The organism is Paraburkholderia sp. BR10872 (assembly GCF_040965835.1).
GTDB lineage: Bacteria > Pseudomonadota > Gammaproteobacteria > Burkholderiales > Burkholderiaceae > Paraburkholderia > Paraburkholderia nodosa_A.
Genome location: NZ_JBFRCN010000051.1, coordinates 1 through 57,050, shown reverse-complemented (window position 1 = coordinate 57,050; position 57,050 = coordinate 1). Strand labels below are relative to the sequence as shown.

Annotated in this window: 50 protein-coding genes and 2 pseudogenes (1 of these 52 running past the window's edge); 37 read left to right on the top strand and 15 right to left on the bottom strand. The window is 64.3% G+C overall.

The genetic code is table 11. The features are described from left to right. Together AB4Y43_RS31060 and AB4Y43_RS31055 are read left to right on the top strand one after the other, a co-directional pair. Positions 1-1,085, top strand: the 3' portion of a protein-coding gene (locus AB4Y43_RS31060; RefSeq protein ID WP_368729535.1) for an MFS transporter. 244 nt of this gene lie to the left of the window's left edge; 1,085 of the gene's 1,329 nt are visible here — the last part of the coding sequence; its start codon lies beyond the left edge, outside the window; it ends in the stop codon at positions 1,083-1,085. A 210-nt stretch (positions 1,086-1,295) separates the two neighbouring features. Beyond that, positions 1,296-1,544: a hypothetical protein gene (locus tag AB4Y43_RS31055; RefSeq protein ID WP_069267164.1), complete on the top strand. Its 249-nt coding sequence runs from the start codon at positions 1,296-1,298 to the stop codon at positions 1,542-1,544. 45 nt (positions 1,545-1,589) lie between these two features. Here AB4Y43_RS31055 and AB4Y43_RS31050 read toward each other — a convergent pair whose 3' ends face one another. Further along, the gene (locus AB4Y43_RS31050; RefSeq protein ID WP_368729534.1) at positions 1,590-2,549 is read right to left on the bottom strand and encodes a D-2-hydroxyacid dehydrogenase; all 960 of its coding nucleotides are present in this window, start codon (positions 2,547-2,549) and stop codon (positions 1,590-1,592) included. Between the two features lie 495 nt (positions 2,550-3,044). Between AB4Y43_RS31050 and AB4Y43_RS31045 the strand changes: the two genes are divergently transcribed. From AB4Y43_RS31045 to AB4Y43_RS31030, 4 genes are all read left to right on the top strand, one after another. After that, on the top strand, positions 3,045-4,235 hold the full coding sequence (locus AB4Y43_RS31045) for a CaiB/BaiF CoA transferase family protein (RefSeq protein WP_368729533.1): 1,191 nt from the start codon (positions 3,045-3,047) through the stop codon (positions 4,233-4,235). Positions 4,236-4,250: 15 nt separating this feature from the next. Then, positions 4,251-5,228: a hydroxymethylglutaryl-CoA lyase gene (locus AB4Y43_RS31040; protein ID WP_342946294.1), complete on the top strand. Its 978-nt coding sequence runs from the start codon at positions 4,251-4,253 to the stop codon at positions 5,226-5,228. 13 nt (positions 5,229-5,241) lie between these two features. Continuing rightward, a complete protein-coding gene (locus AB4Y43_RS31035; protein ID WP_368729532.1) occupies positions 5,242-5,634 on the top strand; it encodes a VOC family protein in 393 nt (130 codons plus the stop codon). Between the two features lie 185 nt (positions 5,635-5,819). Beyond that, positions 5,820-6,725 (top strand): LysR family transcriptional regulator, encoded by a 906-nt coding sequence (locus AB4Y43_RS31030; RefSeq protein WP_368729531.1) that lies wholly within the window; start codon positions 5,820-5,822, stop codon positions 6,723-6,725. 69 nt (positions 6,726-6,794) lie between these two features. Here AB4Y43_RS31030 and AB4Y43_RS31025 read toward each other — a convergent pair whose 3' ends face one another. Together AB4Y43_RS31025 and AB4Y43_RS31020 are read right to left on the bottom strand one after the other, a co-directional pair. Continuing rightward, on the bottom strand, positions 6,795-8,240 hold the full coding sequence (locus tag AB4Y43_RS31025) for an MFS transporter (RefSeq protein WP_368729530.1): 1,446 nt from the start codon (positions 8,238-8,240) through the stop codon (positions 6,795-6,797). Positions 8,241-8,483: 243 nt separating this feature from the next. Beyond that, positions 8,484-9,335: a hypothetical protein gene (locus AB4Y43_RS31020; RefSeq protein WP_368729529.1), complete on the bottom strand. Its 852-nt coding sequence runs from the start codon at positions 9,333-9,335 to the stop codon at positions 8,484-8,486. A gap of 512 nt (positions 9,336-9,847) precedes the next feature. On the opposite strand from AB4Y43_RS31020, the gene AB4Y43_RS31015 reads away from it, so the two are divergent. From AB4Y43_RS31015 to AB4Y43_RS30980, 8 genes are all read left to right on the top strand, one after another. Beyond that, on the top strand, positions 9,848-11,416 hold the full coding sequence (locus AB4Y43_RS31015) for a multicopper oxidase domain-containing protein (RefSeq protein WP_069267156.1): 1,569 nt from the start codon (positions 9,848-9,850) through the stop codon (positions 11,414-11,416). Between the two features lie 180 nt (positions 11,417-11,596). Next, positions 11,597-13,117, top strand: a complete 1,521-nt coding sequence (locus AB4Y43_RS31010) for a multicopper oxidase domain-containing protein (RefSeq protein WP_368729539.1) — start codon at positions 11,597-11,599, stop codon at positions 13,115-13,117. A gap of 17 nt (positions 13,118-13,134) precedes the next feature. Then, positions 13,135-21,411 carry an Ig-like domain-containing protein gene (locus tag AB4Y43_RS31005; RefSeq protein ID WP_368729528.1) on the top strand — a complete coding sequence of 2,759 codons (8,277 nt, stop codon included), beginning with the start codon at positions 13,135-13,137 and terminating at the stop codon, positions 21,409-21,411. Then, the gene (locus AB4Y43_RS31000) at positions 21,408-21,902 is read left to right on the top strand and encodes a hypothetical protein (RefSeq protein WP_368729527.1); all 495 of its coding nucleotides are present in this window, start codon (positions 21,408-21,410) and stop codon (positions 21,900-21,902) included. Before AB4Y43_RS31005 ends, AB4Y43_RS31000 begins: the two co-directional genes overlap by 4 nt. Positions 21,903-21,945: 43 nt before the next feature. Next, positions 21,946-22,872, top strand: coding sequence for an outer membrane lipoprotein-sorting protein (locus AB4Y43_RS30995; RefSeq protein WP_368729526.1), 927 nt, complete (start codon positions 21,946-21,948; stop codon positions 22,870-22,872). A 30-nt stretch (positions 22,873-22,902) separates the two neighbouring features. After that, positions 22,903-23,739 (top strand): hypothetical protein, encoded by an 837-nt coding sequence (locus AB4Y43_RS30990; RefSeq protein WP_342946288.1) that lies wholly within the window; start codon positions 22,903-22,905, stop codon positions 23,737-23,739. A 2-nt stretch (positions 23,740-23,741) separates the two neighbouring features. Further along, positions 23,742-25,454, top strand: coding sequence for a c-type cytochrome (locus tag AB4Y43_RS30985; RefSeq protein ID WP_368619027.1), 1,713 nt, complete (start codon positions 23,742-23,744; stop codon positions 25,452-25,454). 66 nt (positions 25,455-25,520) lie between these two features. Next, positions 25,521-26,030, top strand: coding sequence for a DUF1269 domain-containing protein (locus tag AB4Y43_RS30980; RefSeq protein WP_069267152.1), 510 nt, complete (start codon positions 25,521-25,523; stop codon positions 26,028-26,030). A 149-nt stretch (positions 26,031-26,179) separates the two neighbouring features. Here the strand turns inward: AB4Y43_RS30980 and AB4Y43_RS30975 are convergent, their stop codons facing one another. Continuing rightward, complete coding sequence (locus AB4Y43_RS30975; RefSeq protein WP_069267151.1) at positions 26,180-26,812, bottom strand: lytic transglycosylase domain-containing protein; 633 nt, start codon at positions 26,810-26,812, stop codon at positions 26,180-26,182. A 553-nt stretch (positions 26,813-27,365) separates the two neighbouring features. Between AB4Y43_RS30975 and AB4Y43_RS30970 the strand changes: the two genes are divergently transcribed. Then, positions 27,366-28,145: a response regulator transcription factor gene (locus AB4Y43_RS30970; protein ID WP_083245472.1), complete on the top strand. Its 780-nt coding sequence runs from the start codon at positions 27,366-27,368 to the stop codon at positions 28,143-28,145. 17 nt (positions 28,146-28,162) lie between these two features. Here the strand turns inward: AB4Y43_RS30970 and AB4Y43_RS30965 are convergent, their stop codons facing one another. After that, the gene (locus tag AB4Y43_RS30965; RefSeq protein WP_368685655.1) at positions 28,163-29,293 is read right to left on the bottom strand and encodes an ATP-binding protein; all 1,131 of its coding nucleotides are present in this window, start codon (positions 29,291-29,293) and stop codon (positions 28,163-28,165) included. A gap of 328 nt (positions 29,294-29,621) precedes the next feature. Here AB4Y43_RS30965 and AB4Y43_RS30960 point away from each other — a divergent pair, with 328 nt between their 5' ends. From AB4Y43_RS30960 to AB4Y43_RS30900, 13 genes are all read left to right on the top strand, one after another. Beyond that, positions 29,622-30,203, top strand: coding sequence for an SCO family protein (locus tag AB4Y43_RS30960; RefSeq protein WP_342946639.1), 582 nt, complete (start codon positions 29,622-29,624; stop codon positions 30,201-30,203). A 30-nt stretch (positions 30,204-30,233) separates the two neighbouring features. Further along, the gene (locus AB4Y43_RS30955) at positions 30,234-30,902 is read left to right on the top strand and encodes a response regulator transcription factor (RefSeq protein WP_069267148.1); all 669 of its coding nucleotides are present in this window, start codon (positions 30,234-30,236) and stop codon (positions 30,900-30,902) included. A 189-nt stretch (positions 30,903-31,091) separates the two neighbouring features. Continuing rightward, complete coding sequence (gene gspG, locus AB4Y43_RS30950) at positions 31,092-31,553, top strand: type II secretion system major pseudopilin GspG (RefSeq protein WP_069267147.1); 462 nt, start codon at positions 31,092-31,094, stop codon at positions 31,551-31,553. 55 nt (positions 31,554-31,608) lie between these two features. Continuing rightward, complete coding sequence (locus tag AB4Y43_RS30945) at positions 31,609-32,808, top strand: type II secretion system F family protein (RefSeq protein WP_069267146.1); 1,200 nt, start codon at positions 31,609-31,611, stop codon at positions 32,806-32,808. Positions 32,809-32,826: 18 nt separating this feature from the next. After that, positions 32,827-34,551, top strand: coding sequence for a GspE/PulE family protein (locus AB4Y43_RS30940; protein ID WP_368729525.1), 1,725 nt, complete (start codon positions 32,827-32,829; stop codon positions 34,549-34,551). Beyond that, a complete protein-coding gene (locus tag AB4Y43_RS30935) occupies positions 34,532-35,422 on the top strand; it encodes a hypothetical protein (protein WP_368729524.1) in 891 nt (296 codons plus the stop codon). Before AB4Y43_RS30940 ends, AB4Y43_RS30935 begins: the two co-directional genes overlap by 20 nt. Then, positions 35,419-35,949 carry a hypothetical protein gene (locus AB4Y43_RS30930; RefSeq protein WP_368729523.1) on the top strand — a complete coding sequence of 177 codons (531 nt, stop codon included), beginning with the start codon at positions 35,419-35,421 and terminating at the stop codon, positions 35,947-35,949. The genes AB4Y43_RS30935 and AB4Y43_RS30930 overlap by 4 nt, the downstream gene beginning before the upstream one ends. Further along, positions 35,946-36,512, top strand: a complete 567-nt coding sequence (locus AB4Y43_RS30925) for a hypothetical protein (protein ID WP_368729522.1) — start codon at positions 35,946-35,948, stop codon at positions 36,510-36,512. The genes AB4Y43_RS30930 and AB4Y43_RS30925 overlap by 4 nt, the downstream gene beginning before the upstream one ends. Then, on the top strand, positions 36,509-37,108 hold the full coding sequence (locus AB4Y43_RS30920; protein ID WP_368729521.1) for a hypothetical protein: 600 nt from the start codon (positions 36,509-36,511) through the stop codon (positions 37,106-37,108). The genes AB4Y43_RS30925 and AB4Y43_RS30920 overlap by 4 nt, the downstream gene beginning before the upstream one ends. Continuing rightward, positions 37,109-39,352: a secretin N-terminal domain-containing protein gene (locus AB4Y43_RS30915; protein WP_368619032.1), complete on the top strand. Its 2,244-nt coding sequence runs from the start codon at positions 37,109-37,111 to the stop codon at positions 39,350-39,352. It begins immediately after the preceding gene. Positions 39,353-39,376: 24 nt separating this feature from the next. Continuing rightward, positions 39,377-39,904, top strand: coding sequence for a type II secretion system protein (locus tag AB4Y43_RS30910; protein ID WP_069267139.1), 528 nt, complete (start codon positions 39,377-39,379; stop codon positions 39,902-39,904). Positions 39,905-39,913: 9 nt separating this feature from the next. Then, complete coding sequence (locus AB4Y43_RS30905; RefSeq protein ID WP_368603581.1) at positions 39,914-40,303, top strand: type IV pilin protein; 390 nt, start codon at positions 39,914-39,916, stop codon at positions 40,301-40,303. 119 nt (positions 40,304-40,422) lie between these two features. Then, the gene (locus AB4Y43_RS30900) at positions 40,423-40,938 is read left to right on the top strand and encodes a type II secretion system protein (RefSeq protein WP_368619095.1); all 516 of its coding nucleotides are present in this window, start codon (positions 40,423-40,425) and stop codon (positions 40,936-40,938) included. Positions 40,939-41,035: 97 nt separating this feature from the next. On the opposite strand, the gene AB4Y43_RS30895 is transcribed toward AB4Y43_RS30900, so the two are convergent. Next, complete coding sequence (locus tag AB4Y43_RS30895; protein WP_368729520.1) at positions 41,036-41,878, bottom strand: alpha/beta fold hydrolase; 843 nt, start codon at positions 41,876-41,878, stop codon at positions 41,036-41,038. A gap of 79 nt (positions 41,879-41,957) precedes the next feature. On the opposite strand from AB4Y43_RS30895, the gene AB4Y43_RS30890 reads away from it, so the two are divergent. Then, complete coding sequence (locus AB4Y43_RS30890) at positions 41,958-42,386, top strand: winged helix-turn-helix transcriptional regulator (RefSeq protein WP_368729519.1); 429 nt, start codon at positions 41,958-41,960, stop codon at positions 42,384-42,386. Positions 42,387-42,405: 19 nt separating this feature from the next. Here the strand turns inward: AB4Y43_RS30890 and AB4Y43_RS30885 are convergent, their stop codons facing one another. Further along, on the bottom strand, positions 42,406-43,272 hold the full coding sequence (locus AB4Y43_RS30885) for a LysR family transcriptional regulator (protein WP_368729518.1): 867 nt from the start codon (positions 43,270-43,272) through the stop codon (positions 42,406-42,408). A gap of 116 nt (positions 43,273-43,388) precedes the next feature. Between AB4Y43_RS30885 and AB4Y43_RS30880 the strand changes: the two genes are divergently transcribed. After that, positions 43,389-44,000 (top strand): NIPSNAP family protein, encoded by a 612-nt coding sequence (locus tag AB4Y43_RS30880; protein ID WP_342946277.1) that lies wholly within the window; start codon positions 43,389-43,391, stop codon positions 43,998-44,000. A gap of 51 nt (positions 44,001-44,051) precedes the next feature. On the opposite strand, the gene AB4Y43_RS30875 is transcribed toward AB4Y43_RS30880, so the two are convergent. From AB4Y43_RS30875 to AB4Y43_RS30865, 3 genes are all read right to left on the bottom strand, one after another. Beyond that, the gene (locus tag AB4Y43_RS30875) at positions 44,052-45,329 is read right to left on the bottom strand and encodes an SUMF1/EgtB/PvdO family nonheme iron enzyme (protein WP_368729517.1); all 1,278 of its coding nucleotides are present in this window, start codon (positions 45,327-45,329) and stop codon (positions 44,052-44,054) included. Positions 45,330-45,463: 134 nt separating this feature from the next. After that, positions 45,464-46,216, bottom strand: a complete 753-nt coding sequence (locus tag AB4Y43_RS30870; protein WP_083245469.1) for a helix-turn-helix domain-containing protein — start codon at positions 46,214-46,216, stop codon at positions 45,464-45,466. A 185-nt stretch (positions 46,217-46,401) separates the two neighbouring features. Continuing rightward, on the bottom strand, positions 46,402-46,863 hold the full coding sequence (locus AB4Y43_RS30865; RefSeq protein WP_069267133.1) for a universal stress protein: 462 nt from the start codon (positions 46,861-46,863) through the stop codon (positions 46,402-46,404). Between the two features lie 334 nt (positions 46,864-47,197). Here AB4Y43_RS30865 and AB4Y43_RS30860 point away from each other — a divergent pair. Next, positions 47,198-48,759 (top strand): annotated as a pseudogene (locus tag AB4Y43_RS30860) (MFS transporter). Between the two features lie 137 nt (positions 48,760-48,896). On the opposite strand, the gene AB4Y43_RS30855 reads toward AB4Y43_RS30860, so the two are convergent. Then, positions 48,897-49,487, bottom strand: a complete 591-nt coding sequence (locus tag AB4Y43_RS30855) for an acyl-homoserine-lactone synthase (protein WP_069267131.1) — start codon at positions 49,485-49,487, stop codon at positions 48,897-48,899. A gap of 210 nt (positions 49,488-49,697) precedes the next feature. Between AB4Y43_RS30855 and AB4Y43_RS30850 the strand changes: the two genes are divergently transcribed. Beyond that, positions 49,698-49,970 (top strand): helix-turn-helix transcriptional regulator, encoded by a 273-nt coding sequence (locus tag AB4Y43_RS30850; protein WP_233885339.1) that lies wholly within the window; start codon positions 49,698-49,700, stop codon positions 49,968-49,970. Here the strand turns inward: AB4Y43_RS30850 and AB4Y43_RS30845 are convergent. After that, positions 49,954-50,658, bottom strand: coding sequence for a LuxR family transcriptional regulator (locus AB4Y43_RS30845; protein WP_028206371.1), 705 nt, complete (start codon positions 50,656-50,658; stop codon positions 49,954-49,956). The genes AB4Y43_RS30850 and AB4Y43_RS30845 overlap by 17 nt on opposite strands. A gap of 460 nt (positions 50,659-51,118) precedes the next feature. Beyond that, complete coding sequence (locus AB4Y43_RS30840) at positions 51,119-51,559, bottom strand: DUF3005 domain-containing protein (protein ID WP_069267182.1); 441 nt, start codon at positions 51,557-51,559, stop codon at positions 51,119-51,121. A gap of 325 nt (positions 51,560-51,884) precedes the next feature. Between AB4Y43_RS30840 and AB4Y43_RS30835 the strand changes: the two genes are divergently transcribed. After that, positions 51,885-52,118 (top strand): hypothetical protein, encoded by a 234-nt coding sequence (locus AB4Y43_RS30835; protein ID WP_069267130.1) that lies wholly within the window; start codon positions 51,885-51,887, stop codon positions 52,116-52,118. Positions 52,119-52,243: 125 nt separating this feature from the next. Then, complete coding sequence (gene epsC / locus AB4Y43_RS30830) at positions 52,244-53,173, top strand: serine O-acetyltransferase EpsC (protein ID WP_254355650.1); 930 nt, start codon at positions 52,244-52,246, stop codon at positions 53,171-53,173. Positions 53,174-53,220: 47 nt separating this feature from the next. Here the strand turns inward: epsC and folE are convergent, their stop codons facing one another. Further along, positions 53,221-53,913 carry a GTP cyclohydrolase I FolE gene (gene folE / locus AB4Y43_RS30825; RefSeq protein ID WP_368619037.1) on the bottom strand — a complete coding sequence of 231 codons (693 nt, stop codon included), beginning with the start codon at positions 53,911-53,913 and terminating at the stop codon, positions 53,221-53,223. A gap of 90 nt (positions 53,914-54,003) precedes the next feature. Then, positions 54,004-54,927 (bottom strand): LysR family transcriptional regulator, encoded by a 924-nt coding sequence (locus AB4Y43_RS30820; RefSeq protein ID WP_368729516.1) that lies wholly within the window; start codon positions 54,925-54,927, stop codon positions 54,004-54,006. A 312-nt stretch (positions 54,928-55,239) separates the two neighbouring features. Here AB4Y43_RS30820 and AB4Y43_RS30815 point away from each other — a divergent pair, with 312 nt between their 5' ends. The 3 genes and pseudogenes from AB4Y43_RS30815 to AB4Y43_RS30805 all read left to right on the top strand — a co-directional run. Further along, complete coding sequence (locus tag AB4Y43_RS30815) at positions 55,240-55,947, top strand: 3-oxoacid CoA-transferase subunit A (protein WP_368603574.1); 708 nt, start codon at positions 55,240-55,242, stop codon at positions 55,945-55,947. Positions 55,948-55,964: 17 nt separating this feature from the next. Continuing rightward, the gene (locus tag AB4Y43_RS30810; protein ID WP_042260188.1) at positions 55,965-56,624 is read left to right on the top strand and encodes a 3-oxoacid CoA-transferase subunit B; all 660 of its coding nucleotides are present in this window, start codon (positions 55,965-55,967) and stop codon (positions 56,622-56,624) included. Positions 56,625-56,753: 129 nt separating this feature from the next. After that, a pseudogene (locus tag AB4Y43_RS30805) lies at positions 56,754-57,050 on the top strand (3-carboxy-cis,cis-muconate cycloisomerase); the annotation flags it as partial.

Here is a 57,050-nt window from a genome sequence, read left to right as displayed (position 1 = left end):
TCTACGGCGACCGCAAGGGACGCAAGGCTGCGCTCACGCTCGCCATTGCGCTCATGATGGCGGGCACGCTCGCCATGGCCGTCATGCCGCCGTATGCGTCGATCGGCATCGCCGCGCCGCTCCTGATCCTGCTCGCCCGCCTCGTGCAGGGCTTTGCCGTAGGCGGTGAATTCGGCAGCGCGACGGCGTTCATGGTCGAACACAGCCCCTCGAAGCGCGGCTACTACGCGAGCTGGCAGTTCGCGAGCCAGGGCGCGGCCGCGATTCTCGCAGCGTCGTTCGGCGGCGTGCTCGCATGGTGGCTGCCGCCCGAGCAGTTGCAGGCGTGGGGCTGGCGCGTGCCGTTCTTCTTCGGGCTCGTGCTCGGGCCCGTGGGCTGGTACATTCGCTCGCATCTGGACGAGACGCCCGAATTCGTCGCGAACCAGCAAGCGCACAGCGAACAGGATGCGCGCGCAACGAGTGAGCCGGGGCTCGGGCGCCAGTGGGTGAACCTGGTGCTCGCGGTGGGTATCGTTGCGCAGTCCACCGTCGGCGTGTACATCCTCCAGCTCTACATGCCGATGTACGCGGTGAAGCAGCTCCACATGGCGGCGGCAACCTCGTTCGGCGTGGTCGTGCTCAACGGCGGCCTGCAGTTCGTGCTTTCGCCGGTGATGGGCGCGCTCTCGGACCGTATCGGCCGCATCCGCATCATGCTGACCACGTCGATCCTGCTCGCGGCGCTCACGTATCCCATGTTTGCGCTGCTGCAGCGATACCCCACGCTCGGCTGGCTGCTCGTGCTCCAGGGCGCGGCGGGCATCTTCAAGGCCGCCTATTCGGGCCCGATGCCAGCGCTGATGTCGGAGATCTTTCCCGTGCGCGTGCGCTCTGCGGGGCTTTCCATCGCGTATAGCCTTGGCGTGACGCTCTTCGGCGGCTTCGCGCCGACGATTGCCGAAGTGCTGATTCACGTGACGGGCGATACGCTCGCTCCCGCGTATTACGTCTCGCTTGCCGCCGTGATCTCGGGCGTTTCGCTCGCGATCGTCGGCTGGCGGACGATGCGGAAGGCTTCGATGCGCACCACGCTCGCGAGCTGAAATTCGGAAGTCCGAACTGACCCGATTGTTCTTGCGCCCGCAGAATCGCTCCTTAAAACAGGGCGTGAATGCGGGCGCGGTGTTTTTGCACGACTACTTCGCGACTTCGTGTGGGCCTCGCTGAAGCGTCACGAAAGTGGTGATATAGTCGCCCCCTCACCGCCGTCCGGCGGGGCGAGCATTACGTTTTGTCAGGTTTCGGGAGAGTATATGGCAGTCGAATATCGTGGCTTTCGAGTCACTGTCGATGCGAAAGCAGACGCGACGGACACGCAATGGCTGTGCCGCGCGGTTATGGAAGGTGTCGACGCACAGGTGGAAACGGCGAAGCTGCCTTCCGTGGAGCTTGCCATTCCCAAGCTGAAGATCGATGTGCTGATGGCGCTGAGCGTGGTCGAGCAAACGGCGAAGCAGGCCGTCGACGAATGGTGGCACGCCAGGCAGCCGGAAATGGCCTGATGTTTCAGGCGCGGGCAACCCCGCTGCGGTTGCCGCGCCTCGCGCTCAACGCGCACTGATCCGATTGCGCGGCTTGCCTTCGCAAAACGCCGCGATGTTTTCCACGAGTTGATCCGCAAGCGCCTGCATGGCTTCATCGCTCGCCCACGCAACGTGGGGTGTGAGGATGAACGCCGGATGCGAGACGATGGCCTGAAACGGGTGATCGGCAGGCAACGGTTCCTGCGTCACGACATCGAATCCCGCGCCTGAAATCGCTCCGCTTTGCAGGGCGTCCACCAACGCCGCTTCGTTCACGAGTCCCCCACGCGCCGTATTGATCAGCAAGGGCCGCCGCTTCATGCGCGCGAATGCCGTGGCGTCGATCAGATCCCGCGTTTCCACGGTGAGCGGACAATGCAGCGTAATGATGTCGCTTTCTTCTAGCAGCGCTTCGAGCGGCACGTAGCCCGCTTGCGCGTCGTTGCGCGTCTTGCGCGCGGCGAACAGCACGCGCAGGCCGAGCGCGCGTCCCATTTGCGCGACGGCCTGTCCCAGTGCGCCGTCCCCGATGACGCCGAGCGTCGAACCCGCGAGATTGCGGATCGGATAATCAAAGAAGCAGAACCGCCCCGATTCGAGCCAGCGCCCTGCGCGCACGGCATCGCGATACGCGGCCAGGCTGCGGCGCAGCGCAAATATCAATGCGAACGTATGTTCCGGCACGCTGTTGCCGGCGTAGTCACGCACGTTGCTCACGACGATGCCGCGCGTCGCGCAGGCGTGCAGATCCACGTTGTCTGTACCCGTGGCGGCGACGGCGACCATGCGCAGGCGGGTCGCGCCAGCCAGCGCTTCGGCGCTGATGCGCGCCTTGTTCGTGATGACGATGTCGGCGTGGCGAATGCGGGCGGCGACCTCTTCGGGCGCGGTGCGCTCGAAGGTTTCCAGGGTGTGGTCGAACGGCAGCGGACGCAGCCGCGTCTGGGGCGCGAGCGTCGCGCGATCGAGAAATACGACGTGCATGATGTCTGGCCTGAGCGAAAGAGGGGCAGTCCGCGATTGTCGCGCACCGGGTGCGCGGCTGGCTTGCTCGATCCGCCAACTGGGTTTCCGGTGAGGAAATGCGCAGCGACGCCGCGCCACAGGCCTTCGCTGCCTTTCCATTTGCTCAAGCCAGATTGAGCAAGCATCGATTATCAAAGGGTGCAGGCCGGTTCATCATGTCTCCCATAGTCAGTCGCAGACAGTCCGAAATAACCCCTTTCATGGGACCAGAGTCAGGAGCTTTGCATGGGATCAGAGTAAGGAGCTTTGCATGGGATCAGAGTAAGGAGCTTTGCATGGGATCAGAGTAAGGAGCTTTGCATGGGATCAGAGTAAGCGCTAAAGCGCTAACTCTGATCGACAGCTAAAGCGCTAACTCTGATCGACAGCTAAAGCGCTAACTCTGATCGACAGCTAAAGCGCTAACTCTGATCGACAGCTTTGCCCTGACTCTGGTCGACAGGAGACACAGCCATGCCACGACCACTCGAAGGCATCCGCGTTCTGGAGCTCGGACAGCTCATCGCGGGTCCGTTTGCTGGCCGCATGCTCGCCGAGTTCGGCGCGAGCGTCATCAAGGTGGAGCCGCCCGGCGTGGGCGATCCGTTGCGCAAGTGGCGCCTGCTGCACGACGGCACGTCGGTCTGGTGGGCCGCCCAGTCGCGCAACAAGGAATCCATCACGCTCGATCTGCGCACGCCCGAAGGGCAGGACGTGGTTCGCCGTCTCGTAGCGGAAACCGACGTGCTGATCGAAAACTTCCGCCCCGGCACGCTCGAAGGCTGGGGCCTCGGCTGGGACGAACTCAGCGCGATCAATCCCGGCCTCATCATGCTGCGCGTGTCGGGCTACGGGCAGACCGGCCCGTATCGCGACCGGCCCGGTTTCGGCGTGGTCGCCGAAGCGATGGGCGGCCTGCGTCACCTGAGCGGCGAGCCTGAGCGCACACCGGTGCGCGTCGGCATCTCGATCGGCGATTCGCTCTCTGCGCTACATGGCGTCATCGGCGTCCTGCTGGCGCTGCGGCATCGCGAGCAGCAGGGCGGACGGGGCCAGGTCGTCGACGTCGCGCTCTACGAGTCGGTCTTCAACATGATGGAAAGCCTGCTGCCCGAGTATTCGGTGTTCGGCGCCGTGCGCCAGCCGGCAGGCAGCAGCCTGCCCGGCATCGCGCCGAGCAACGCCTACCGCTGCAGCGACGGCAAGTACGCGCTGATCGCAGGTAATGGCGACAGCATCTATCGCCGCCTGATGGAACTGATCGGCCGCCCGGACCTGGGCAACGATCCGGCGCTCGCGCAGAACGACGGACGCGTCGCGCAGGTCGAGCGCATCGACGCCGCCATCGGCGAATGGACCGCGCGGCACACGCTCGACCAGGTGCTCGCGGCGCTCAACGAGGCGCGTATTCCAGCGGGCCGCATCTACGACATCGCAGACATCGCGGCCGATCCGCATTACCACGCCCGCGAGATGATCGTGGACGATACCTTGCCCGACGGCACGGCGGTGCAAGTGCCGGGCGTGGTGCCCAAACTGTGCGGCACACCCGGCACGATCGAGCGTAGCGCGCCGACGCTCGGCGAGCATACCGAAACGGTGCTGGAATCGATAGGCGTAGACGCCGCTACGCGCGAAACATGGCGCGCGCGCGGTGTGATCTGAACGGAGAGCGGCAAGATGACGACCGGAAATAAGGACAACTTCAAGGGCAAGGTGCTGTATCTGAACGAAGTCGCGACGCGCGACGGTTTCCAGAACGAAGCCGCCTTCATCGACACTGACGACAAGATCGCGCTGATCGACCGCCTGAGCGCCTGCGGCTACGCGAAGATCGAAGTGACCTCGTTCACGTCGCCCAAGGCGATTCCCGCACTGCGCGACGCCGAGGCGGTGATGCACGGCATCGAGCGCGTGCCGGGCGTCGTCTATACGGTGCTCGTGCCGAACGTGCGCGGAGCGGAGCGCGCGCTGTCGTGCAACGTCAATGAAGTGAATCTCGTGATGTCGGTGAGCGAGACTCACAATCGCACCAACCTGCGCATGACGCGCGAGCAGTCGTTCGCGCAGTTGCGCGACGTGATCGACGCTGTGCGCGGCACGGGCGTCGCGATCAATGTTTCGCTCTCCACAGCAATGGGCTGCCCGATGGAAGGCGACGTGCCCGTGCAGGACGTGCTCGGCTGGATGCAGCGTTTTGCCGAACTGGGCGTGCAGGGCGTGACGCTTTGCGATACCACCGGCATGGCGCATCCCGCGCAGGTACGGACGTTGTGCGAAAGCGCTGCGCAGGCGTTCGGCACACTCGAACTGACGCTGCACTTCCACAACACGCGCGGCATGGCGCTCGCCAACACGCTTGCGGCGCTCGATGCGGGCATCGTGCGCTTCGACGCTTCGCTTGGCGGTCTTGGCGGCTGTCCGTACGCGCCGGGTGCGAGCGGCAATGTGTGCACCGAAGAACTCGTGCACATGCTCGAACTCGACGGCTACGACACCGGCGTCGATCTCGCCGCCGTGCTCGACGCCGCCGCGCTGTTGCCCGGCCTGATCGGTCATGACGTGCCCAGCCAGATCCTGAAGGCCGGCCGCCGCCTCGACCTGCATCCTGTGCCTGAGCAGGCGCAAGGCATGCCCCCACAACGCGCGTACTCATGACAAGGAGCGAAGCATGGCGTTGATCGACCACCTCGACCATCTGGTGCTGACCTGCGTGGACCCTGAGGCCACGAAGCACTTCTATACGGAAGTCTTGCAGATGCAACTGGAGACCTTCGGTGCGGGGCGGCTCGCGTTTCGCTTCGGCAACCAGAAGATCAATCTGCATGTGCGTGGCGCGGAGTTCGAGCCCAAGGCGCATGTGCCGGTGCCGGGCGCGCTCGATCTGTGCTTCATCGCCGCGGTGCCGCTCGATTTGGTGATCGCGCATCTCGCCGGGAAGAACTGGCCGATCGTCGAAGGTCCGGTCGAGCGCACGGGTGCGACGCAGAAGATTCGCTCCGTTTATGTGCGTGACCCCGATCTGAACCTCATCGAAATTTCCGAGCCGATCCAGGCCGGTTGATCCCTCTCGCCAGTTTTTGCCGTCGAGCCGGGGGGCGCCGGTTGGGCGGCGAGCACGCCGGCCCGCATGGCCGGCACGCGTACGTGCATAGCAGCACGTCCGCCTCTCCATTCCCACATCTGCACTTCCTCCCGAGCCCGCGATGCAGGACAATCGTCTCTCGCGCCGGCTTTGCCCCATTCATCATGGTCAATCCACTTCACTTCGATCTGCAGTCGCTGCGGGTCTTTCTGCTCGTCACGGAACATGGCAGCCTCACCAAGGCCGCCGAGCACGGGCAGCTCACGCTTTCGGCCGTCAGCAAGCGCATTGCCGAACTCGAAAGCGTGACCGACTGCGCCTTGTTCATCCGTCGCGCGCGCGGCGTGGATCTGACGCCCGCGGGCCATGCGCTGCTGGAGCACGCCACGCGCGTGGTCGATCAGGTCAATCGCATGGCCACCGAAATGAGCGACTACGCCGCCGGCGTGCGCGGGCACGTGCGCATGTGGGCGAATACGTCGGCGATCGTGCAGTTTCTGCCCGTCGATCTCGCCTGCTTCCTGAATGAGCATCCAGGCATCAAGGTCAGTCTCGAAGAGCGGCTGAGCCACGAAATCGTCGAAGCGCTCGGCGCAGGCAAGGCCGACCTCGGCGTGTTCGCCGACAACGTGCCCGCACCCGGCATCGAGCGGCGCCTCTATCGCCGCGACGAACTCGTGTTGCTCGTGCCGCGCAGTCATCACTTTGCGCAACTCGAGGTGATCCGCTTCGCCGATACGCTCGACGAAGACTACGTGGGCCTGAGCGATGGCAGCTCGCTGCTCGCGCGCATGACGGACGCGGCATTCGCCGTCGAGCGATCGCTGAAGCTGCGCATCCAGGCCTCGAACTTCGACGGCGTGTTTCGCATGATCGAAGCAGGACTGGGCATCGGCGTGCTGCCGCGCGACGCGGTGAGCGACGAGCGCGGCAAAGCCGGCGTCGTCAAGGTGAAGCTGGCGGACACGTGGGCGACGCGCACGCTCTGGATCGGCATGAAGGCGGATAGCGCGCCAAGCACGGACATCGTGAGCCTGTTCGACTACATGTCGGCGCGCGCAGAGCAATGAAAAACGGGGCGGCCCCGCAAGACGCGGCAGCCGCCCCGATGACGCTGGGACGCTTGAGGTATCGGACGCTCAGACGGGATTGATCTCATCCTGGCTGCGCCGCGTGGTGAGGGGCCCGAACGCACGCAAGGTCACGGCAACGATGGCGAGCGCGGCGGAGATCACCCCGAACATCGCAATCGGCCCGTGCTGCGTGAGCACCGGCAACAGGATGAAGGGCAGGGCGCTGCTCATGATGCGCGAGAGCGAATAGGTGCTGCCGATCGCTGTCGAGCGCACGCTGGCGGGGAAAATCTCGGCCTGGTACACGTGGTAAGCGTTGCTGAACACATTCGATGCGCAGGTCGTCAGTACGCCGAAGCAAACGATCAGCGCGGCCTGCCCCGAGTACGCGAAACCAAGGCCAAAAATACCGATGGAGATCAGCGAGGCGATCACGAGCGTGCGGCGCTCGATCCAGTTGAGCAGCGGCACGGAGAGCAGCGAGCCGATCGGGTAGCCGAGGAACGAGAGGGCCACGAACAGCGTGCTGCCCGTCACGTCGATGCCGCGGCTCTTCACGACGACGCCTGCAAGCGTACCGAAGCCGTAGTAGCCGAAGGCCTGGAACATGTGAAACACGACGAGCATGACATAGCGCTTGTCATAGGGCGCGCGCCGCAGCAGGGCAATGCGTTCGGCGAGGCTCAGCGGATGCTGGCGCGTTTTCGGCTCGGCAAAGCGCTTCGGCATCGGCGCGCCGGCGCTTTGCGCGAAGCGGCCCAGCATCGCATAGGCCTCGTCGGCGCGGCCTTGCGCCAGCAGCCAGCGTGGGCTTTCCGGCAGGCGATGCTGCACGGCCAGCACGAACAGGGCGCCAAGGCTGCCGATGGCGAGGATGATGCGCCATCCCGCAATGCCGGCAGGATGGATCGGATTGAGCCAAACCGCGAGGAAACCGACCAGCGGCACCGCGACGTACGAGGTGGTATAGGCCCACGCGGCCATCCGGCCGCGTTTCTCCTTCGGCAGGATCTCCGAAAGGAAGCTATCGGCCACGGGATAGATCGCGCCGACGCCCACGCCGGTCAGAAAGCGGCAGACCACGAGCATGGTGGCGTCCACGGAGAACGCTGCGAGCAGCGAGAACGCGCTGTACCACACGAGCGTGAACAGAAAGGCGCGCCGGCGGCCGATGCGGTCGGCGAGACTGCCGAGGAAGAGCGAGCCGAAGAACATGCCGACGAAGGCCGAGGCCAGCAAGAGCTTGAACGCGAGGCTGTGCGCATCGAGTCCGTATTCGTTCTGCAGCGCGGCGCCGATCGAACTGACGAGGAAGATCTCGTACATGTCGAAGAAGAGGCCAATGCCGATCACCCACACCACGAAGCGGTGCAGCGCGCCCACGGGCATGTCGTCCATGAAGCTGCTGAGCGTGACGCCCTGGTGGCCTGGCAATGGGGCTTCCGCGGTGAGCGGGCGGCGTGGCGCTTCGCCCGGCGCGCTGCCGCCCAGGTCGAGGGGATGGCTGTTCATGCTGTCTCCGGTATTTTCGATGCCGCGTCACGAGCCGCGGTCGGGGCGCAAATCCGTACGAACGGTACGGAGAAGGCGTGATGGAAAGTGTGGGAGATTTTCGCGAGCGCGAAAATTGAGGAAGGGTGAAGCGTGCTTTCCCGCGGGGAAAGGCTTGGGCGGGGCGGCGCGTTATAGCCGCGCCGTTGCGCCCGAAATGCGTCTGGCTTTGCTTGCTTATGCGATCGCGAGGCAGATGCCGGTTCAGATCTGCAGCCGCTCGAGAACTTCAAGGAAGAGCAGCACGGCAATGAGGATGCCGATCCACCTTACCGTCAGTCTGAGGTTGAGGAGCGTCGGTCCCAGCGAGCTCACGGCTTCCGCGACGACCTTCGCCGCCCCCGCCGGGTCGCTGCTCGCCGCCGAGCCGCGCAATGAAGCCGTCGCAAAGTCGATGCGCAGATGGGTGACATAGCCAGTCGCTATGTTCGGCCATTCGACCGTGTCGTCCCCTTCATCGGGCCGCAGAAAGAGCCGGGGCTGGCGTGACGGCTCGGCCGCGGGATCTTCGGACGTATAGAGGTGTCGCATGGCCAGACCCAGCTCTACCGCGCCAAGCTGGCCGTCCGAGATCGCCTTCGCCAGCACCTGCAGGCAGGAAGGGGGAATGTGGCACGCGAGCCACCACCGATCGGGCTCTCCGGTCTCGTCATCGGCGGCATTGAAGCCCAGCCGGGCGGTGCCGAGCGCCACATCGGACATCGAGTTGCCCAGTTCGTCTTCCAGTGCGCGCAGGCCAAGCCGGTCGGCCGTGCTGACGTCGCGGGCTTCGAAGCTTACCTGAAGCACGCGCGTCGCCAGCTGCGGAAAGCCAATGATCGCAAGCTCCTGGCCGTCGAGATGCGCCACGCCGTGGAGCGACGTGGACAGAACCGGCTGCCGGTCCTGATCCAGCGGCTCGACGAGTTGCTGCGCCACCTGAAGCTGTTCCAGCTTCAACCACATCGACGTGGTGGGATAGTACGTCCGCTTCGCGCTTGCCAGCTCGACGAGTTCAAGAGCGTGATCGTTGCGTTCGACGAGATTCACCGCCGCTCTCTTTTCCAGAAAATCCATGTTTCCCCCCACGCCGCCAGGTCCCTCGCCGGCATGAGACCAGGAGGTGAGTGCCGTCCGTCTGACCGCGTGATCGAGAAGCGTCCGCGGTATTCGGGTTTGCGCGTGATGTGAATAGGGGGGATTGTACCCATCGGAAAGTTCGCCGCTATATGCCACAGGGCACATAAGAACGACATTTCAATCCTCAGATTGATTCGAAGAATCACGTCGATTCGAAATGAAAATGAAAGCCATGACGGTACACGAGCGTTCCCCTTGCAGACCGGAATCGAGGCATGACGCGCCGCTTGTGTTGGCCAGGACACACTCCATCGCCCGTCAGGACCACGGCCGCGCAACGCGATGGGTTTGCCCTACTGCAAGTGTAGGGAGGTAACCCATCGCAGGCTCCGCTGCCGATATCCAGAATCCACATACGGGTCAGTGTGACGAATGCATCAGCCCGCAACTGCAGTCGAGCGTGACGTTCAGCGCCTGACGCGCTGCTTGACCCCAAGGACGGAGGTCATATGTTCAGCATCCGCATGTGTCGCAATAGCGTGGCAGCCCTGCTATGCATGATGTTTGCGATCCCCTCATTTTCCCAATCGTTCATGGTTCAATGCCCGCCGACCACGCCGTCTCATCCGTCGGCGCTGCCCGCGGGCGCCGGCGAACCGCCGTACACGGGACCGTCCTTCACGGGCCAGACCTCGGCATCGACCGGTGTCGTCAACGGCGCCATCAAGTGCCAGCAGATCTCGGGTGGCGACGGCTATGCGACGATGGCCAACGGCGTGCAGACCTATCTGTTCGCGTTCGGGCCGTTGTCCGGTCTTGCCGACATCAAGGCCGGATTGCCCGGCACGCAGTTCGCCTCGGTGTTCAACACCGTCGGCGATCCGAGAACGGATCCGACCTACAACGGCGCGGTCGGTCTCACGCCCGATCCGGAATCGACGCCGCCTGGCCAGCTCACGGGCCATGTCGACCCGCGGCCGATCATGGACATCGGCGTGATGAACGGCAACGAGCCCGCGCCGATGATGGCGATCGACGAGGATGACGAGTTCTTCCTCACGCTCACGAACGTCGGCATGATCATGCGCCCCGACCTGTTCGAGAAGCACACGGTGCACTTTCACGGCTATCCGAATGCCTCCTCGTTCTACGACGGCGTGCCGGACGCCTCGGTCGCGATCAACATCGGCGCGAGCTTCACGTACTACTACCTCGCGCCGGATGCGGGCACCTACTTCTGGCACTGCCACATCACGCCCCCGGAGCACCTGCAGATGGGCATGGTCGGCCAGATCTTCGTGCGTCCGCGTCAGAACCGCGTGCCCGCGGGCAAGTCGCTGTATCAGTCGCTGGTGTTGCAGCAGCAGGATCTGCGCACGCGGTGCGGCACCGACATTCTCTGCACGACGCCGCTGCCGCCACAGAACGGCGTGCTGCACGTGAACAATTTGAGCGGGACGCCCACGCTCTACGCATACAACGACGGCGATGGCTCGACCGCCTATGACGTCGAGTATCCGGTGCAGATCCATGGCTTCGATCCGAACTTCCACTTCGTCGGCATGACGTTCAATCCGGAGCCCTTCACCGACATGAAAGACAAGTTCTTCATGCTGAATGGCCGCAGCTATCCGGACACCGTCAATCCGAATGCGCTTTCGACGCCCGCGTCGGACGGCGTGCCGCGCTTCTCGCAACCGCTGCCGTCGCTGATCAATATCCCTGTCGGCGGCAAGGTGCTGCTGCGCATCTCGGACCTCGACGTCACCGAATATCAGACGCTCGCCTCGCTCGGCATTCCGATGCACGTGGTCGCGCTCAATGCGCGGCTGCTGCGCGACATGGCCGGCAACGACATGACCTACTACACGAACTCGATCACGCTCGGCGGCGGGGAGTCGCTCGACCTGATCCTCGACGCCACCGACACGACGAAGTATCAGTCAGGGCAGGTCTTCTACCTGTACACGCCGAATCTGGACCATCTGGCGAACGACCAGGAAAACTTCGGTGGACTGATGACCGAGGTGCACATCTGCAGGTCGGTGGATCCGAAGACGAAGGTCTGCACGCTATGAGACGCATCATGCACGCGATAAAGACGGTTCATGGCTGCCCTGCCATGGACCCGGCCAGGAAGTCCTGCACTTAGGAGAAGAGCCGTGGGACACATCACTTACCGCATAGCGATCACGACCCTCGCGCGCCTCGGACGGCTTGCACGGTTCGGCGTGGCGGCGCTCGCGGCGCTCTTCTGCATGCAGGTGCATGCGGCCGCGCCTGGCATCACGGGCACGCATTTCGACCTGCGCGCCGAGGCGAGCCGCATCACCCAGCCGGACGGCAATAGCGTCTATTCATGGGGCTACGGCTGCAATACGGCGCCGGCCGGATTTTCGCCGCCCAACATTGCCGGTGCGAATTGCCCGACCATGCAGATTCCTGGTCCGACGCTGATCGTCAACCAGGGCGACATCGTCACGGTGACGCTCACCAACAATCTGCCGGCGGCGGCGGGCAACACGTCGATTCTCTTTCCCGGGTTTGACGTATGCATGGGGACGATCGACCCGACGACGAGGCTCTGCTCCGGCACGCCGACGGGCGTGCAGGGCCTGCTCACGCGCGAGGCGTCCCACACCGTCACGGTCACCTACAGCTTCATCGCCGCTACGCCGGGCACGCACGCGTACTACAGCGGCACGCAGGGCGATCTGCAGATCGAAATGGGCATGTATGGCGCGGTCATCGTCCTGCCGACGTCGTCGCCCGGTACGCTCGCCGTGCCGACCGGCTGCAACCCGATCCAGGGGACGCGCAAGCTGGTGGACGGCCAGCCCGACTTCCGCAATGCCGCGGCGGCCTACAACCACAGCGCAGCGTGCTACGACCGCGAGTATCTGTTTCAGTTCTCCGAAATGGATCCGCGCATTCATGCACAGGCGGAGCAACAGGCCAGCAACGCTTGCACGAGTCCGACCGGCTGCATGACGGTCGAGACGGAGCCGTATCATCCAGCGTACTTCATGGTCAACGGACGCTCGATGCCGGACGACATGGACCCGAACTACGCGGCGCAATATCCGAATCAGCCATACAACGGCAACCCGCACATGCACCCCGGCGAAATGGTGCTGCTGCGGATCATCGGCACGGGGCGCTGGCAGCACCCGTTCCATGAGCACGGCAATCACGTGCGCGTGCTCGCGCGCGACGGCAACATGCTGCTCGCCAGGTCCGACGCGACCAAGGTCGCCGGCCCGCTGCTGTTCACGACCACGACGACACCGGGCCTTGCGATGGACGGGATCTTCTACTGGACGGGCAAGGGGCTGAACTGGGACGTCTATGGGCACTATCCCGGCGACGGCAGCGTCTGTATCCCGGATGCAAACGGCTACTACACGCAGGATCCGACGGCACCGAACTATTACGAGTGGTGCGCGGACCACAACAAGGCGCTCGAAACCCATCCGTTCGGCAAGGTGGGAAGCGGCGGCCCGGTGACGCTGCCCGACTCGCACGTGCTGACCAACGGCTTCTGGTACGGCGGCAGCCCCTATCTCGGCCCCGATGCGACCATGCGCGCGACTTCGCCCACGGGCACGACGCCGCCAAGCGGCACGTCGGTGAATCCACCGCAAACGGAAGCCGGCTTTGCATTCATGTGGCACTCGCACAATGAACGTGAGATCACCACGAACAACATCTTCCCTGGCGGAATGATGATGATGATGCTCGTTGATCCGCAAGCATTCCTGATCGACGAATCGAACTAGAGGCGGGGAGAACGGCGATGAGATCCACCACACTCAAGGCAAATCTGTTAGGTATGCTTAAGGCGTCGATTGCCGCTTCCGTTTTGCTGGGCGCGAGCGGGATGGCATTCGCCCAGGCATCCGTCAATCTCACTGCGAAGGCCACCACGGCCGTGATGCCCGACGGGCAGGCCGTGCCGATGTGGGGTTACGGCTGCACGGCGGCCGCTGCGCCTGCCACGTGTACGGCGGCGAACCCCGGGGCAGGGGCGAACTGGTCGCCCGTCGTCATCACGGTGCCGCCTGGGCCGCTCACGATCAATCTCAACAACAGCCTGCCCGGCTCCGTGCCGACCTCGCTCGTGATCGTCGGGCAACTGGGCGGCGGTCTGGGCACGACGGCGACGAGCATGCCGAGCCCGACGCACCCCACCCAGACCGCGACCACGTGGCCGACCGCCGCCGCCGCGCCCGGCGGGGCGACGTTCACGCCGCCGACGCAAGCGGCCCGCGTGCAGTCGTTCGCGACCGAAGTCGCGCACGGCAGCACCACTGCGCTCACGTGGAGCAACCTGAACCCCGGCACCTACCTGATCGAGTCGGGCACGCACCCATCGATCCAGGGGCCGATGGGGCTCTATGGCGTGCTGGTGGTGAGAACGGCGGCCAACGGCACGACGCCTGCACAGGCGTATCCGGGCATCAGCTACGACACCGACGTGCCGCTCGTGCTGAGCGAAATCGATCCGGTGCAGAACACCGCGGTCGCCTCCGCGGTCGCGACCCCGGGCTTCAGCGAAACCCTGTCCTGGTCCGGGCAGCCGGGCGGCTGCGGCGATTCGAAGTCGACCTCGTTCGGCACCTGCTATCCGCCCACGGTGAACTACGATCCGCGCTACTACCTGATCAACGGCGTCTCGTTCGACCGCACCAATCCGGGCGCTTCGACGTTCGCCGCGACGAGCGCAGCGACCACCGGGCCGGTGATGCTTCGCTTCGTCAACGCGGGTCTGCGCATGCACGTGCCGGCCGTGGTCGGCGCGCAAACCGGCACGACCCCGGTCTCCGGCTTCGCGTTGATCGCCGAGGACGGCAACGTGCTGCCCGGCAATCCGCGGATCCAGTCGGAAGTGTTCATGGCGGCCGGCAAGACCTACGACGCGCTGGTCAACATGCCGGCCGCAGCCGCTTCCGCGCTGCCGGTGTTCGATCGCGAACTGAGCCTGTCGACGAACAACGCGCGTGACGGCGGCATGCAGGGTTACATCAGCGTGAACAACTCCACCGCGGCGTCCGCGGCCGCCGTGGCGAACGCTTCGGTCACCGGTTCCACCTATTTCTTCGTACCCGGCAAGACGCTGACCGTGTCCGACCCGGCTAGAGGCGTGGCGGCGAAGGACGCCAACGTCTACGGCGTGCAGGTGAAGACGCCACCGACTGGCGGCTCGCTCACGCTGAACCCGGACGGCACGTTCGTCTACACCCCGAGTCAAGGCACGACGGCCGACAGCTTCGTGTACCAGGCGAACGGCAACCCGAACGCCGCGGCGACGGTGACGCTCACTGCGTGCACGACGGGCAACGGGTGTCAGTCCGGACCGCCCACGGCCGGTAATGCCGCATATACGAGCAACGTCGCCTCGCGGCTGCAGATCTCCGAGCCCGGTGTGCTCACGTACGCCAGCGATCCGAATGGCCTGCAGCTCACCGCGACGCTGGTCGGCACCCCTTCGGGCGGCTCTGTCACGCTGAATCCGGACGGCTCCTTCACGGCGAGCCCGGCAACGGCGCCAATGGGCAGCGCGGCGTCCGCGAGCGTGACGTTCCAGTACAAGGCGGTGAATGCGCAAAATACGGCGAGCAACACGGCGAGCGTGACGGTGACGTTCAAGGGCGGCAGCGGACTCGTCGTCAACGTACTCGATGCGCCCAGCACGCAGCCGGGCAAGACGCCGGTGAAGATCAGCGACTACCGCTGGATCATCGAGGAAGACCGCACGTTCCAGATCGATCCGGCGTGCCAGGTGAATTCGCCCACGCGTCCGGCGACGTGTCCGCCGCTGCCTGTGCCGAGTCTCGGTGCAAACTTCCATACGAGTTACATGCCGGTGGTGGCGGCAGGCTGTGTCGGCGTCGCCGCGTGCGAAGCGGGGCAGACGGTCTACGACCCGGTCAGCCAGACCCACCTGCCGGCGGTGTGCGACGTCGGCAACGGCGTGTGCCGGACCACGGCGGCGCAGCAGGTGCCGGTGGATCCGTCGCAGGTGGCGCTCGATCCGAAGAAGCGCTATTACATTTCGATCCTGCCGGGCAACGCGTACAACTCGTTCACGAACGGCGGCGGCGTTCCGCAGCCGGTCGACCCGACCAACCCCTCGGGCGCGCAGCGGCAGTTCGACATTTCCAAAGACTGTCCGGGCGTCGCGAACTTCGCGCCGGGCACGGGCAAGTGCGGCAACGGCATGGGCGGCGCGCCGATCGCGGCCGGGCAGACTTCGGTCAATGTGTTGCTCGAGGAATCGCCATTCCCGACTGCGAAGGTTTCCGTGTTCGTGTTCGAGGACGACGCACCGCTGAACGGCGAAGTGGACGTGAGCGGCGGCACCGACACCTTCGGCTCGGCGCGCGAACCGGGACTCGGCGGCTTCGAGATCAAGCTGTGGGACGACGCGGGCGGCAGCGGCCAGCCGACCGGACAGATGACCTACGACATGTTCAACATGCCGCTGTCCAACTCGCTGCAAGGCACGATCGATCCGGTCAGCGGTCTCAACGCGTGCCCGATTTCGACATCGACCGATGGCCTCGTCGGCATGATCCCGACCTGCCCGAAATACGAGTCGGATGGCAAGACGCTGTCGCCGCTCGTTGGTCAGGCCATCATCGCGAACCTGATGCCGGGCCGGTACGGCATCATCGCGACGCCCGCTGCTGACCGCATCGCGCGAGGCGAGGAATGGCTGCAGACGAACACGCTGGACGGCGAGAAGGCCCACGACTCGTTCATCAAGATCGGCGGCCCGGCGTACTTCCAGGAATTCGGTCCGGCGGGCTTCCACGTGTCGATCGGCTTTGCGAATCCGAAGATCATCAACGCGCGGCTGCCTTTGCTGTGCGCCACCTCGAGCTGCAACAACGGGCTCAAGGGCCGGGTGACGAACCTGCACTACAGCCGTCCGCCCGACGAGCACCTCTATGGCAGCCAGTCGCGCAAGCCGTTGAGCTTCACGCAATGCTACGTGAGCGTGGGCGATCCGGACGGTGAAGACTACGCGTTCACCAAGTGCAACGCGGACGGCACGTTCAGCTTCACGGGCCTGCCTGCCGGCATAACCCGAATCACGGTGTTCGACCAGTGGAACGACCAGATCGTCGACGGGCTCGCATCGGCCGTGACGCTCGGCGGCGGTACGGTGACGGACGCGGGAGATATCGCGGTGCTTCAGTGGCAGACGAATCTCTATACGCGGACCTTCCTCGACACGAACGGCAACGGCGTGGGGGACCCGAGCAAGCCAGGTCTCGCGCTATTGTCGACCAACATTCGCTTCCGCGACGGCAGCTATTCGGATTTCAACGTCACGGACGGGAGCGGCTATGCGTCGTTCAACGAAGAGTTCCCGTTGTTCAACTGGTACGTCGTCGATACCGACCTGACGCGCTTCAAGCAGAGCGGCGTGCACGTCGTCTATGACGCGGGCGGTCCGCCGGACGGCACGCCGGGCGGCGGCAAGTCGACGATCGCCGCGAACTTCGCGAACACGCTGGAATCGGTCCATCTGCCCACGAACCTGCGGGTGCCGGGCGCGGTGTACTGCAACGACGCGGACTGCAACGACCGCTCGGGCTCGAATCCCTCGACCGGCCGGGTCGATCCGCCGTGGGTGACCACGATGGGCTGGCAGGGCTTCTCGGGCCAGAGCTCGTTCGTCGAGTTCGGCAAGACGCCCTACGCGGCGAATGAGAACGGCGGCATCCACGGCGAAGTCGTCTATGCCTCCACGCGCCCGTTCGACGATCCCACGTTGCTGATTCACACGAAGTGGACGCCCAACGTGCCGAACGTCACGGTGAACCTGTATCAGGAAGGCGTTGCGGCGGACGGCTCCACGAGCCTGAAGCTCGTCGATACGACGAAGACCGCGAGTTGGGACGACTGGGCCCAGGGGTTCCGTTCGGACGGCGTGCCGAACATGAACTGTCCGGGCCAGAGCACCAGCGATCCGTACTTCTACACGCTGCGGAACACGCCGAACTGGCTCGACCCGCAGCAGCGTGCGCTGCCGAACAACTCGCAGTTCAAGTGCTATGACGGCATGCACGTGTTCAACCAGGTGCAGCCGGCGCCGTTCGACGGCATGTACCAGTTCCCGAGCGTGACGGGCCGCGATCCGCATAGCGGCCTGCCCACCGGCACCAACTGCACGATCTGCAGCGCCAATCCCACGAAGGACGGCACGCAGATGCTGCCGCCCGGCAAGTATGTGGTCGAGATCATCGTGCCGCCGGGCTACGAACTGGTGAAGGAGGAGGACAAGAACATCCTGATCGGCGACAACTACATCGCACCGGTTACGCAGCAGTTCGGCGGCATCGGCGACATCTTCATCCTGCCCGACCAGGCGGCGATGAACTCCACTTACAACCGGAACAACCCGCAGAATCCGACCTCGAATCTCGGCTCCACCCCGCATGCCGAAGGCGACACCGGCTCCGTCGAACGCTTCTGGCCGTGTGTCGGCGAACTGCGGATCGTGCCGGACTACATCAGTCTGTTCCCGGGTTCGCAGGAAGTCTCGCCGTTCGCGGGGGCTTCGCGGAATCTGTGCGACCGCAAGGAGGTGGAGCTCACCGACCAAAGCGCGGTGCTGGCGAAGTTCTGGATCTTCAGCTCGACGCACGTCGCCGCACACTACACCGGCTTCATGCTGGACGATTTCTCGTCGGAGTTCGATCCGTATTCGCCGCAGTTCGGCGAGAAGTTCGCAGTGCCAAACGTGCCGGTGTCGTTCAAGGACTTCGCGGGCAACGAAATCTCGCGCACCTATTCCGACCAGTGGGGCATCTTCAACGGGCTGACCTACTCGACCTGGCAAGTCAACCCGCCGAACCCGACGGGCTACGCGCCGACGATGATGGTCGCCTGCATGAACGATCCGTACAAGCCCGACCCGGCGCATTCCGGCCAGACCATCAAGGACCCGCTCTATAACCCGGCATATAGCCAGTTCTGCTACGAGATTCCGTTCATGCCCGGACAGACCCAGTACATGGATACGCCGGTGGTGCCCGTCCAGGCCTTCGCGGACGGGTATAACCAGGTGGACTGCGCCTATCCGGACGGCACGCCGGGCATTGCCTCCGTGACGGGCGACGCGATTGCCGGCAATACGTCCGCGGGCAGCAACGGCGGCGCGGGCCCGTGGGTCAGTGGACCCTTGAAGACACTGACGATCACGTCGGTCGGCAGGCAGCAGGTGCCGAACCATGCGTACACAGGTCCAGCTGCCACTGCCGCGCCGTTCAACCAGAAGTTCATCACGCGCAACTACGGTTTCGGCCAGCAACGGGGCGTCGTGACGATCGCGGGCATCCCGGCGCCGGTGACGTCGTGGAGCGACGCGAAGATCACCGTGGTCGTGCCGCCTCTGCTCGGTCCCGATGCGGCCTGCACGATGCAGCAGCGCGGTGTGACGACGCCGACCCAGTGCGGCCAGCTCGTCGTCACCGCAGCGAGCGGCAAGCGCTCGATCGATGCGGTCACCGTGACGATCGGCGGCAAGGCGCCCACCTACGTGGGGGGCGAGAACACGGCGGGCAATGCAATCCAGACCGCAATCGACCATGCCGCCGCCGGCGACATGATCGTCGTCGGTCCCGGGACTTACAAGGAGATGCTGCTCATGTGGAAGCCGGTGCGGCTGCAAGGCGTGGGGGCAACGTCCGTGACGGTCGACGCCAATCCGCATCCGTCGGGCAAGCTCGACCCGTGGCGCAGGCAGATAGGGTGCCTGTTCGGCGATGCGCTGAACGGCGGCCTGATCTCCGCGAGCAATCCGTACGATCCGACCGGCGCGTACAGTTGCCTCGCCTCGATGCAGCGCAAGATCGACGGGATTCCGTTCGAGCCGACTTCCGGCTGGGATTTCAACCTCAACGGCAACCTCGCGGAGACGCTGATCGAGCCGACGCTGATGGGCGCGTACGAAGGCGCGGCCATTACCGTGCTCGGCAAGGGCGTGAAGGACGTGCTGGTGGGCGGGGTGCTGACCCAGGACCAGAACTGCGTCGCGAACGGCATCTGCACGCCGCTCACCAACAGCGCCGCGGACTGCAATACCTATCAGAGCAACTTCCTGTGCAACCCGTCGCGCATCGACGGCATGTCGTTCACGAACAGCTCGCAAGGCGGCGGCGGTATCTACCTGCATGGCTGGAACCACTACACGGAGGTATCGAACAACCGCGTCTTCTCCAACGCGGGAACGCTCACGGGCGGCATCATCGTCGGCCAGGTCGAGGTGCCCGACGGCAACATCGCGGCGAATAACGTGACCCAGTTGCCGTTCCAGTACAACGTCCACGTGAACGTGCACAACAACCAGGTCACGTCGAACGCTTCGTACGGCGACGAAATCAACTCGACCACGCCGTCTTCGGCAGGAGGAGTGACGTTCTGTTCGGGCGCCGACTACTACAAGTTCAACTACAACTGGGTATGCGGCAACATCAGCAGCGGTGACGGCGGCGGCGTCGCGCACTTCGGCTTCAGCTACAACGGCGACCTGTCGCACAACTGGATCCTGTTCAATCAGAGCAACAACCCGACGCTGCCGACGTACGGCGGCGGGCTGATCGTTCAGGGTGTGCCGCCCGACGGCACCTTCTGCGAGAACGCGGCCACCGACGTCGACTGCGCGCCGCAGCTCTCGGACGGCGCGGGCCCGGACATCACGATCGACGGCAACCTGATCGTCGGCAACACGGCGGAAAGCGGCAAGGGCGGCGGCCTGCGGCTGCAGAACGTCAACGGCACCGACGTGCAACGCAGTCCGAACGACAGCTCCAGGTGGTATCGCGTGAAGGTGACGAACAACATCATCGCGAACAACGTGGCGGGCTGGGCGGGCGGCGGCGTATCGCTGCAGGATGCCGTGGCGGTGAGCTTCATCAACAACACGGTCGTCTCGAACGACTCGACGGCGACGGCCGGCGTGCTGTTCAACACGTCCGCTGCGACCCAGGCCAATGTCGGGCCGCCGAACTGCACGACCTCGGGTTCGGAAACGACGTGCCAGCCGACCACGACGTCGCAGTACGAGCCGGCCGGCCTCGAGACCGCGCGCCACACGCAGAACCTGGTGGCGGCATTCACGAGGCCGAACGTGAAGTGCCCGGCGGGCCACCCGGACTGCACGACGTTCTCGAACCCGGTGCTCACGAACGACCTGTTCTGGCAGAACCGCACGTTCTACATCACGGTGGGAGGACTGGATCCGGGCATTGCGGGGCTGCAGAACGTGGTCACGCTCAATCCGTCGCTGAATCAGGCCGGGCACGCCACGGGCTACTGCGATCCGAAGGCGGTCTACTGGGACATCGGCGCGTTCGGCGACACCGGCGCCGCCAACCATGGGTCCGGTCTGACGATGAACCCGCAGTACTCGATCCTGACCGACGCCGGCGACTATCCGAACGCAAACAACAGCGGATCGAATCCGGACGTCGTGCATCAGTACTGCAACGGTGCGCGCGTGCCGCCGGAGGCGGGTGGCATCGGCATCACGGTGCCCCCGGGCATTGCGGACACGGTGCTGCCGAATCCGTTGTTCAGCCTGCTGCCTTCGGCGACGCCGGACGAGGGCAACAACTGGATCAACATGTCGTACGGTCCGCTGTCGCTGTTCAACGAGGCGCGCACGGGCGCGCAACGCAACACGCTGCTTGGCAACTACACGATCCCCGGGACCTCGCCGGCGGTCAACCATGCCACGGCAGCGGGTGCGCCGAATCGTGACATCTTCGGCACGCCGCGGCCGCAGCTGGGTGGCTACGACATCGGCGCAGTCGAGTTCGTGAGGCCCGGCGTGTTCGCCTCGCAGCCGTATCCGCTCGCGCTTGGCGTCAACGATCCGGTGACGCTGCTCGGATTGTTGCAGGGGATCCTGCCAAACGCCGCGAACAGCGGAGGGCTGCCCGGCATCGGAGGCGCTCAGGGCAATCAGGGCAATCAAGGCCAGCCTGCGCTGCCGGTGGGCACGCCGCCCGCGGTCACGACGCCGGCGGGTCTGAAGACACTGGGAGCGTTGCCATGAGCCAGCGTCTGCGCCGGACGCCGCCGGTCGTGCTGCTGGCCGGCAGCATCTGTCTCGCCGCCGCCTCGCTTCAGCCGGCGGTCGGCGAGGCCGGTGCGAGCGCGGCGGCGAAGCAGTCGCCGTACTCGCCGGCGAGCCTGCCGCAGCGCGCGCGGGGCTATTACGAACTGATGCAGGGCATCGACCACCTGAGCGTGCGCCGCACGGCGTCGGGCAACCTGATCCGCTTCAGCTATCGTGTGACGGACCCCGTGGCCGCGCGGCCGCTCGGCGAAAAGACCGCGACAGCCGTGATGTTCGGGCGCACGAGCCATGCATTGCTCGAAATCCCGGTGATGGACAAGGTCGGGGCGCTGCGCCAGAGCGGTCCGCTGGAAACCGGTCAGGAGTACTGGATGGTGTTCTCGAACAAGGGCGGTCTGATCAAGGCCGGGGAGCGCGTCGACGTATTCGTGGGGTCGTTCCACATCGACGGGCTGATAGTCGAATGAGTGCACAAGCGCTTTTCACGCGCAGACGAAGAGGAGATGACTCATGAACCGCTTTCTTTCGCTGGCGATCCGGACCGCGTCGGTGGTGACGCTCGCGGCAAGTGCTCCCCTCGCGCTCGCGGGGTCTTCCGCGGCGAGCGCCCAGACTGCGGGCGCGGCGCACATGAGTGCCGCGCAGATCGTCGAGCGCAACGTCGCCGCGCGCGGCGGCCTGCAGGCGTGGCACGCGGTCAACACGATGACGATGTCGGGGCAGCTCGAGGCGGGCGGCACGAAGAACACCAAACTTCCTTTCACGATGACGCTCAAGCGCCCGCGCAAGAGCCGTATCGAGGTCCGCTTCAACGAGCAGACGGCATTCCAGGTCTACGACGGCGCGCAAGGGTGGAAGGTCAGGCCGTTCCTCGGCCGCAATGAAGTGGAGCCCTACACGCCCGCGGAGGCCAAGGCGGCCGCGTCGTGGGCCGAACTGGATGGGCCGCTCATGGACTATGCGGCGAAAGGCACGCGCATCGACGTGCTCGGCATGGAAATGGTCGAGGGCCACCGCGCGTATGTGCTCAAGTTGACGATGAAAGACGGCGCGTCGCGCCGCGTATGGATCGATGCGGCCAGCTTTCTCGAACTGAAGGTCGACGGCGATGCGCGCAAACTCGACGGCAAGATGCACAACGTTGCGATCTTCTATCGCGACTATCGCAAGGAGGGCGGCCTCGTCATGCCGCATACGCTCGAAACGGTTGTCGTCGGCGCAAGAGGCACGCACAAGCTGATCATCGATAAGGTTGCGCTGAACCCGCAGGTGGACGACACCGCGTTTGCCAAGCCGCAGGTCACGGTGGCGAAAGTCACGCACCCCGCACCGGTCGTCAGCGCGAACCCAGCGCTGAGCCCGCGTCCGGCGGCGAGTGCGAACCCAGGCGCAAATGCGGGGGCGCACCCGGGCCCGCGCCAGAGCGCAAGCCACTAGCCGCTGGGTGCCCCCATGAGGTTGACGGCCATGAAACCAGTCGCAGTATGGGTGCTCGCCGGCAGTGTCGCCGCGGTCGTGTTCGCGGGAGAGCAGATCCCCGCGCACGATCTGAGTGCCGATGAGATCGTCCAGAAGAACGTCGACGCGAGAGGCGGCCTCGACGCATGGCGCAAAGTCCAGACCATGATCTGGTCCGGCCACGTGGATAGCGCCAATGCGCCCGCGCCGGACCTGCCGTTTGTCCTTGCAATGAAACGCCCGAACAAGACACGCTTCGAGGTCACTGTGTACAACCAGAAGTCCGTGCGCGTATTCGACGGTAGACAAGGCTGGAAACTGGGTCCGAACGGCATGGGCAGCGCGACGCCGCGGCCGTACTCGATGGACGAGGCGACGTCCGCGCGCGACGAGCAGGTGATCGACGGGCTCCTGATCGACCATGAAGCGAAGGGCGTCACCGTTACGCTCGAGGGCAAGGATCAGGTGGGCGGGCGCGATGCGTATCGCCTTGCCGCAAAGCTGCCTTCCGGTGTGATCCGCCATGTGTGGATCGACGCTCAAACGTTTCTCGACGTGCAGGTCGACCGCCAGGTGCGCACGCCGCGTGGGCAGACGGTCGTCGTGGACGTGAACTACAGCGACTTCAGGAGCGTCGAGGGGCTGCAGATACCGCTCGAGATCGAGAGTGGGGCACCGGCGTCCGACAAAAAGGACAAGCTCACGATCGACAAGGTGTCGCTCAATCCGGCGCTGGACGATGGCATCTTCACGAGACCCGCACCGCCGCAGATGCACCGCAAATCGGTTTCGATCGACGTCGATGCCTCGCCGGCGCTGCCCGGCGCGGGACATCCGTCGCCCTGATCATGAAGCGCACGGCAAGCGGGCCGAGAGGCCGCACACGGGCACCGTCGCGGGCGACGCGATGGTTGGCTCCATGCGCGTTGCTCGCCGCGCTGATCGTGCCTGTGCGCGAGGCGCGTTGCGCGCCTGCCGCCCCACCGGTCGCGACGGCGAGCGCCGGGCAGGCGCTCTATCAGCAGGGCGTACTGGGTTCGGGCGAAGCGCTCGAAGCGATGCACGACGGGGGCGTGCACCTGCAAGGCGCAGCCGCGGCCTGTGTGAACTGTCATCGACGCAGTGGCCTCGGCTCGCGGGAGGGCAACAGCAGCATTCCGCCAATCAGCTGGCGCTACCTCGTCGAGCCGCGCACGCAAACTCCGGAGGATCGCGACTTGCCGTACGTTCCCGGGATGCGCGCCGAACGTGAACCGTACACCGAGGCGACGGTCGCCCGCGCGATTCGCGAAGGCATCGACTCCGAAGGCAAGCCGCTCAGCAGCCTGATGCCGCAGTACGCGCTGAACGACGCCGATATGCAGGCGCTGATCGGTTATCTGAAGCAGCTCGATCGGCGCAGGCCGACGGGTGTCACCGATACCGTGCTGCACTTCGCGACCATCATCACCCCCGATGCCGACCCGGTGAAACGCGCGGGCATGCTCGATGTGCTCACGCATTACTTCGCCGACAAGAACGTCTTTCCGCTCGGTGCGGTGCCGCCGTTGCGTTCGTCGCGCAAGATGATGTTCATGGTCAATCGCCGCTGGGAACTGCACGTGTGGGAGCTAAAAGGTCCGCCGGACACCTGGCGCGGGCAACTCACGCAGTTTCTGGCCCGGCAGCCGGTGTTCGCGGTGTTGTCGGGTCTCGGCGGCAAAAACTGGGCGCCGATTCACGACTTCTGCGAGCAGGAGGCCGTGCCGTGTCTCTTTCCCAACGTCGAGGTGCCGATCGAAAACGATCGCGACTTCTATTCCGTGTACTTCTCGAAGGGCGTGCTGCTCGAGTCGGAGCTGATTGCGGCGCGCATCGTCGATGAAACCGGCGCGCCGCAGGCGCAGGGCACGAAAGAGGCGAAGGCGCCGACACACGTCTGGCAGGTCTATCGTACCGGCGACAACGGCGAACGCGGAGCGCAGTCGCTCGCCACGGCGCTGGCGGCTCACGGCATTGCGGTATCGAATCACGCACTCGCCCCGGGTGAGGGCATTGCAGGTGCGCTGCACGGCATACCGCGCTCGGATGTGCTTGTGTTGTGGCTGCGTCCGCCCGATATTGCGGCGCTCGCGCGGATCCCTCCAGCGACGCATACGGTGTTCATGTCGGGCCTCATGGGTGGGCTGGATAGTATCCCCTTGCCGACGAGCTGGCGCGGCGTCACGCGCCTTGCGTACCCGTTCGATTTGCCGGAAGGGCGCCGCGTGCGCGTCGACTACGCGTTCGGCTGGTTCTCGATCAGACAGATACCGATGGTGGCTCCCCAGGTGCAGGCGGACACCTACCTCGCCTGCGGTCTGCTCGCCGAGACCCTGAGCCATATGGTCGATGCGTTCGTGAGGGACTATCTGGTGGAGCGGGTTCAGGACATGCTCGAACGCCGCATCCTGACGGGCTACTATCCGCGCCTGACGCTGGCGCCGGGGCAGACATTCGCGTCCAAGGGCGGCTATATCGTTCGCTTTGCCGGGCCGGACCACATCAAGCTCGTCGCCGATGGGGACTGGATCGTGCCGTGAGATCGATGGCGCTTTGCGGGGCGTGTCGTGCATCTGCACACTTTCTACGGAAAGCGGGAAGCTCAAATGCGACGCGTCTATCTTTTGCTGCCTACCGCACAGCGCGCGCGCGCGGTCGCCGGCGAACTGCTTTTGCATCGGGTCGAGTGGCGGCATATGCATGTCATCGCCAACGAGAATGTGTCGCTCGACGGCTTGCCGCAGGCATCGCTCGCGCAACGCAGCGATCTGCTTGCTTCGCTGGCTCGAGGCGCGGCAGTGGGCTGTGCGATCGGGCTGCTGGTGGCGCTGATTGCGCTTGTGTGCCCGCCCGAAGACGTACGGATTGCCGGCGGCACAGTGGTGATCCTCGCACTTTCGGGCGCAGGATTCGGCGCCGGGGTAGCGGCCGTGGTCGGCGTCGAGGTGCGCAACACGCGCTTGAAGCGCTTCGAAGAAGCGATCCTCCGCGGCGAGCTTTTGATGATGATCGACGTCCCGAAGGAGCGCGTGGAGGAGATCGAGGACATGATCGAGCTTCACCATGTACAGGCGCACGGCGAGGGATCGGACAAGACCATTGCCTTGTTTCGGTGACGTGGGCCCGCACGCGGTAGACAACGGAGGGAGAGCGTAGGACGCAGCACCGCTGCAAGTGTTCGCGTTCTACGTCGCAGAGGGCGTCCGGCCGGCTGAACTGGTCCCCAGTCGGCCGGTTCGCTATGCTCCGGGGCGTGCAATCAGGCTCAACTGGACGCGAGGAGCTGCTTGTAGCGCGCCAGCACGCGCGGAACGTACAGACGCGTTTCCGGCAGCGACGGCACGCGATAGCCGGCGCGAATCACCGCGTTTTCACCGGCATTGTAGGCGGCCAGCGCGAGTTCCACATCGTCCTTGAACAGGTCGAGAAGAAAGCGAAGGTAGCGGGCGCCGGCCAGCACGTTGTCTCGTGGATTGAACATGTCGCCGTGCGAGAATCGCGCAGCGGTATCGGGCATCAACTGCATCAGTCCCAGCGCGCCTTTGTCCGAAACCGCCTTCGGGTTGTATCCCGACTCGATGTCGATCACCGCGCGAAGCAGTTCGGGTTGAACGCGAAAGGAGCGGCTCGCTTCGTCGATCACGTCCGCGTACAGGGGGGAGTCGGCGCCGCCCGATGACTTGCGCGACCGGCGCCTGGCGCCGGGTTCGCCTGGCGGTTCGCCCGCAACGATCACCTTCAATCCCGGCTTGCCGCGCACGTTCGTCAGAACGATGGCGCCGTTGCTGTCGACGGTGCCGAAAATTTGTGCGCACGCCGGTCCCGGCAACACCGCACCGAGCATCGCGAATGCGGCAATGATCGCGTTTCCGAAGCTGGATGACGGGTGGCAATGCATCGTTGTTTTCTCCTGCACCTGAATTGTGGTGGAAGAAAAAACGGCTCGGCAATGGGGCACCTCCCTACACTTTGTGACGCGAAAGCGCGCTCAAAAAGCGCATTGCAGAAACTTAACATTCGAAATAAATGGTAATGGACGGTAATCAACGGCAGCCGCTCCGCAGTCATGCCTGGCGCCTTGATTCTTCTCGCCGGATGCAAATATCATCGATCAATTTTCACGCAATGATAAAAATGAACCGGCTTCCTGCCATCCATTGCGGCAGCTAATCTTCTGGGGATTTAAAAAGGATTCGAAAATGAAACATTTTTCGGCACTCGACGCGCGGCCGGAATGTCCCAACAAGTGGAGATGCGCGCCGTTGCTTGCTCTGCGCGAAGTGGCGTGAACCTTGCGAAGGGCAGGTACACACACAGTAACCCGAAAATAACACAAAGCTAACAGTTAGGAATTCGAATGTAAAGAGTGAAAGCTGTGTGGAAGGGAAGAATTTCGTCGAAGCGTTAATGCGGTGAAGACGGCCGAGGGCACGGGTACCGGGAGACAAGACGTGAACATGAAATGTCGCGTTGTAATCGCAGAGGATCACGATCTGCTGCGAAATGGTCTACGTTCGATGCTGTGTGCGCAAGCCGACTACGACGTCGTCGGCGAAGCGCGTGACGGCAAAGAGGCCTGCCAGCAGGCGATGACACTCGCCCCCCAACTGATCCTGATGGATCTGTCGATGCGGGGGATGAACGGCATCGACGCCAGCGCGACAATCAAACGGCGATCGCCGGGCATCCGGATCATCGCGCTCACGGTGCATCAAAACGAGGAGTACGTGCGGGAAGCGCTGCGTGCCGGCGTCGACGGTTACGTGCTGAAGGACGTCTCGTTCGAGGAACTGCTGGTCGCGATGCGCTCTGTCATGCAGGGCAAGAAGCATCTGAGTGCGGACGTATACGGGTTTATGGTCGACTCGTTCGTCAGCGGCCGCGAAGCGCCCGCACCGAAGCATGCGTGGGACGTGCTGACGGCGCGCGAGCGCAGCGTGCTGAAACTGATCGCGGAAGGACGCACCAACCGTCAGGTCGGACAATATCTGAACCTGAGTCCCAAGACCATCGAGAAGTATCGCGCGAGCATGATGCACAAGCTCCATATCGCCAACCTGACCGAGCTGGTTCTCGTTGCGATGAGCATGGGTTTGCTGACGTCGCTCGCCGCCAAATGCGCTGAGCCGGATGTGGACGACGAGCATTTGCCGGAACGCGCCGATCCGGCGCCGGGCCCGGGGCCAGGCGGCGAAGAGCCCGAATGCAGGCTGGGCGAGACGGGAACCTGAATGCGGCGAGGGCGGCGCTAGCGCGTCCAGGTCGCGCAGACGAGGGTCCCGGTTGCGGCGGACGACTCGATCGAAAACGCGCCGCCGTGCATCTCTACACGGTGCTGCATGCCGATGAGTCCCAACCCTGTTGTATACGCTTCGTCCGTGGCGAATGGATGGTTCTCGTAGCCAATGCCGTTGTCCCGAATCGTCAACATCAGGCGGGCCGCATCGCTGCGCAGGCTGAGCGAGATTTCGGTCGCCGCGGCATGCTTGACGGCGTTATTCAGCGCCTCCTGAGCCACCCTGAACATGTCGGCTTTCAGATGCTCGGGCACGTCCTTATCCGCGACATCGCAGTCGAACACGACCGACATCGCCCCCGTGCCGCGTTCGATGCGCCGGCACAGCGAACCCAATGCCGCGGGCAGCCCCAGTTTGTCGAGCATGAGCGGCCTCAGTTCACCGCATATCTGCCGCACGTCGCCAATCGTTTCGCGGATCCTGAATACGGTCGAATCCAGTAGCTGCACCGCATCGTCGACCTGACCGCGGCGTATGCGCATCAGCGCGTCCTCTGTCATCAGCTTGACGAGGGTGAGCGCCTGGCCGAGGCCGTCGTGCAACTCCGAAGCGAGCCGCTGGCGTTCTTTCTGCTGACCTATCATCAGATACGTCTGGCACAACCGCTCGCTTGCGTCGAGCAACTCCGAGTCGGCAGACCCGGGCTCGATGATCAGCGGTTCTTCGAAAAGCGTCAGCAAGACGCCCGAATTCATCGTCTTCGCGGGCACCCATTGCTGATGCAGTGCAAGCCGCGTTGGGTGACCGGTTCGGCCAGTGAGCAGGGCCTTGAACGAATGAAACTCGCGAGCCGCGCTGGCGGACAAGTCGTCTGTCAACGCCGCATGAGCGTCGTCGGGCGCAAGATCGACGAGACGCTTGCCGACGAGTTCGGCGCTCGAGTAGCCTAGCAGTGCGGCCGCGCTGCGGTTTGCCGACACGAAGATTCCAGCGGGCGTGAGAATCGCAAGCGCTGCGCCGCGCGCATCGGTGACGACGCCGGCTTCGGGCTGACTGGCGCAGGCTGCACGACGAAGCTTGCGCATTGCTTCGATCAGATCGAGCAATCTTACCTGCGGTCCTCCAGGCTGAATCGCATCCATTGGAGCTCCCCCCGATGCGTCGATATAAGCAGATCGTAAGAATATCGGGATTTTAGGCCGTGATCGGTGCGGGCCGCAACGGGTAATGTGCGGGCTCGTAGTATGGGGACCCCCCCATTGCACGGTGCGGGTTTTCCATCAAGCGGGCATACCCTACCGTCGTTTGGGGTCCCTCCACCCATGACGCTCGTTGGCAAATTCATGACACTGGGCTCGCAAGGGAGTGAAAGCGCCGCGACCTGCGCATCGCGAGAAGCGACCTTTCTCCTCATTTCTGGAGACCGGTATGAACAGGACTGCAAAATTAAGGCTTGGGGTGCTGGCTGGCATGGCACTCGCGGCAACCGCGGCATGGAGCGCACCGGCCGATGACGCCGCCGCCGATCCTCACATGCATCATCACATGATGGCGGGTATGACGACGCGCACGACCGGGCAATACACGCTGCCTTCGGTGGACCTCGTGCGCGACGACGGCAAGACCGTTTCGCTCGTCGACGAGTTGAACGACGGCCGTCCGGTGATCGTCACGTTCATCTATACCACCTGCACGACGATCTGCCCGATGACCAGCCAGACGCTCGAGCAATTTCAGAACGATCTGGGCGACGATCGCAACAAGGTCCATATCGTGTCGATCTCGATCGACCCGGAACAGGACACGCCCGCACGCCTGAAGGCCTATGCGGCCAGGTTCGAAGCCGGCCCCGAGTGGCAGCACTATACCGGCACGGTCGAGGCGAGCATTGCGGCGCAGCGCGCGTTCAACGTCTATCGGGGCGACAAGATGAATCACACGCCGGTTGCCTTCCTGCGCGCCGCACCGGGCAAGCCCTGGCTGCGCATCGACGGCTTTGCCACGCCTTCTGAACTGCTCGCCGCCTATCACGATGTCGTCGCTTCCAACTAGGCCTGCAGTGTCCCGCAAGGAGCGACGAAATTGGAAAAAAGACATCGTGTGCTGATTGCCGAGGACCAGCATTTATTGCGCAGCGGACTTTGCCGCATGGTGTCCGAACTGGACGACTATTGCATCGTCGGCGAGGCGAGCGGCGGGCTCGAAGCCCATCGCCTCGCGAGAGAGACGCTGCCCGATCTGGTCCTGATGGATCTGACGATGCCCGGCGGCAGTGGCTTCGATGCGATCACCGCGATCAAGCGCGAGTTCCCGCGCGTCCGGATCATCGTCCTCACCGTTCACTGGAGCGAAGACCACGTGCGCGAGGCGTTCGCCGCGGGCGCCGACGGCTACGTGGTCAAGGACGCGTCGTTCGATCAACTGGTGCGGGAAATGCGCTTCGTGTTGCAGGGCAAGCGTGTGCCCGGCGCCAACCGGATCAGCGGAGGGGCGCACGGATCGCAGGAAGACTTCGCCCACAAGGCGCAGCTCTGGAACGCGTTGACGGGCCGCGAACGCACGGTGCTGCGGCTCGTGGTAGAAGGGCACACCAACCGCCAGGTGGGCGAGTGCCTGAGCCTCAGCCCCAAGACCATCGAAAAGCATCGTGCGAACCTGATGCGCAAGCTCGGCATCCGGAACCTGAACGGTCTTGTGCGCATTGCGATCGACATGGGCGTGCTGTCGTTGCCCGACGACGAGCATGTGTGAAATCCCTCCAGACGCGATCGTGCAACTGGAGGGTCTTTACCCATGTCTTTGGACGGCACTCCCTACTACTTGCCCGTATCGACCTGAACAAGAATGCATTGAACGGCTTCAGCGGCGCTGAAGCGGTGAGTCGATACAGGGGGGGGAGCCGTGCACAGCGAATCGACCTCTATCCAACACGGTGTGCCGATGCCCGAGTCAAAGGCGCCGCGGCGTTGCGCCGGTCGTGCGGCACCGGCGCGCACGTATGCGCGCCGCGGCTTCACGCTGCTCGAACTGCTCGTCGTGATGGTCATCATCGGCTTGCTCGCCGGTCTCGTTGCGCCCCGATATTTCGAACAGGTCGGCAAGTCGAACGTCAAGATCGCACGTGCGCAGATCGTGTCGCTCGGGCAGGCGCTGGATCAATACCGGCTCGACGTCGGCGCTTATCCGACGACCGAAGAAGGCCTGGAGGCGCTCGTGGAGAAGCCGCAGAATGCCACGCGCTGGAGCGGGCCGTATCTGCAGAAGGCGGTGCCCGTGGATCCGTGGGATCGCCCGTATCAGTATCGTTCGCCTGGCGACCATGGCGACTACGACCTGTTTTCGCTCGGCAAGAACGGACGCGGTGACGGCACGGGCGAGAACGTCACGATCTCGTCGTGGTAGGGGCGCGCGGCGCGGTCGTCGCGCCGCCGGTGGGTTGTCTGCAAGGAGGTTCGACGTGAAGTACGTGCTGCGTGTCTTCGATACGAATGGCTCGGTCCAGACGCTTCGCATCGACAGCGAAACGCCCGCGGCAGCCACGGCACTCGCGCGTTCCCGCGGTCTGCGCGTCGTCTCGGTGCGCGCCGAGGGCGGCCGGCGGCAACGTGCGAACCGGCTGGGGCTTCCCGGAGGCCGGTTCAACGTCGAACTCTTTGCGCGCGAGCTAGCGGCGCTGCTCGATGCGGGCGTGGGCGTCGTCGACGCGTTGCGCACGCTCGGCGGCAACGAGCGCCGCGAGACGTCGGCGCAAGTGTATCGCGACCTCTTGCGTCAGCTCGAAGAGGGGCACTCGCTGTCCGCGGCGCTCGAGCACGCAAGCCATATCTTCCCGCTGGTTCTGGTTGCGTGCGTGAAGGCGAGCGAGCAGACCGGCGGCCTTGCCGACAGCCTTACGCGTTACTCGCGCAACAGCGCGACACTCCACGAGCTGCGTGCGCGTGTGGTGTCCGCGGCGATCTACCCGACGGTCCTGCTGTTCGTCGGCGCGGCGGTCGTCCTCTTCCTGCTCGGTTTCGTGGTGCCGCGCTTCGCGAGCCTGCTCGAACACAGCGGGCGCGAGCTGCCGCTGCTGTCGCGCATGCTGATGGCCTGGGGCGGGTTGGTGCACGCGCACGGGTCCGGGCTGTCCGTGAGCGTCGCGGTGCTGGCCGTGGCGACCGGCTTCGCCTTGCGCCGCCCGTTCGTGCGCAACTGGATCGCCGATCGCATGCTGGCGCTGCCCGGTATCGGGCAACACTTTCGCGTGTTTCGTCAGTCGCAGTTCTATCGCACGACGGCCATGCTCGTGGATGGCGGCATTCCCGCCGTGAAGGCCTTCGACCTCGCACAGGGCCTGGTTGGACGAGCGGACCAGACGGCGCTCGCGGGCGCGCTGCACCAGGTGCGCAACGGCGCGAAAGTTTCGGACGCGTTTCAGGAGGCGGGGCTCGCCAACGCGATCGCGTACCGCCTGTTGACGGTCGCCGAGAAGACCGGCGGTCTCGGGCCCGTGCTCGACCGCATCGCGGCGTTCCAGGAGGCGCAGGTATCGCGCACGATCGATCTGATTTCGCGCTTGATCGAGCCCGCGATGATGATCTTCATCGGCGTGGTGATAGGCGGGATCGTGGTGCTGATGTACATGCCGATCTTCGAAATTGCGTCGAGCATTCAGTAAACCGAATTGGGGAAGCACGTGGATACCGTCATCGCCCAGCCGGATGGCCCACAAGCCGAAGCGCGCGCCGATCTGCGCGACGCACTGAGAGCGCTCGGCGAGCGGCATGGTTCCGGCATTCGCGCGCTCGAGGAGCTGATGGCGCAAACCGCGCTCAGCGCGGACGAACTGCGCGTGCAACTGGCCGCGCTGTTCCGCATGAAGTCGATCGGCATGCGTGAGCTGAATCAGCTCGAGCCGGATTTCGAAGTGATTTCGTTCGTCGAAGCGACGACTCGCCTCTGCGTGTGCTTCCGCGATCGCGACACCACTCGCGGGCTGCTGTTCGCGATTGCCGATCCGCTCGATGCGCGCACGCGCGGCTGGGTCGAGCATCGGATGCGCTCGCAGCCGGGCGTCCCGTATAGCTGGGCGCTCGCGAGCGCGGGAGACATCAATGCGTATCTGACCGTGCGCGAAAAGGACGTGCGCGCGATGGATTCTCTCGCGTTCGACGATCCGATCCAGAAGACGGTCGATCCGGCCTCACTGGCGTTGACGCTGCAGGGCATCAGCAGCGACGACAGTCCTGTGGTCAGGCTGCTCAACTCGACGATCTACGACGCGCTCAAGATGATGGCGAGCGACATTCACCTCGAATGCCGCGCCAATGGGCTGATGATCAAGTGCCGCGTGGATGGCGTGCTCGCCGTGGTCGGCCGTGCCGAGGGACGCGACGTCGCGGACCAGGTGCTCTCGCGCGTGAAGGTGATCTCCGAGCTCGATATCGCCGAGCGCCGTGTGCCGCAGGACGGCCGTTTCAAGGCGCAGTACGCGGGGCGTGAAATCGACTTCCGCGTGTCGATCATGCCGAATCAGTTCGGCGAGGATGCGGTGCTGCGGATTCTCGACCGCTATCAGCTTTCGCAATCGGCGGGCGGTCTGACGCTCGAGGCACTCGGTTTTCAGGAGGCCGATACGCGCTTCATGCGCAAGCTCGCGTCGATGCCGTACGGCATGCTGCTCGTCACGGGTCCGACCGGCAGCGGCAAGACGACGACGCTCTACGCGATCCTCACGGAAATCAACAACGGCCTCGAGAAGATCGTGACGATCGAGGATCCGGTCGAATACCAGCTGGGCGAAATCCTGCAAATTCCGGTCAACGAGGCGAAAGGGCTCACGTTCGCCCGCGGGCTGCGCTCGATTCTTCGCCATGACCCGGACAAGATCATGGTCGGGGAAATCCGCGATCCGGAAACAGCGCAGATCGCCGTGCAGGCGGCATTGACCGGGCACCAGGTATTCACGACCGTCCACGCGAACAACGTGTTCGACGTGATCGGCCGTTTCACCAACATGGAGGTCGATCCCTACAGCTTCGTCTCCGCGCTCAATGGCGTGGTGGCGCAGCGCCTGTTGCGGCAATGCTGCCCGGACTGCGTGACCGAAGACAGGGTGGACACGGAAACGCTCATCCGCTCGGGCATCGACCCGGACGCTGCGGGCAGCTACCTCTTTCGCCGCGGCGCCGGCTGTGGCACATGCCGAGGCAGCGGCTATCGGGGACGGCGAGCGATCGCGGAGGCACTGCGCATGAACGACGAGTTGCGGCAACTGCTGTCGGAGCGGGCACCGCTCGGTCAAATCAAGGCTGCGGCGATGCGCTACGGCATGCAGACACTGCGCGTCGCCGCGATCGATCTGGTGAAGCGCGGCGAAACGACTCTCGAGGAGATCAATCGTGTCACGATGGTCGAATAGTCCGGTTGCGATCGGAGTCGGCACACGCGAGATCGTCGTCGGGGTACGCGCGCCCGGACTTCTGCGGCCGCGCAAGCACCTGCCGCCTGCGGAGCCGGCCAGCTTCACGATTCCCGATGACCAGTACGGCACAGAGGCGGGTCTGCTCGACGCGCTGCGCGCGGCGCTCGCCGCCACGCCCGGCGCGGATGCCGCCGATGCGGATGGTCAGGCGCCCCGCGCAACGAAGGCACCGACGCGCAATGCACACGTGGTGCTGGACGACTTCTGGGGCATCCACGCGATATTGCGCGGCGACTTTCGCACGCTGCGGGCGCGCGAGCTCGAAGAGGTCGCGCTGGCCCATTTCACCGACACCTATGGGGTCGACGGCGCCACGCTGCTGGTGCGCTTCTGCGTGCAGCAGGGCGGACGTGCGCTGTTTGCGAGCGCCATGTCGCGCGCGCTTCATGACGGCATTCATGAGGCCGGCGCGTCCGGACATCTGCGAATTGCGCGCCTGAAACTGGGCCTGCCTGAAATGCTCAATTGCATCGACGTTGCAGCGGGCGGCGACGCACTGCTGATTTTCGTTGCGGACGAACTGATGCAGGCCGTGATGATCGAGCGGCGCGGCTGGGCCGCCTACGATGCGCAGCGCCTGTTTCCCGGCGATGCGGACAATGCATCACGGCTTGCCGAACTGGCCGAGCAACTGTTCGAACGCTCGGCGACGCGAGCGGGCCTCAAGCGAGAGGACTGCACGATCTATCTGTTCGGCAACGACACCGACCCGGCGCCGTTCGAAGCGCGTTTTGCGGCCGCGGTTCGGCCGGCACAGCCGGCGACGGACAACTCGCCCGCGCGCCGGCTCATGGAGTATGCGCAATGATCCAGGTCCTCGATATCGACTTCGGCAGACGGCGTGCGCGCACCGGGACGAGCGGCCTGATCCTGCTATGTGTCGCCGTTCTGCTGCTGCTCGGATGCGGCGCGCGGCTTTGGCGTGCCTATGCCGAGAGCGATCGCGTGCAGGCGCAGCTCGACGCCGTGCGCCATCGAACGTTTGCGCAAAGGCACGCGGTGAAGCCGCCGCCTACGCTGGCTGCGAGGCTCGCGGAAAAGCAGAACCTGTCGATACTGCGAGAACTGACCGTACCGTGGCAGGACCTCTTTTCGATCGTGGAAGATTATCCGGACCATGACGTCGCGCTGATCGGCATCGACCAGAACCCGGCGCAGAGCCAGATTCGTATCACCGCTGAAGCGAAGAATGTCGATGCGATGATTGCGTATCTGAAGTATCTGCAGACGAGCGTGTTGCTGCGCGAAGCGGTACTCAACGACCATCTGGTGGAGAACAACGTGCCGGGCAAGCCGGTTCGTTTCCAGATCACCGCCGTCTGGAGGAAGTCATGAATGCGGCTCCGTTGCGCGACCGGCTACTGACACTGCGATTCGAGCTGCGGCGTCTGTTCGGCCTGCCTGGATTGATCGGCGTCCTGATGATTGGCGCGGCGGTACTCATGTGCGCCGAGATTGCCAGCGTGGAAGCCGATACGAAGGAGATGCAGGCCCCGGCCCATGTCGTCGAGGCCGCCCAGACGCGTCATGCAATCGGCAAGCACGATGCGCAGGTCGATGCGGTCGCGCTCGAGGCGTTGCCCGAACTGTTTCCGCGCTTTTCGCAGAGCGCGGATGATATCGCGTCCATCTTCGAACAGGCGCGCGGCAGCAAACTGACGCTAGGGTCTGCTGAGTATCAGGTGAGCACGGACGCGGGCGCGCGCTTCACACGCTACCAGGTGATGCTGCCCGTCAAGGATCAGTACAGCGCAATCCGGCATTTTCTCGCGTTGGTGCTCAACAACGTGCCGAATGCAGCGCTGCGGGAAATCCATGTCGAACGTCCCGCGGTGGACGGCAATATACTCGATGCGCGGGTGCGCTTCGAACTGATTTACCGGAGCGCCCAGCCATGAAACCCGCTCTGCCCATGCGTGTGCTGTTGGTGTTTTGCGCAATCGCGGCCGCCGGGGCAGGGTATCGCGTGCTGGTCGCGGCGCGCCAGATGCCGGCGCAGGTCGTTGCGCTCGACAGCCAGCGTCGCATCGATATGCATGCGAGGCTGGATGCCAGGCGTCACACGCATGCCACCGAGGCTGCCGCGAAGGCTGCGGCGACTGCGTCTGCGTCTGCGTCGGCGTCGTCGGCGTCGTCGTCGGCCCATGCGAAGCTCGTTTCGTTGCGCGCGCCGCTTTCGCTCGAATCGGCCCACGATCCCTTCACGGCGTCATCGTGGCTTCCGCCGCCGCCCGTCGAAGTGCCGGCCGCGCCGGTGCGGCCCGCGCCGCCCACTGCGCCGCCCGTGCCTTTCGCCTACGTGGGGCAACTCGATGCCAAGGCGGCGAAGCCGCAAGTCTTTCTCAGCAACGCAGACCAGTTGCTGATCGTGTCGCCGGGCGACGTGATCGACAACCAGTACCGCGTCGAGTCCGTGTCGGAGTCGGACGTCGTGTTGACCTATCTGCCGCTGCACGAAAGACAGGTGGTCGCCATTCCACGAGAGGACAAGTAAATGAAAACCTCACGCACACGGGGTGCGGGCCGCGACTCAGGCAGCGGCCCAGCAAGACGCCTCTCGCCAGTCATCTGGCACCCTGTTCCTCGCCCGGACGCGATTCAGGTCGCGAGAAGACGAGCGCTTGCCATTGCGGTGTCCGTGCTCGCCTTTAGCGGCTGCATGCACGTGCCGAACGTGCATGACGATCCGACCGACGCCCAGGCGAAGGTCGACTATCTGAACCAGCGCAACGCCCAGGTCAACACGCTGCTCGACCAGGCCGATCAGTACCGCAAGAACTATCAGTACGACGAAGCGATCCGCAATCTCTTCCAGGCGTACGACATCGACCCGACCAATGAGCGTATCCGCAAGATCGGCCTGCAGATCGATCAGGACCGCAAGGACCTGGCCATCCTCCAGGAGGCCCAACGCATGATGAAGCGCGGCGCGTATGCGCAGGCGGCCGAGCGGGTGCACCGCGTGCTGGTGGAGAACCCGACCAACACCCTTGCGCAGCAGATGCAGACTGAACTCAACGCCAAACTCAGCCAGCAGCGCGCGGATCGCGATGACAAGCTTGCGGCTTCGTCGATCATGCAGAAGCCCGTGACGCTGCAGTTTCGCGACGCGAACGTGCGCATGGTGTTCGAAGCGTTGTCGCGCACCACGGGATTGAACGTGATCTTCGACCGTGACGTCCGCGCCGATCTGAAGACAACGATCTTCGTGACGAACGCGTCGGTGCAGGACACGGTCGACATGATTCTGATGCAGAACCAGCTCGACAAGAAGCAACTCAACGCGAACACGCTGTTCATTTATCCCGCCACGCCTGCCAAGCAGCTCGAATATCAGGAACTCAAGGTGCGCACGTTCCAGCTGTCGAACGTCGACGCCAAGCAGATCCAGCAGTTGCTCAAGAGCATTCTGAAGGTCAAGGAAGTCGTGATCGACGAGCGTGCGAATACGGTAACGGTTCGCGGCACACCCGACACGATCAAGGTGGCCGAGGAAATGATCGCCGCGCAGGATTTGCCGGACCCCGAGGTGATGATGGAAGTCGAGGTGCTGGAAGTGTCGCACGAGCGCCTCACCGATCTGGGTATCGACTGGCCCAACTCGTTCACGATGTCGACGCCGAGCACCGCGACGACATGGGGCCTGCTGCATCATCTGACGATCAATGAACTGAATGTCAGCAGCCTCTCGGCCACGGCGAACTTCAAGCTCACCGATACCGACGCGAATCTCCTCGCGAGCCCGCGTATCAGGACGCGCAACAACGAGAAGGCGCGCATCATGATCGGCGATAAGGTGCCGGTGATTTCGAGTTCCAGCACGCCGAGCACGAGCGGCCCGTCCTATACGCAAATGATTCAGTACCTCGATGTCGGCATCAAGCTCGAGGTGCAGCCACGGGTTTATCGCGACGGCGACGTCGGCATGCAGCTGAATCTCGAAGTCAGCAACATCACGAATACGATTTCGAGCAGCAATTCGAACGGCCTGAATTCGCTCGCCTATCAGATCGGCACGCGCAGCGCCTCGACGAGTCTGCGCTTGCGCGATGGCGAAACGCAGATTCTCGGCGGCCTCATCTCGGACGAAGACCGCAGGAACGCCAACAAGGTGCCCGGTCTTGGCCAGTTGCCGGTGCTGGGGAGGCTGTTCTCCAACCACCAGGGCGACCACGTCAAGACGGAGATCGTGTTGCAGATCACACCGCACATCGTCCGGCCGCAGCTTGCCGCCGATGCGGATACGCAGGAGTTGTGGTCGGGCACCGATGTCAACGTGCACGCCGATCAGCTCCGGCTGGACCCCGTCGTGGCGAACGCGGCAACGTCCATGGCGCCTGCGGTGAAGCCGATGCCGGGCATGGTCGGCGGCGGTACGGTTGGAGGCGCGTCGTCGCGAGGCGGCGCCGAGGCGTACCCCGCGCTGCCGTCGCCTTCGAACGGCGCGTTCGGGCAAATGGCCCCGCCGCCGCGCACGACGCCGCCCCCCGAACCGTACGGCGGACGCTTCTCGCGAACACCCACGCCGCAAGCGGCTCCCGCGCCGCAGTCCGGCCAGGGCGCGGCGCCGGCATCGGCCGAACCAACGGCCGCGGAGCAGGCGGGTGGCGAAGCTGCGGCCGCCGCGGCGCCACCGCCCGCAGCGCCTGCGCCCCCCGCACCGCCGCCGATGCTGACGATGCCGCCTGGGACGATGCCGAGCGATAACCCGCTTCGCCCCGTCGAGGGTGGGTACTAAGCCGTGGCTACCGGAACGGCCACGATGCGCCTGCGCGCCGCACGCCAGTTCGAGCAGCGTGGATTTACGCTGATCGAACTGGTCGTCACGCTCGCGCTCGTCGGCATTCTCGCGCTAGCAATCATGCCGTTTTCGGAGCTGATGGTGCAGCGTCAGAAGGAGCAGCAGCTAAGCGACGCATTGCGCGAGATCCGTACCGCGCTCGACGCCTACAAGGAGGCGAGCGATACCGGTCTCATCGACAAGGACGCCGAAGCATCCGGCTATCCGCCGACGTTGAGCGTGCTCGTGACGGGTGTGAAGAACGCCAGGGATCCGAAAGGCGGGCTGCTGATGTTCCTGCGTCACGTGCCGCGCGATCCTTTCTTTAGCGGCGACCCGGACACGCTTGCCGAGGATACATGGAGCGTGCGGTCTTATGGAGAGCCGCCGGATCAGGCAGCGGGCGGCGACCCGGGCATGAGCAGCGAACAGGCTGGCAAGGATGTGTTCGACGTGTCGTCGAAATCCGATCGCGTCGGCATTAACGGCGTCCCGTACAAACAATGGTGACGATGCATCATGAAACCCGCTCGCACTCGCAAGGCCCGTGGCTTCACGCTGATCGAACTCGTCGTCGTGATGGCCATCATCGGCCTGCTTCTGACAATTGCGGTGCCGCGCTACATGCACAGCATCGAACGCGGCAAGGAGCAGGTCAGGCAGCAGAACGTCGCGGTGATGCGCAACGCGATCGATCAGTACTACGGAGACAACGGCCAGTATCCCGAGACACTCGACGAACTGGTGGCGAAGCATTACTTGCGCGCCGTTCCTGTCGATCCGGTCAATGGCGACGAAAAATGGGCGGTAATCGCTTCGCCGGACGAAAACAAGCCGGGCGTCTACGACGTGGCGCCGGCAAGTGCTCCTCAGGGAGCGCCACCGCGCGCAGAGGGGAGCGCAAAATGATCCGCGCGGCCTGCACGGCACGTGTCGCCTCGCGCGCGAGAGCGCGCGTGAGGCGACGCTCGCGGCCGCGTGCCGCGCGTGAGGGCGGGCTGGTGCTGCTGACGCTCCTGATTGCGCTGATGCTGATGTCGATTGCCTTGGCGGGGGCGCTCGACGTGTGGTCGCTGCAACGCCGCCGCGAGCAGGAGAAGCAGCTGCTGTTCGCCGGCAACCAGTACCGGCTCGCGATTCTGAGGTATTACCGCGTCGGCCGGGCTTATCCCGCATCGGTCGACGAACTGCTCGACGACCGACGATTTCCCAAGCCCTTGCATCATCTGCGCTTTGCCTATCCGGATCCGGTCACGGGCAAGAACGACTGGGTGCCCATGCTGCAGGGCGATCGCTTCTACGGGGTGTTCAGCCGCTCAGACGAGGCCACGGTCAAGCGCGCCGGATTTCCGCGGCAGTACGAGGATTTCGAGGGGGCGCAGACCTACGACGGGTGGAAGTTCCTGTTTCTGGCCCCGGGCCTGCGAACCACGCAGAGCAATGCCGGCGGCCTTGCCGCGCCCAGTAAATCGACCGGCTTTCCTGCGCTTTCTGGCTTCGATGGCGGCTTCCTGCCGGGGCAGCGGGTGCCCGGGTCAAGGTAAACCGATCTTGCTCGCCGTCGTGTCGCGACGGCGCTCATCCCGATAACCGGAATCACGCCGAAGCGGTGTGCCCCTGGCGAAAACCAATGGCGACCGGCTAAAGCGAATCGATCCATGAAGCCACGGCGGCGTTCACGTCATCGGGGCGGTCCTGCATGATCCAGTGACCCGCATTGGACCATGCTTGCACTTTCGATTTTGGGTGCGAGAACCACGGCCGCATCCTGTCGGCCTGGACTGGGTCGATACACAGGTGATAGAAGGGGACCTGCAAGCCCGCGCAGAATCGCGCGCTCGCGTCACCAATGCCTATCTGATCGTCGCCAAAGAACAAAGGGGCGAAGGATTCCCGTATGACGTGCAGCGGCATGGCTTGCAGCCGGCTCGCGTGCCGACGCTTGTGAGCCGGATCGGTCGCGGGCCCGTAGACGTGCTCGAACAACGCGGCGACGACCGCGCGAGGATCGCCTGTGTTCAATTCACGCGCAGTTTTCTCGAAGACCTCAGCGGCCTCGCTTGAAAATCCGAGAGCCCCGTCGACGGAGACGACGGCGCTGACCAGATCGGGCCGGCGTGCCGCGAGACGGGCTGCGATCTGGCCGCCCATCGAATGTCCCACGACGATGAAGCTCTCGTTCGGGTAGCGCGTCGCAATCAGCGCCTCGATGTCGGCTACATAGTCCTTCGGCGAATACGCGCCGGACGGCGGGACCTCGGACGCGCCGTGTCCGCGCAGGTCGACGGCGACGACGTGATACCTGCTCGCGAAGACGGGTAATTGCGCACTCCAATCCTGCGAATCGCAGGTCCAGCCGTGCAAGAACATCACGTTCTTCCCAGTGCCGCGATCTGATACAGAAAGTCGTGCTATGGATACGTCCGTTGGAGTGGCGAAATCGGCTACGTCGAGTAATGTTGAACTGCCCGGAGCTGCTTCCATTCTGTATTCTCCGTGGTGATCGAGCGAAGCCATTCAGACTCAGGGCCCGAAGCAATTTGCGTGATAGTCATGGTATACGTTGGAGATCTACGGTCAACGCACCACGAAGTGCGTAGATATACAGGAGGATATCTGTATGGCTTGCGAGGTTGACGCCGTATTCTTTGCGGACTGTGCCGCGCGTTCGTTTTTCGATCAGGTGGCCAACAAGTGGTCGGTGATGATTCTTACGCTGCTCACGGAGAAGCCGACACGGTTCAATGAAATCAAGCGGCGCCTGGAAGGCATCACACACAAGGCGCTCACGCAGGCCCTGAGGCGCCTCGAGCGCAATGGTCTGATTGCGCGCGAAGTGATCAATGCTTCGCCGGTGGCGGTCGAATATTCGATTACCGAATTGGGGCGCACGCTGCAAGTTCCGTTCGGCGCCGTATATGATTGGTCGATCAAGCATCTGGACGAAATCGAGCAGGCTCAGAATGCCTACGACAGAAGGGAAGGTCAGTGACGTCGATTCGGCAGGAGGTTCAGGAATCTGCAAAATGCGGTTCGCGGCTAACACATTCCACCAGAAACGCCATGACGGCCTTGACGGCCGGCGCGCGACGGAGGTCGGGATAGGTCACGAGCCAAAGCGGTGTTTCCGGCGGCGCTGCTTTTCCGCCGACCCTGACCAGTGCCGTGTCGCCATCGCCGATCATCGTCGGCAGGAGCGCGACGCCGACACCGTTTCGAGCCGCCGCCTGCTGGCCGATCACGTCGCCTGTTTCGAATACGATGGGCCGCCCTTCGAGATAGGCGCGCAGCCAGCGTTGATGACTCACATGGTCCAGTGATGCGTCATTGGCGATGAACTCCCATTGTGCCGCGGAGCGCGTGGCGTAATCATGGCTGGCATACAAGCCGAAGCGGATCGCCCCGATCCGCCGCGTGACCAGACTGGCCTCCCTGGGCTCGACCATCCGGATGGCAATGTCGGCGACACCGCGATCCAGTGGCGCGATGCCGGCGGCGCCTTCCATGACGATCTTCACCGTTGGGTTGGCTTCGCGGAACCCGCGTAAGTGCAGTGCGATGCAATGGCTGCCGAGAGTAGGCGGCACGCTGATGCGTATCGTCCCGGACAACGAGGCGGAAGCACGCAATGCATAGGCCTCGATCGCCAGCGCGCCTTCGGCCATCGGCGCGGCCAGTGCGGCGATGGCCTTGCCGTCCTCGGTCAGGCGAACGCTGCGAGGCAACCGATAAACGAGCTTCAACCCGAGTGCCGCTTCCAGCGACGCGACACGCCGGCCGATGGTCGCGTGTTCGACCGACAGCGCGCCTGCGGCACCGGAAAGCGTCCCCACGCGCGCGAGCACGACAAAATAGCGTAGATCCTGCCAGTCGAACATGGCGATTTCCCGACAGAGTGTGTGAGAAAAGAGGGAATTCTCTTCCGGATGGGACGAGTCTAATCTCGTTCGTCAAGGACGTCCGAAGGGGCGTTCATGGACTCAGGAGATTCGCTATGCATTACGAACTAACTACGCTGTCGTCCCACATTCTGAAGCTCCCCCAGGTGATCGCGAATGCGCAGACGTGGCTCGATCGTCCGGTTGCCATGGGGCGCAGGCTCGGGATCTGGACCTCGGAAAACGGCCGGCTCGGAAGCGTGCGCGTTCTGCGCGGCTTCGCCGATGCGGAAGAACTGGCGCGCGAACGCCACCGCGAGTTGCACCATCCCGATCCGTTCGGGGCCGCCAGCAGTGCCTGTACATTCGAGAGCGAGAGCTACGCCGGTTTTCCGTTTCTCCCGGCCGTTGAGCCGGGAGTCTTCGGCAAGTACTACGAGTTCCGCACCTATTGGCTCAAGCCAGGCGGACTGACGCCGACCATCGAGGCTTGGGAGGCGGCGATGCCCGAGCGCTCAAAACGGTCGCCGCTGACGCTCAACATGTACGCGCTCGATGGCGCGCCGCGCATCACGCATATCTGGCCCTGGAACAGCCTCGATGAGCGCATCGCGATTCGCGCAAAATCGTATGCCGACGGCATCTGGCCGCCGAAGGGCGGGCCGGAGCAATTTTACGAAGCCACTTCCACGATCTGGATTCCAACTGTCGACTCGCCGCTTCGTTGACTGCGTCCGGTAGCTTGCCGATCGCGTTCTGCCGCGTGTTCGATTGGCGAATCAGTTGCGCACGCAACGAAAACCCGCATAAACATACTGATAACGCGGCTGAAACCAGTTGCGGAACGTCGGCCGCAACATGCACTGGGCCGTGCGCGGCGAGCCGCCTTTCATTGTGTAGTGCTGACCGTCGAAGAAGTTTGCCGAATACCCTTCATAGAACGGGAACGCCTTGAAGCCCGGCAGCGGACCGAAGAGCGTGGAGGTCCATTCCCAGCCATTGCCGTACAGGCCTTCCACGCCCCACGTGCTGGCGCTGTCCGGCGTGGTGTCGACGGCCACCGGGTCCCAGTCGCGGAAATCGAAGTTGTCGCTGCGACCGGGCAGCGCGCCGTGCGCCGCGCGCTGCCACTGTGCCTCGCTCGGCAGCGCCATGCCGCGCCAGCGCGCAAAGGCGCTGGCTTCGGCGTGGCTCACATACACGGGCCAGGCAAGCGGCAATGCGATGTCTTCGAACATCGTGCGCAGCGTCCAGCCTTCGGCGCCGCGCGACCAGAACACGGGGTGCGCCACGCGTGCGCTTTCCTTCCAGGCCCAGTCTTTGTCGTTCCAGAGTTCGCGCGTGTCGTAGCCGCCGTCGTCGATGAATTCGAGAAATGCGCCGTTCGTCACCATGTAGCGGTCGATCTCGAAGGCCGGCACGTCGACCTGCTGCTCGCCGAACTCGTTGTCCCAGCCGAACAGGCCGCGCTCGGCGGTCATGCCGAGTTCGGTGCGGCCCGCGGGCACCTGCACTGTTCCGGCCTTGACCGTACGGAGCGGGTCGGTGCGCGCGCCCGTAGCGGCGGGCGCCCGCTTTTGCTCGAACGGCAGCTGGTGGAGCATGTAGGCGAGCGTTTCGACGTGCATGAGTCGATGTTCGATTGCGACGTTCAGCAACTGGCCTGGCGTGTCGTGATTCGAGGCATCGGGCGGCAGGTCGAGCGTCGAGAGCTGCGCGTCGATGCGGTTGCGTGCATCGCGTCCGTAGGCCAGGACTTCGGCGAGGTCGGGCCAATCGGCGCGCACGTCGGTCGGCAGGCCGCCATCGACAGGATCGATGCCGAACGCGAACAGCTGGTCGAGGCGCGCATCGACGGAGGGCAGGTCGAACAGGCGCTTGTCGAAGAGGTTACGGTCAAATGCTTCCAGATGGCCGACATAGAAGACGATACGGTGCCGCTCCCGAATGGGCCGCTCGTATAGAAACTCGGGCTTGACGACGTTGAAGAGCGCGTCGCTGGCGCTGCGCGCCGCTTCGAGACGGGCTGCGAGCGTGGGGGATTGCGGGAGATGCATTTCGGCGATTCTCCTTGCGTGGGCGTAGTACGAAACTTTAACCCTGCGCAGGAGTTGTGCCAACGGCGTTGCCGCGCCAACGAGGGGCGGCGCGGGCGCCCCGGGCTGGCCAGCGGCCCGGGGTTTGCCGCGAATTACAGATGCCGCAGACCTTCGATATCGATGATACGGATCAGCTTGCCCTGTGCGTCGATCAGGCCGCGCTTTTGAAATCTCGACAGGGTGCGGCTCACGGTTTCGAGCGTCATGCCGAGATAGCTTCCCATGTCCTCGCGGGTCATGCGCAGGTTGAACTCCGCATGCGAATAGCCGCGCTGGCCGTTGCGTTCGGAAACGTCCAGCAGGAACGCGGCGACGCGTTCGTCGGCGGAGAGCGAGCCGAGCACCATCATTTGCGACGATTCACGAATGAGCTGCTCGCTCATGAGGCGGTGCAGCCGGTCTTGCATGGCGCCGGTTTCGCGGCACAAATGCTTGAGGGCCGAGTAGGGGATGAGGCAGACCGAGCTGTCTTCGAGCGCCACGGCGCTGCAGGTGTGGAAGCCGGTGCTGATGCCGTCGAGGCCGAGCGGGTCGCCGGCCAGACGCAGGCCGGTGACCTGCTCGCGGCCGTCGCGGTGTGCCATGACCGTTTTGAGCGAGCCGGAGCGCGCGACATAGAGGGTGTCGAATGCGTCGCCGGCGCGATACAGGGCTTCGCCGCGCCGCACGCTGCGCGCGGAGCAGATCAAGGCTTCGAGCTTTGGCAGGTCGTCGAGCGTGAGGCCCTGGGGCATGCACAGGTGCCGCATGGCGCAAACCGAACAGCGCGTTGACGTGCGCGGCGCCGTTAGCGGCGCGCGATTGCTGCGGCGCACGGTGGTTTGAGAAGCGACGGTATGGTTCATCGTGGACAATGCTCCTTTGATTTCTGTCCAGGCATTGTCTACCGGGGTCGAATCTCAGATTAGTGGCAAAGCGACGCGCATTTAAGATGAATCGTTTTGAGGCTTGTCAGAAGCCGCTCGCGCGGCGTCTGACGGCGCGCAAGCGACTTTTCGATAACACGCAAAACCGCGTGCGCTCGACGCGACTACTCGCCGGCATTTCCGGCGGCCGAGGGGATGAGCAGGACAGGCAGCGTGGATTGCCGCACGCAGCGTTCGGCAACGCTGCCGAGGATGAGGCGTTGGAAGCCCCGGCGGCCGTGCGTGCCCATCACGATCAGGTCGGCGCCCGCGGTCTTCGCGGCGCTGAGCACGAGCGTCGGCACGTCGTCGAGCGAGGACGCTTCGCCCGTGACCATGGCGCCTTGCACGCCAAGCTCGCCCATCGCCTTGTCCATTTCTTCCGCGAGTTCGTTGCCCTGCGCAATCATCTGGTTGCGCAGGATCGACGGGTCGTAGCCGGGCGCGTCGAAATACATCGGCGTGTTCTCGATCACGTAGTAGGGCTGCAGGGTCGCGCCCATCGCCTTCGCCAGGTCGAGCGCGGCTTCGAAGGCGCGGCGCGACGTGGCGCTGCCGTCGACGGCGACAAGGATGCGTTTGTACATAAGACCTCCTCTTTGAGTGGGATCGAGAATCGCGCGGCCTCGGGCGAAGCTGCGAGGAGGCGGGCGCGGCGTGTTGTGTCGTAACTGGCGAGAAGCTTAATGGATCGCAAGTAAAAACGCAGTCGGACTGTATGAAATGTGGAAGCTACTGGAAGGAAGATCAAGTGCCTTGCGTCGGAATACCGCAGCGCCGCCAGGTTTTCGTTGCTATGCCGTTATGTTGCACGCGCACCGGCATCCCGCTATTGTTGCCTCTTTTTCGCTCCGCGCAGTCTCTTCCCCTCCCGTGAAACCTTCCTCCGCTAACCTGCCGTTTCGCGACGCGCTGCTGGCCATGCTCGGCATAGGCCTCGTCAACATGCTCGTCGCACTCGATCAAACCGTCGTCAGCACCGCTTTGCCCTCGATCGTCGCCGAACTGCACGGTTTCGAGTTCTACGCGTGGATCGCGAGCGCCTACCTGCTGGCCTCGGTCGTGACGGTGCCCGTGTTCGGCCGGCTCGGCGACTACTTTGGCCGCAAGCGCTTCGTGATTGCCGCGGTGATCGTATTTACGGTGGCCTCCGTACTGTGCGGGCTCGCGACCGACATGCGTTTTCTGGCGGCGGCGCGTGCGCTGCAGGGCGTTGGAGGCGGGATGATGGTGGGCACGGCGTTCGCCTCGATTCCCGATCTCTTTCCCGACCCGCGCGCCCGGGTACGCTGGCAGGTCGTGATGGCGGCCGCCTACGGCATCGGCACGGCAGCGGGGCCTTCACTGGGCGGCTGGCTCAGCGAGCACTTTGGCTGGCGCTCGACCTTCCTCGTCAATCTGCCGGTCGGCGCGCTTGCGCTCTATTTCATCTGGGCGCATCTGCCGCGCTATCAGCCGGCGCGTACCGGCGAGGTGCGCATCGACTGGACGGGCGCCGCGCTCGTCGCGCTGGTGCTGGGCGGTTTCCAGACCCTGATCGAGGCGGTGCCCAAAAGCGGCCTGACGCCCGGCAACGGCGCGCTCGCGCTGGCGGTCCTCGCCGGCGCGGCGGCGCTGCTGGCCTGCGAGCGCCGCGCGACGCACCCGATCATCCCGCTCGACCTTTTTCGCGACCCGCAGCTCGTCACCCTGTTTACGCTCTCGACGCTTTCGGGCTTCGTGATGTTCTCGCTGATCTTTTTCGCGCCGCTCCTGCTACAGGGCGGCTTCGGGCTGTCGCCCCAGGAGGCGGGCCTGCTCGCCACGCCGATCGCCGCCTGTATCGCGCTAGGCAGCCTGATCAACATGCGCATCGTGACCGGCTGCGCAAGCCCACGACCATTCTCACGGTCGGCTTCAGCCTGCTGGTCGCGGCTTCCGCCGGTCTTGCCTTCGCGTCCCGCCACACGGCGCACCTCTGGCTCGAACTGGCGATGTCGGCGGTGGGCATCGGGCTCGGCTTCATCCTGAACAACCTGAATATCTTCGGCCAGGAGATCGCCGGGCGGGAGCGTTTCGGCATCACGACTGCCTTGTTGCAATCCACGCGCATGGTGGGCGGCATGCTCGGCACCAGCGTCGTCGCGACCATCGTCAACCATCGCTATGCGGCCGGGGTGGGGGACGCGCTGGCGGTGATCGGCGCGCCGCTGCAGCAGCGCTGGCAACCCCAGCTCGCCGATCCACGCGTGCTGATCGACCCGTCGCTGCGCGAGGGTCTCGTCGCGCAGATGAAGGCGGCGGGGCTCGACGGCGCGGCGCTGATCGATGCGGTGCGCCACGTACTGGTAGATGCGATCCATCTGGGGATCGGCCTGACGGGCTGCGCGGCGCTCGCGGCGGCCCTGTGCGTGGGTCGGATTTCCCACATCCGCTTCAGCCGCAGCGCGTCGGCGGCGCAGAAAAGCGCGGAGGCGCGCGCCGACGAGGTCAAGGCCGATTAGGGCGCGCAGCGTTCGGGTGTAGGCCGTCGGCGCAGGTTTCGGTAATATTTGTCTGACAAAAACAACAGTATACCTGGCTGAGCGAGAAAGGCCGCGGCGCCCAGCCAGCGCGTATTTGTCCCTGCGCGGCGTCGCCCTCAGGCGGCGTGGGCCATTGCCCCGAATAGCGCGTGGTGCGTTTGCTCGCTCATCGCGATTTCGAGCGCGACGGCGTTCTCCACGCCGATGCGCATCGGCGCGCCAAGCCGCGTCAGCTCGATGCCCGTGCGGCGCAGCAGGCGCTCCATCGGCGTCGTGGTCACCGTCACATAGCTGTTGATGCCCGCCCGGTCGGCGAACGAGACGACCGCGCGCATTGCGCTCATGGTCACATCGGCGAAGCCGAACGCCTGGTCGTTGCCGGATTCGATGGCGAAGCGGCTCAGTTCCCAGATGTTGCGCGACGTAGGCGCAGCTTTGCCCTGCAGCAGTTGCGGGAACGTGTCGCGCAGCATGTTGGGGCCTTCGGTGGGCATCAGGCGCCAGCAGCCGCGCACGTGGCCCGCGCCGTCCTGGATCAGCATGTAATGAGGCCCGAGCGCGTCGTAGCCGTCGATTTCCATCCCCGCGATGGTGGGAATGTCCCAGCCGAGGCGGTCGCGGAACACGCGCGCGCGCAGCCGGTACATCTCGTTGATGTCCTCGTTGTCGAAGTCCTGTCTCAGTCCGATCCGTATCGCAGCTTGCATGACAACTCTCCCGATTTGTGTGGAGGCGCGGCAGTACGGTTCGAAAGCTATGCGTTATGAATATAAAAAAACACCTATCTAGATAGGTAGGTGCGCAGATAGGGCCTCTTAAGGAGAATCACTTCCGCGGCAGTCACTCATCAGGCATATCTGACAGCGAGAGTCATCATGGAACTTATGGGCAATCAATGGCACTCGGGTGCGAATACCATGTCGTCCCCGGGGGATCTGTCCTCGGTCGTCGACCGCGTCCTGATCATTGCGTATCGGAAGAAGAAGAAAGAGAGCCAGCGCCGCTTCTGGGCGCGCTTCGGCGTGACGCAGTCGCGCGGCAGCCGGTTCGAGTCGGGCGCGGAGATTCCGCCGCCGGTGTCGATCCTGCTCGGGCTGTATTTCAACAAGACGATTTCGGACGGCGACCTTGGCCGTGCCGAGCGCGTGCTGCGCGGCGAAGCACCGATGGTGCTTAGCCCGGGTCAATAAGACCCATCTGGGTTGCAATCACGGCTGCCGCTCGCCGTGAGTTCACGCCGAACTTCCCGCGAATGTTCTTCATGTGGAAGTTCACGACGGCCTCAGAGCAATTCAGGATGTGAGAAATTTCCCAAGTGGACTTGCCTAGCGCAGTCCACTTGAGGCATTCCTTTTCCCGTGGCGTGAGCTTGGGAATCAGCGACTGGACATGGTCGTTCAGATGCCGCTGGCTCGTGTCCAGCACGAGGTCGCGCAGCAGGACGAGATTCGGCAAGGCGCGGTTCACGTCGTCCCAGAATTTGTCCGTGGGATTCGCGTCGTTGACGAAGCAGAGCATGCCGATTTCCTGGCGCGGGCCATGGATCGGCAGGGTGATGCCTGCGCGCAGCCCGTACGAGCGGGCCTCCTCGTACATCGATTGTTGCTGCTCGGTCGCGAACAGCTCCGGCGACCAGATGAGCGGCGCCGAGCGCGTTGTGCAGTGCGACACGGTCGGGTCGAAGTAGGCCATCCCGTGGTCGTTGTACGTCTGCCGCCAGGCGGCCGAGTAGTTCGTGCGGATGAACGCATCCTCGAGCCTCATGCCCGGGCGCGGCAAGATAGCCAGCATGAGCTGGCTGAATCCCCACGAGCTGGCGAGCTTCGCCACCGCGTCGAACCACGCTGCCTCTTCGGGCGCGTCGAGCACGGGCGACATCTGCTCAATAAAATGTAGAGGCACGTTCAACACTCTCCATCAGCGCTGGGCGAGATCGCGGGGCAAGCCCTCAGACACTCGCTCCTCGCTTCTTATGATGTAAGAATTTATCACTAAATTCCTATCCGATCCCACCTCGTCTGCAATCCTCCCGCTTTGCCGGGGTCATTTCTGTCAGATTTCGGTGACATCGGAGAGAATTCTGCGTCTCCTGAACAAGCGCGGGCCTGCACGAAAAAAGTGCATTGCGGAGCCGAAATAAAGCCGGACGCCATTTCGAAGGCAAAAGCGCGCAGCTCGCCGGGATAATGCCGGCGATTTATCGGCTTTCATTATTTTTCAGGCTTTTCATTGCGAGTTTTAACTGCACTCGACTGGATACTGTCTGTATCCGCCATTGCTGCGATTTCGCCTGGATAATCGCAAACGATTCGCCGCATGGTGAGCGGCGAACCGTTGTTCAGGGCTTGCGCTGCAACTCGATCACGCGGGTTGGCCGCAGGTGGTTCAGCGCGAAGTGCAGCCGTCCAGGGCTGCGGCGCACGCCCTCTTCGCGCGCGGCGTTGCGCTGCCACTCGGCGTCTTCGGGCTCTTCGGGTGCGCTCATGCCGAGGTCGACGACCTCGTAGCCGGACTCCAGCGCGATAGGCAGCCGGTGCACGCCCTTGCGGCTGTCGAAACCCGCCAGCCCGTCATCCGCTTCGGCCACGCTGTTGACGAGCGTCGCATTGCTGGTCGTCACTTCGTCAGGGCCGATGCAGCCTTCGCCCGCCAAGCGTGCCGCCTCGCGGTTCTTGCCGTCCGTGTCGACCGAACTGTCGTGTGTGCGGTCGTTATGGAGTTCGGCGCTGCGCGGCCGCGACGGCGACGCGCTCACATCTCCCGCATTCGGTTTCTGCATGTCGTCGGGACGATTCATGATGCTTCCTCCTTGGAAGATCTGGGTGCCTGCGTTCAGCAGGCCATTCCGCAAGCGCCGTTCCGCTGCAGCGCCGCGCCCTTGAATCGGGGTGAAAAGCAAGCCGGTTCGCCAGGAGAACGCCTCCAGCGATGTTGCATTTTTTTCGTTGGTTTGGGCTTTTTCCCAGGAGTATGATCCTCTTTCAACGAGTTGGCGCGCTTTCGATTAATGGGCCGGGCGAGGGCCCATGCTGTGGCTTTGCCGCACGATCCTGAATGCACGCGCCAAATAAAATGGACGAGGCAGTCAGGGGCGGGTGACACACATGCACTTCGACGCTGCATTTACGCATCGTGGCTATTTGCTGAATTGCGCACCGGCGCGTGCCGGTGACGGCACGTATCAGCCGTATGTGGTGATTTCGCGCTCGAGCGACGGCGAACTCGTTGCCAACCGATTTTTCCCTGCCGAATTGCGCTTTTCCGATGAAGGGGCCGCCATCGCTCATGCGCGCGACTGGGCCGTGCGCTGGATCGACGCGAGCACGGTCACGCTGTGAAGGCGCGCGCCTCGCGTGCGTGGATCGGCGCCGAGGGCGCTTCGGCGAACTCCGGCAAAACGCGGTAATCTCTGGGGTCGATACACTCACTCCTGCGCAGACTCTGCGTCTGCTGCCGCATCACCATGTCCAAAGCTGCTTCCCCCGACTGGGGTCTCGAACAGATCGTCGCCGATCTGCGTGCGTCGCGTGAAGAGCGGCACCGCACGCGCCATCCGCTCGGCATCCGCGAACTGCCGTCACGCGATGCGGTCGTCAACATCGTGGCGGGCCTGCGCGCCGCGCTCTTTCCCACGCATTACGGCGCGCCCGATCTGACCGACGAGAGCATCGATTACTACGTCGGCCATACACTCGACAGCACGTTGCGGCTGCTTGCCGAGCAGATCCGCCGCGCGCTGCGCTTCCTGCCGGAAAGCTCGCAGGCGAGCGACGACGAACTGCGAGCGCGTGCATTCGACGTGGCGCGCGAGTTCGGCCGGCAACTGCCCGATATTCGCGCGCTGCTCGTGAGCGACATTCAGGCGGCGTTCACGGGCGACCCGGCCGCGCAGCACATCACCGAGATCCTGCTGTGCTATCCGGGCGTGTGGGCCATGACGCATCATCGGCTCGCGCATGCGCTGCACCGCCTCGGCGTACCGCTGCTCGCGCGCTTCATCAACGAGATCGCGCATTCGGCAACGGGCATCGACATTCACCCGGGCGCACAGATCGGTTCGAGCTTCTTCATTGACCACGGCACGGGCGTCGTCATCGGCGAGACGGCGATCATCGGCGAGCGCGTGCGCGTGTATCAGGCCGTGACGCTCGGTGCGAAGAGTTTCGCGGCCGACCTCGACGGTACGCTCGTGAAGGGCAATGCGCGCCATCCGATCGTCGAGGACGACGTGGTGATCTACGCCGGCGCGACGATTCTCGGCCGCGTGACGATCGGGCGCGGCTCGGTAATTGGCGGGAACGTGTGGCTCACGCATAGCGTGCCGCCGGGCAGCAGCGTGCGCCAGGGCAAGATTCGCGAGATCGAGCGAGGCGACGAAGGTCCGCTCAAGTAACGAGGGGAACGGGACACGCGGTCCCGTTCTTTATCTGTGCGTTGCGATCAGGTATTCGAGACGCTCATTGCGCTCGGATTGCCGACGATCGCGAGAAACTCGCGGCGCGTGGAAGGATCGGTGCGGAACGTGCCGAGCATGCGCGAGGTCACCATCGCCACACCCGCCTTGTGCACCCCGCGCGTGGACATGCATTGATGCGCCGCTTCGAGTATCACGCCCACCCCCTTGGGCTGCAGGATTTCATTGAGCGTGTCGGCAATCTGCGCGGTCATCTTCTCCTGGATCTGCAGGCGCTTCGCGAATGCGTCGACGAGACGCGCGAGCTTCGAGATGCCCACCACGCGATGCTCGGGCAAATACGCCACATGTGCGCGTCCGATGATCGGCACCATATGATGCTCGCAGTAGCTCTCGAAGCGGATGTCCTTCAACACGATCATTTCGTCGTAGCCATCCACCTCCGAGAAGGTGCGCGACAGGATTTCGCGCGGATCGACCGCATAGCCCGCGAAGAATTCCTCATAGGCGCGCACGACGCGGCCCGGCGTATCGAGCAGCCCTTCGCGAGCGGGGTCGTCCCCGGCCCAGCGCAACAGCACGCGCACGGCGTCCTCGGCTTCGGCGCGTGACGGACGCGCGACGCTCGTGCTCGCTGTGTTCTTGCGTTGCTTCGCACCTTGGGTCGCGCTTTGCTTCGCGGGTTGCTTCGATTTCCCGGCCTTTTTTTCTTCGCTCATGCATGGGCTCCTGTCATGTGGGAGTACGCCGCTTTGGCGTGCACCACGAGCGCCCATTGTTTCATGTTTTGCCGTGCTTGGCGCGAGGGGTCATTTGGGCCATTCGTCCATGGCGTCGTTGAACAGTTCCGCCACGATGCTGCGCAGCCATTCGCCACGCGGCGCATTGTGATACTTGCGATGCCAGTGCTGCTTGAGATCGAAACGCGGCAACTGCAGCGGCGGCTCGACGAGCGTGATCGATGCATGCTCGGACACGTAGGCGAAGCCGATTGCATGCGGCACGGTGGCGATGAGATCGGAGCGCGTGAGAATGAACGGCAGGCTCATGAAGTGAGGCGTTTCGAGCACGGCGCGTCGGCGCATGCGCCTTTTCTCCAGATACTGCTCCAGCACTTCCTGGCTGCGTCCCTCGGCGCGCACGACGGCATGGCCCATCGCGAGAAACTGCTCGATCGTCATGGCCTTGCCCGCGAGCGGATGCCCGCTGCGCATCATGCAGATGAAGCGGTGCGTGAAGAGGCGCTGCTGAAAGAAGTTGTTGCCGCCGAGGTCGGGGAAATAGCCGACCGCGAGATCGATGTCGCCCGATTCGAGACCGCGCTCGACCTGGTTAGGCGGCAGCGACACCGAACGCAGGTTCGCGTTGGGCGCGCGCTCGGAGAATACCTGCAGGAGGCGCGGCAGAAACACGATCTCGCCGACGTCGGAGAGCGCAATGGAGAACGTGTGCGTGCTCGTGACGGGATCGAAGTCCTGCGCCTGCAGCATGCCTTTCTCGATGTGCACCAACGCGTCGCGCGCGGCGGGAATGAGGGCGAGCGCGCGCGGTGTGGGCTCCATGCCGCGCGAGGTGCGCACGAAGAGCGGATCGCCGAAGAACTCGCGCAGCTTGCCGAGCGCCGTGCTCACGCGCGGCTGGCTCACGCCGAGCCGCTCGGCCGCGCGGCTCACGTTGCGCGTCTCCTCCATGGCTACGAGATAGGGGATGAGATTCAGATCGAGGTCGTGCATGAAGGCGAAGGCGGCGGCGCTGACTATGTCGAAATCGGATAAAGACTAGACGATGAATCGCAATTCCGGATACTGGGGTATGTGCCCACGGGCGCGCGTGGCCTGAAGGGCGGGCAGTGCGTGCGGTCGGGCGCGCATCGGCGTCGACATGAAGTAGATTGCCTGTGTGGGTAGACCCGCCTTGACAAGCGCTTGAATCCACTCCGATAATGCGCTGGACGTTCGCTAAACGAATCAGTGTTCGTATATAGAACTTTTTCGCGATCGAGTGACGTGGACCTTCCGCGATGCGCATCGCTTTCAGGAACAGGCATGATCAACAAGATTTTCGACTCGCTTCAAGCCGCCGTGGCCGATGTGCATGACGGCGCCACGGTGATGATCGGCGGCTTCGGCACGGCCGGTATGCCCGCCGAACTGATCGACGCGCTCATCGAGCAGGGCGCGCGCGACCTCACCATCGTCAACAACAACGCAGGCAACGGCGACATCGGCCTGGCCGCGCTGCTCAAGGCGAAGCGTGTGCGCAAGATCATCTGCTCGTTCCCGCGCCAGACCGACTCGTATGTGTTCGACGCGCTCTATCGCGCCGGTGAAATCGAACTCGAACTCGTGCCGCAAGGCAATCTGGCCGAGCGCATCCGCGCCGCCGGCGCCGGCATTGGCGGCTTCTTCACGCCCACGGGCTACGGCACGAAGCTGGCCGAAGGCAAGGAAACGCGCCTGATCGACGGCCGTCACTATGTGCTCGAAGCGCCGCTGCACGCCGACTTCGCGCTCATCAAGGCGTACAAGGGCGATCGCTGGGGCAACCTCGTCTATCGCAAGACGGCGCGCAACTTCGGCCCGATCATGGCAAGCGCGGCGAAGGTCGCTGTCGCGCAGGTTTCGGAGGTCGTCGAACTCGGTCAGCTCGATCCGGAAAACATCGTGACGCCCGGCATTTTCGTGCAACGCGTCGTGGCAGTGCCGCAAGCGGCGCATCAAGCGCACGCCGACCAAAGCGGCCAGGCAGCCTGAAGGAACGGAGAGAGGCAATGAAACGACTGAATCGCGACGAAATGGCCAAGCGCGTGGCCGCGGACATTCCCGAAGGCGCGTATGTGAATCTCGGCATCGGCGTTCCGACGCTGGTGGCCAACCACCTCGATCCGAGCAAGGAAATTTTCCTGCACAGCGAGAACGGCCTGCTTGGCATGGGCCCGGCGCCCGCGCCCGGCGAGGAAGACGACGAACTCATCAACGCGGGCAAGCAGCACGTCACGCTGCTCACCGGCGGCGCGTTTTTCCACCACGCCGACTCGTTCGCGATGATGCGCGGCGGACACCTCGACTACTGCGTGCTCGGCGCGTTCCAGGTGTCGGTGAACGGCGACCTCGCGAACTGGCACACCGGCGCGCCCGACGCGATTCCGGCCGTGGGCGGCGCGATGGACCTCGCACTCGGCGCCAAGCAGGTATTCGTGATGATGGAACTGCTCACCAAGCAGGGCGAAAGCAAGCTCGTGAGCGAATGCTCGTACCCGGTCACGGGCGTGGGCTGCGTGGGCCGCATCTATACCGACCTCGCCGCGTTCGATGTCACGCCCGAAGGCCTCGCGGTACGCGAGATCTATTCGGACATCGATTTCGACGCGCTGCAGAAGCTCGCCGGCGTGCCGCTGATCGACGCGACGCAAAACCGTCGCGCAGCGTAAACTGTCTGTAGACGTGCGCATCGTTCGCACGTGAGTGGCGCGGCAACCCTCGGCATTCGTCGACGGTTGCCGCGCCCGCTTCGTTCCGGCTGTATCTGAACGCCTGCTTTTTTCCGCGCGCCACACTCCATGATTGAACGCCTCACGAGCCTGATCTGCGGGACCGAACCGATGAACGCGGTCTGGTCTCCCGATGCCACGCTGCAACGCATGCTGGACGTCGAAGCGGCGCTCGCGCGCGCCTCGGCGGCGCATGGCGTAATTCCGCACTCGGCCGTGGCCGCGATCGTCGCGGCCTGCGCGGCGGATCAGCTCGACGCCCCGGCGCTCGCGCGCGACGCCGCGCTGGGCGGCAACCTGGCGATCCCGCTCGTCAAGCAGCTCACGGCGCGCGTGAAGTCCGCCGACCCCGAAGCTGCCAAGTAC

What these genes read in the sequence shown, in the direction of transcription:
- AB4Y43_RS31055 (WP_069267164.1), top strand. Translation starts at nt 1,296, where the DNA reads ATGGCAGTCGAATATCGTGGCTTTCGAGTCACTGTCGATGCGAAAGCA.
- AB4Y43_RS31050 (WP_368729534.1), bottom strand. Translation starts at nt 2,549, where the DNA reads ATGCACGTCGTATTTCTCGATCGCGCGACGCTCGCGCCCCAGACGCGG.
- AB4Y43_RS31045 (WP_368729533.1), top strand. Translation starts at nt 3,045, where the DNA reads ATGCCACGACCACTCGAAGGCATCCGCGTTCTGGAGCTCGGACAGCTC.
- AB4Y43_RS31040 (WP_342946294.1), top strand. Translation starts at nt 4,251, where the DNA reads ATGACGACCGGAAATAAGGACAACTTCAAGGGCAAGGTGCTGTATCTG.
- AB4Y43_RS31035 (WP_368729532.1), top strand. Translation starts at nt 5,242, where the DNA reads ATGGCGTTGATCGACCACCTCGACCATCTGGTGCTGACCTGCGTGGAC.
- AB4Y43_RS31030 (WP_368729531.1), top strand. Translation starts at nt 5,820, where the DNA reads ATGGTCAATCCACTTCACTTCGATCTGCAGTCGCTGCGGGTCTTTCTG.
- AB4Y43_RS31025 (WP_368729530.1), bottom strand. Translation starts at nt 8,240, where the DNA reads ATGAACAGCCATCCCCTCGACCTGGGCGGCAGCGCGCCGGGCGAAGCG.
- AB4Y43_RS31020 (WP_368729529.1), bottom strand. Translation starts at nt 9,335, where the DNA reads ATGGATTTTCTGGAAAAGAGAGCGGCGGTGAATCTCGTCGAACGCAAC.
- AB4Y43_RS31015 (WP_069267156.1), top strand. Translation starts at nt 9,848, where the DNA reads ATGTTCAGCATCCGCATGTGTCGCAATAGCGTGGCAGCCCTGCTATGC.
- AB4Y43_RS31010 (WP_368729539.1), top strand. Translation starts at nt 11,597, where the DNA reads ATGCAGGTGCATGCGGCCGCGCCTGGCATCACGGGCACGCATTTCGAC.
- AB4Y43_RS31005 (WP_368729528.1), top strand. Translation starts at nt 13,135, where the DNA reads ATGAGATCCACCACACTCAAGGCAAATCTGTTAGGTATGCTTAAGGCG.
- AB4Y43_RS31000 (WP_368729527.1), top strand. Translation starts at nt 21,408, where the DNA reads ATGAGCCAGCGTCTGCGCCGGACGCCGCCGGTCGTGCTGCTGGCCGGC.
- AB4Y43_RS30995 (WP_368729526.1), top strand. Translation starts at nt 21,946, where the DNA reads ATGAACCGCTTTCTTTCGCTGGCGATCCGGACCGCGTCGGTGGTGACG.
- AB4Y43_RS30990 (WP_342946288.1), top strand. Translation starts at nt 22,903, where the DNA reads ATGAAACCAGTCGCAGTATGGGTGCTCGCCGGCAGTGTCGCCGCGGTC.
- AB4Y43_RS30985 (WP_368619027.1), top strand. Translation starts at nt 23,742, where the DNA reads ATGAAGCGCACGGCAAGCGGGCCGAGAGGCCGCACACGGGCACCGTCG.
- AB4Y43_RS30980 (WP_069267152.1), top strand. Translation starts at nt 25,521, where the DNA reads ATGCGACGCGTCTATCTTTTGCTGCCTACCGCACAGCGCGCGCGCGCG.
- AB4Y43_RS30975 (WP_069267151.1), bottom strand. Translation starts at nt 26,812, where the DNA reads ATGCATTGCCACCCGTCATCCAGCTTCGGAAACGCGATCATTGCCGCA.
- AB4Y43_RS30965 (WP_368685655.1), bottom strand. Translation starts at nt 29,293, where the DNA reads ATGGATGCGATTCAGCCTGGAGGACCGCAGGTAAGATTGCTCGATCTG.
- AB4Y43_RS30960 (WP_342946639.1), top strand. Translation starts at nt 29,622, where the DNA reads ATGGCACTCGCGGCAACCGCGGCATGGAGCGCACCGGCCGATGACGCC.
- gspG (WP_069267147.1), top strand. Translation starts at nt 31,092, where the DNA reads ATGCCCGAGTCAAAGGCGCCGCGGCGTTGCGCCGGTCGTGCGGCACCG.
- AB4Y43_RS30930 (WP_368729523.1), top strand. Translation starts at nt 35,419, where the DNA reads ATGATCCAGGTCCTCGATATCGACTTCGGCAGACGGCGTGCGCGCACC.
- AB4Y43_RS30925 (WP_368729522.1), top strand. Translation starts at nt 35,946, where the DNA reads ATGAATGCGGCTCCGTTGCGCGACCGGCTACTGACACTGCGATTCGAG.
- AB4Y43_RS30920 (WP_368729521.1), top strand. Translation starts at nt 36,509, where the DNA reads ATGAAACCCGCTCTGCCCATGCGTGTGCTGTTGGTGTTTTGCGCAATC.
- AB4Y43_RS30915 (WP_368619032.1), top strand. Translation starts at nt 37,109, where the DNA reads ATGAAAACCTCACGCACACGGGGTGCGGGCCGCGACTCAGGCAGCGGC.
- AB4Y43_RS30910 (WP_069267139.1), top strand. Translation starts at nt 39,377, where the DNA reads ATGCGCCTGCGCGCCGCACGCCAGTTCGAGCAGCGTGGATTTACGCTG.
- AB4Y43_RS30905 (WP_368603581.1), top strand. Translation starts at nt 39,914, where the DNA reads ATGAAACCCGCTCGCACTCGCAAGGCCCGTGGCTTCACGCTGATCGAA.
- AB4Y43_RS30900 (WP_368619095.1), top strand. Translation starts at nt 40,423, where the DNA reads ATGCTGATGTCGATTGCCTTGGCGGGGGCGCTCGACGTGTGGTCGCTG.
- AB4Y43_RS30895 (WP_368729520.1), bottom strand. Translation starts at nt 41,878, where the DNA reads ATGGAAGCAGCTCCGGGCAGTTCAACATTACTCGACGTAGCCGATTTC.
- AB4Y43_RS30885 (WP_368729518.1), bottom strand. Translation starts at nt 43,272, where the DNA reads ATGTTCGACTGGCAGGATCTACGCTATTTTGTCGTGCTCGCGCGCGTG.
- AB4Y43_RS30880 (WP_342946277.1), top strand. Translation starts at nt 43,389, where the DNA reads ATGCATTACGAACTAACTACGCTGTCGTCCCACATTCTGAAGCTCCCC.
- AB4Y43_RS30875 (WP_368729517.1), bottom strand. Translation starts at nt 45,329, where the DNA reads ATGCATCTCCCGCAATCCCCCACGCTCGCAGCCCGTCTCGAAGCGGCG.
- AB4Y43_RS30870 (WP_083245469.1), bottom strand. Translation starts at nt 46,216, where the DNA reads ATGAACCATACCGTCGCTTCTCAAACCACCGTGCGCCGCAGCAATCGC.
- AB4Y43_RS30865 (WP_069267133.1), bottom strand. Translation starts at nt 46,863, where the DNA reads ATGTACAAACGCATCCTTGTCGCCGTCGACGGCAGCGCCACGTCGCGC.
- AB4Y43_RS30855 (WP_069267131.1), bottom strand. Translation starts at nt 49,487, where the DNA reads ATGCAAGCTGCGATACGGATCGGACTGAGACAGGACTTCGACAACGAG.
- AB4Y43_RS30850 (WP_233885339.1), top strand. Translation starts at nt 49,698, where the DNA reads ATGTCGTCCCCGGGGGATCTGTCCTCGGTCGTCGACCGCGTCCTGATC.
- AB4Y43_RS30845 (WP_028206371.1), bottom strand. Translation starts at nt 50,658, where the DNA reads ATGTCGCCCGTGCTCGACGCGCCCGAAGAGGCAGCGTGGTTCGACGCG.
- AB4Y43_RS30840 (WP_069267182.1), bottom strand. Translation starts at nt 51,559, where the DNA reads ATGCAGAAACCGAATGCGGGAGATGTGAGCGCGTCGCCGTCGCGGCCG.
- AB4Y43_RS30835 (WP_069267130.1), top strand. Translation starts at nt 51,885, where the DNA reads ATGCACTTCGACGCTGCATTTACGCATCGTGGCTATTTGCTGAATTGC.
- epsC (WP_254355650.1), top strand. Translation starts at nt 52,244, where the DNA reads ATGTCCAAAGCTGCTTCCCCCGACTGGGGTCTCGAACAGATCGTCGCC.
- folE (WP_368619037.1), bottom strand. Translation starts at nt 53,913, where the DNA reads ATGAGCGAAGAAAAAAAGGCCGGGAAATCGAAGCAACCCGCGAAGCAA.
- AB4Y43_RS30820 (WP_368729516.1), bottom strand. Translation starts at nt 54,927, where the DNA reads ATGCACGACCTCGATCTGAATCTCATCCCCTATCTCGTAGCCATGGAG.
- AB4Y43_RS30815 (WP_368603574.1), top strand. Translation starts at nt 55,240, where the DNA reads ATGATCAACAAGATTTTCGACTCGCTTCAAGCCGCCGTGGCCGATGTG.
- AB4Y43_RS30810 (WP_042260188.1), top strand. Translation starts at nt 55,965, where the DNA reads ATGAAACGACTGAATCGCGACGAAATGGCCAAGCGCGTGGCCGCGGAC.